This window comes from Agromyces sp. NPDC029043 (genome assembly GCF_055564615.1).
This window is the reverse complement of the sequence record NZ_JBVHVX010000003.1, coordinates 1-56,692: the sequence shown is the minus strand read 5'-3', so window position 1 is coordinate 56,692 and position 56,692 is coordinate 1. Positions and strand designations below refer to the sequence as shown.

The 56,692-nt window shown below is 71.9% G+C and carries 50 protein-coding genes and 2 tRNA genes (1 of these 52 cut by a window edge); 14 read left to right on the top strand and 38 right to left on the bottom strand.

All coding sequences use genetic code 11. The annotated features are described in order from the left end of the window. Positions 1-1,925, bottom strand: partial view of a chromosome segregation protein SMC gene (smc, locus tag ACZ4TW_RS05570; RefSeq protein WP_465540988.1) — the 5' portion only. The gene continues 1,597 nt to the left of window position 1, outside the view; only the first 1,925 of its 3,522 coding nucleotides appear in the window; its start codon is at positions 1,923-1,925; the stop codon falls past the left edge of the window. Positions 1,926-2,082: 157 nt separating this feature from the next. Between smc and ACZ4TW_RS05565 the strand changes: the two genes are divergently transcribed. After that, positions 2,083-3,219, top strand: a complete 1,137-nt coding sequence (locus ACZ4TW_RS05565; protein ID WP_465540987.1) for a GNAT family N-acetyltransferase — start codon at positions 2,083-2,085, stop codon at positions 3,217-3,219. On the opposite strand, the gene mutM is transcribed toward ACZ4TW_RS05565, so the two are convergent. From mutM to ACZ4TW_RS05515, 10 genes are all read right to left on the bottom strand, one after another. After that, positions 3,101-4,078: a bifunctional DNA-formamidopyrimidine glycosylase/DNA-(apurinic or apyrimidinic site) lyase gene (mutM, locus tag ACZ4TW_RS05560; RefSeq protein ID WP_465540986.1), complete on the bottom strand. Its 978-nt coding sequence runs from the start codon at positions 4,076-4,078 to the stop codon at positions 3,101-3,103. The two genes, ACZ4TW_RS05565 and mutM, sit on opposite strands and share 119 nt — an antisense overlap. A 1-nt stretch (position 4,079) precedes the next feature. Further along, complete coding sequence (gene rnc / locus ACZ4TW_RS05555) at positions 4,080-4,790, bottom strand: ribonuclease III (protein ID WP_465540985.1); 711 nt, start codon at positions 4,788-4,790, stop codon at positions 4,080-4,082. Positions 4,791-4,818: 28 nt separating this feature from the next. Further along, a complete protein-coding gene (gene rpmF / locus ACZ4TW_RS05550; protein WP_092669520.1) occupies positions 4,819-5,022 on the bottom strand; it encodes a 50S ribosomal protein L32 in 204 nt (67 codons plus the stop codon). 9 nt (positions 5,023-5,031) lie between these two features. Then, the gene (locus ACZ4TW_RS05545) at positions 5,032-5,535 is read right to left on the bottom strand and encodes a YceD family protein (protein WP_465541417.1); all 504 of its coding nucleotides are present in this window, start codon (positions 5,533-5,535) and stop codon (positions 5,032-5,034) included. A 74-nt stretch (positions 5,536-5,609) separates the two neighbouring features. Then, a complete protein-coding gene (locus tag ACZ4TW_RS05540) occupies positions 5,610-7,949 on the bottom strand; it encodes a transglutaminase TgpA family protein (protein WP_465540983.1) in 2,340 nt (779 codons plus the stop codon). Further along, the gene (locus ACZ4TW_RS05535) at positions 7,939-9,303 is read right to left on the bottom strand and encodes a DUF58 domain-containing protein (RefSeq protein ID WP_465540981.1); all 1,365 of its coding nucleotides are present in this window, start codon (positions 9,301-9,303) and stop codon (positions 7,939-7,941) included. The genes ACZ4TW_RS05540 and ACZ4TW_RS05535 overlap by 11 nt, the downstream gene beginning before the upstream one ends. Before the next feature lie 5 nt (positions 9,304-9,308). Then, on the bottom strand, positions 9,309-10,283 hold the full coding sequence (locus ACZ4TW_RS05530; protein WP_465541415.1) for an AAA family ATPase: 975 nt from the start codon (positions 10,281-10,283) through the stop codon (positions 9,309-9,311). 41 nt (positions 10,284-10,324) lie between these two features. Next, positions 10,325-10,816, bottom strand: coding sequence for a pantetheine-phosphate adenylyltransferase (gene coaD / locus ACZ4TW_RS05525; RefSeq protein WP_465540980.1), 492 nt, complete (start codon positions 10,814-10,816; stop codon positions 10,325-10,327). A 51-nt stretch (positions 10,817-10,867) separates the two neighbouring features. Next, on the bottom strand, positions 10,868-13,054 hold the full coding sequence (locus ACZ4TW_RS05520; RefSeq protein ID WP_465540978.1) for an ATP-dependent DNA helicase RecG: 2,187 nt from the start codon (positions 13,052-13,054) through the stop codon (positions 10,868-10,870). Continuing rightward, the gene (locus ACZ4TW_RS05515; RefSeq protein WP_465540977.1) at positions 13,051-13,869 is read right to left on the bottom strand and encodes a hypothetical protein; all 819 of its coding nucleotides are present in this window, start codon (positions 13,867-13,869) and stop codon (positions 13,051-13,053) included. The genes ACZ4TW_RS05520 and ACZ4TW_RS05515 overlap by 4 nt, the downstream gene beginning before the upstream one ends. A 48-nt stretch (positions 13,870-13,917) precedes the next feature. On the opposite strand from ACZ4TW_RS05515, the gene ACZ4TW_RS05510 reads away from it, so the two are divergent. Then, entirely contained in the window at positions 13,918-14,511 is a 594-nt protein-coding gene (locus tag ACZ4TW_RS05510; protein ID WP_465540975.1) for an RsmD family RNA methyltransferase, read from the top strand. Here ACZ4TW_RS05510 and thiL read toward each other — a convergent pair. Beyond that, positions 14,481-15,479, bottom strand: coding sequence for a thiamine-phosphate kinase (gene thiL, locus ACZ4TW_RS05505; protein ID WP_465540973.1), 999 nt, complete (start codon positions 15,477-15,479; stop codon positions 14,481-14,483). The genes ACZ4TW_RS05510 and thiL overlap by 31 nt on opposite strands. Here thiL and ACZ4TW_RS05500 point away from each other — a divergent pair. Next, the gene (locus tag ACZ4TW_RS05500; RefSeq protein ID WP_465540971.1) at positions 15,478-16,014 is read left to right on the top strand and encodes a DUF3515 family protein; all 537 of its coding nucleotides are present in this window, start codon (positions 15,478-15,480) and stop codon (positions 16,012-16,014) included. The genes thiL and ACZ4TW_RS05500 overlap by 2 nt on opposite strands. A gap of 19 nt (positions 16,015-16,033) precedes the next feature. On the opposite strand, the gene ACZ4TW_RS05495 is transcribed toward ACZ4TW_RS05500, so the two are convergent. From ACZ4TW_RS05495 to ACZ4TW_RS05440, 12 genes are all read right to left on the bottom strand, one after another. Then, positions 16,034-17,128 carry a D-alanine--D-alanine ligase family protein gene (locus ACZ4TW_RS05495; RefSeq protein WP_465540969.1) on the bottom strand — a complete coding sequence of 365 codons (1,095 nt, stop codon included), beginning with the start codon at positions 17,126-17,128 and terminating at the stop codon, positions 16,034-16,036. Next, complete coding sequence (locus tag ACZ4TW_RS05490; RefSeq protein ID WP_465540967.1) at positions 17,028-18,164, bottom strand: NAD(P)H-dependent glycerol-3-phosphate dehydrogenase; 1,137 nt, start codon at positions 18,162-18,164, stop codon at positions 17,028-17,030. Before ACZ4TW_RS05490 ends, ACZ4TW_RS05495 begins: the two co-directional genes overlap by 101 nt. Continuing rightward, positions 18,157-18,933: a lysophospholipid acyltransferase family protein gene (locus ACZ4TW_RS05485; RefSeq protein WP_465540965.1), complete on the bottom strand. Its 777-nt coding sequence runs from the start codon at positions 18,931-18,933 to the stop codon at positions 18,157-18,159. The genes ACZ4TW_RS05490 and ACZ4TW_RS05485 overlap by 8 nt, the downstream gene beginning before the upstream one ends. A gap of 7 nt (positions 18,934-18,940) precedes the next feature. Next, positions 18,941-20,311 carry a UDP-N-acetylglucosamine 1-carboxyvinyltransferase gene (murA, locus tag ACZ4TW_RS05480; protein ID WP_465540963.1) on the bottom strand — a complete coding sequence of 457 codons (1,371 nt, stop codon included), beginning with the start codon at positions 20,309-20,311 and terminating at the stop codon, positions 18,941-18,943. Continuing rightward, positions 20,312-20,929 carry a 3-isopropylmalate dehydratase small subunit gene (gene leuD / locus ACZ4TW_RS05475; RefSeq protein WP_465540961.1) on the bottom strand — a complete coding sequence of 206 codons (618 nt, stop codon included), beginning with the start codon at positions 20,927-20,929 and terminating at the stop codon, positions 20,312-20,314. A 1-nt stretch (position 20,930) separates the two neighbouring features. Continuing rightward, complete coding sequence (gene leuC, locus ACZ4TW_RS05470) at positions 20,931-22,439, bottom strand: 3-isopropylmalate dehydratase large subunit (protein ID WP_465540959.1); 1,509 nt, start codon at positions 22,437-22,439, stop codon at positions 20,931-20,933. 159 nt (positions 22,440-22,598) lie between these two features. Further along, positions 22,599-23,087, bottom strand: coding sequence for an FHA domain-containing protein (locus ACZ4TW_RS05465; RefSeq protein WP_465540957.1), 489 nt, complete (start codon positions 23,085-23,087; stop codon positions 22,599-22,601). Between the two features lie 47 nt (positions 23,088-23,134). Then, complete coding sequence (locus ACZ4TW_RS05460; protein ID WP_465540955.1) at positions 23,135-24,556, bottom strand: serine/threonine-protein kinase; 1,422 nt, start codon at positions 24,554-24,556, stop codon at positions 23,135-23,137. Next, complete coding sequence (locus tag ACZ4TW_RS05455; RefSeq protein WP_465540953.1) at positions 24,540-25,430, bottom strand: PP2C family protein-serine/threonine phosphatase; 891 nt, start codon at positions 25,428-25,430, stop codon at positions 24,540-24,542. The genes ACZ4TW_RS05460 and ACZ4TW_RS05455 overlap by 17 nt, the downstream gene beginning before the upstream one ends. Positions 25,431-25,539: 109 nt before the next feature. Then, on the bottom strand, positions 25,540-26,604 hold the full coding sequence (locus tag ACZ4TW_RS05450) for a TerC family protein (protein WP_465540951.1): 1,065 nt from the start codon (positions 26,602-26,604) through the stop codon (positions 25,540-25,542). Between the two features lie 238 nt (positions 26,605-26,842). Next, positions 26,843-26,918: transfer RNA gene (locus ACZ4TW_RS05445), tRNA-Glu, on the bottom strand. 77 nt (positions 26,919-26,995) lie between these two features. Then, entirely contained in the window at positions 26,996-27,898 is a 903-nt protein-coding gene (locus tag ACZ4TW_RS05440) for a diacylglycerol/lipid kinase family protein (protein ID WP_465540949.1), read from the bottom strand. Between the two features lie 60 nt (positions 27,899-27,958). Between ACZ4TW_RS05440 and ACZ4TW_RS05435 the strand changes: the two genes are divergently transcribed. Further along, positions 27,959-28,603, top strand: coding sequence for an MBL fold metallo-hydrolase (locus ACZ4TW_RS05435; RefSeq protein ID WP_465540947.1), 645 nt, complete (start codon positions 27,959-27,961; stop codon positions 28,601-28,603). Between the two features lie 33 nt (positions 28,604-28,636). On the opposite strand, the gene ACZ4TW_RS05430 is transcribed toward ACZ4TW_RS05435, so the two are convergent. The 5 genes from ACZ4TW_RS05430 to ACZ4TW_RS05410 form a co-directional block, all read right to left on the bottom strand. Beyond that, positions 28,637-29,200: a hypothetical protein gene (locus tag ACZ4TW_RS05430; RefSeq protein ID WP_465540946.1), complete on the bottom strand. Its 564-nt coding sequence runs from the start codon at positions 29,198-29,200 to the stop codon at positions 28,637-28,639. A 1-nt stretch (position 29,201) separates the two neighbouring features. Beyond that, on the bottom strand, positions 29,202-29,825 hold the full coding sequence (locus tag ACZ4TW_RS05425; protein WP_465540945.1) for a hypothetical protein: 624 nt from the start codon (positions 29,823-29,825) through the stop codon (positions 29,202-29,204). 23 nt (positions 29,826-29,848) lie between these two features. Beyond that, on the bottom strand, positions 29,849-30,121 hold the full coding sequence (locus ACZ4TW_RS05420) for a hypothetical protein (RefSeq protein WP_465540943.1): 273 nt from the start codon (positions 30,119-30,121) through the stop codon (positions 29,849-29,851). Between the two features lie 19 nt (positions 30,122-30,140). Then, entirely contained in the window at positions 30,141-32,546 is a 2,406-nt protein-coding gene (locus ACZ4TW_RS05415) for a transglycosylase domain-containing protein (RefSeq protein ID WP_465540942.1), read from the bottom strand. Positions 32,547-32,748: 202 nt separating this feature from the next. After that, entirely contained in the window at positions 32,749-33,477 is a 729-nt protein-coding gene (locus tag ACZ4TW_RS05410) for a hypothetical protein (protein WP_465540940.1), read from the bottom strand. 151 nt (positions 33,478-33,628) lie between these two features. Between ACZ4TW_RS05410 and ACZ4TW_RS05405 the strand changes: the two genes are divergently transcribed. Then, positions 33,629-37,015, top strand: a complete 3,387-nt coding sequence (locus tag ACZ4TW_RS05405; RefSeq protein WP_465540938.1) for an nSTAND1 domain-containing NTPase — start codon at positions 33,629-33,631, stop codon at positions 37,013-37,015. 54 nt (positions 37,016-37,069) lie between these two features. On the opposite strand, the gene ACZ4TW_RS05400 is transcribed toward ACZ4TW_RS05405, so the two are convergent. Beyond that, on the bottom strand, positions 37,070-38,461 hold the full coding sequence (locus ACZ4TW_RS05400; protein WP_465541414.1) for an MFS transporter: 1,392 nt from the start codon (positions 38,459-38,461) through the stop codon (positions 37,070-37,072). 262 nt (positions 38,462-38,723) lie between these two features. On the opposite strand from ACZ4TW_RS05400, the gene ACZ4TW_RS05395 reads away from it, so the two are divergent. The 4 genes from ACZ4TW_RS05395 to ACZ4TW_RS05380 all read left to right on the top strand — a co-directional run bounded on the left by ACZ4TW_RS05395 (position 38,724) and on the right by ACZ4TW_RS05380 (position 44,067). Next, the gene (locus tag ACZ4TW_RS05395; protein WP_465540936.1) at positions 38,724-40,520 is read left to right on the top strand and encodes an acyl-CoA dehydrogenase; all 1,797 of its coding nucleotides are present in this window, start codon (positions 38,724-38,726) and stop codon (positions 40,518-40,520) included. 121 nt (positions 40,521-40,641) lie between these two features. Then, positions 40,642-41,823 carry a flavohemoglobin expression-modulating QEGLA motif protein gene (locus ACZ4TW_RS05390; RefSeq protein WP_465540934.1) on the top strand — a complete coding sequence of 394 codons (1,182 nt, stop codon included), beginning with the start codon at positions 40,642-40,644 and terminating at the stop codon, positions 41,821-41,823. Then, the gene (locus ACZ4TW_RS05385) at positions 41,820-42,818 is read left to right on the top strand and encodes an ATP-grasp domain-containing protein (RefSeq protein WP_465540932.1); all 999 of its coding nucleotides are present in this window, start codon (positions 41,820-41,822) and stop codon (positions 42,816-42,818) included. The genes ACZ4TW_RS05390 and ACZ4TW_RS05385 overlap by 4 nt, the downstream gene beginning before the upstream one ends. Before the next feature lie 97 nt (positions 42,819-42,915). Beyond that, positions 42,916-44,067, top strand: a complete 1,152-nt coding sequence (locus tag ACZ4TW_RS05380; RefSeq protein ID WP_465540930.1) for a serine hydrolase domain-containing protein — start codon at positions 42,916-42,918, stop codon at positions 44,065-44,067. 80 nt (positions 44,068-44,147) lie between these two features. Here the strand turns inward: ACZ4TW_RS05380 and ACZ4TW_RS05375 are convergent. The 3 genes from ACZ4TW_RS05375 to ACZ4TW_RS05365 form a co-directional block, all read right to left on the bottom strand. After that, positions 44,148-44,219: transfer RNA gene (locus tag ACZ4TW_RS05375), tRNA-Gln, on the bottom strand. 108 nt (positions 44,220-44,327) lie between these two features. Beyond that, positions 44,328-45,845, bottom strand: a complete 1,518-nt coding sequence (gltX, locus tag ACZ4TW_RS05370) for a glutamate--tRNA ligase (RefSeq protein WP_465540928.1) — start codon at positions 45,843-45,845, stop codon at positions 44,328-44,330. Then, positions 45,838-46,836, bottom strand: a complete 999-nt coding sequence (locus tag ACZ4TW_RS05365) for a LysR family transcriptional regulator (RefSeq protein WP_465540926.1) — start codon at positions 46,834-46,836, stop codon at positions 45,838-45,840. Before ACZ4TW_RS05365 ends, gltX begins: the two co-directional genes overlap by 8 nt. Before the next feature lie 81 nt (positions 46,837-46,917). On the opposite strand from ACZ4TW_RS05365, the gene ACZ4TW_RS05360 reads away from it, so the two are divergent. From ACZ4TW_RS05360 to ACZ4TW_RS05350, 3 genes are all read left to right on the top strand, one after another. After that, a complete protein-coding gene (locus tag ACZ4TW_RS05360) occupies positions 46,918-47,988 on the top strand; it encodes an aminotransferase class V-fold PLP-dependent enzyme (RefSeq protein ID WP_465540924.1) in 1,071 nt (356 codons plus the stop codon). Positions 47,989-48,100: 112 nt separating this feature from the next. Then, positions 48,101-48,454 (top strand): SPW repeat domain-containing protein, encoded by a 354-nt coding sequence (locus tag ACZ4TW_RS05355; RefSeq protein ID WP_465540923.1) that lies wholly within the window; start codon positions 48,101-48,103, stop codon positions 48,452-48,454. A gap of 62 nt (positions 48,455-48,516) precedes the next feature. After that, positions 48,517-49,134: a TetR/AcrR family transcriptional regulator gene (locus ACZ4TW_RS05350; RefSeq protein ID WP_465540921.1), complete on the top strand. Its 618-nt coding sequence runs from the start codon at positions 48,517-48,519 to the stop codon at positions 49,132-49,134. Between the two features lie 4 nt (positions 49,135-49,138). On the opposite strand, the gene ACZ4TW_RS05345 is transcribed toward ACZ4TW_RS05350, so the two are convergent. The 3 genes from ACZ4TW_RS05345 to ACZ4TW_RS05335 are packed head-to-tail and all read right to left on the bottom strand — an operon-like array spanning position 49,139 to position 52,132. Next, entirely contained in the window at positions 49,139-49,912 is a 774-nt protein-coding gene (locus ACZ4TW_RS05345) for a fumarylacetoacetate hydrolase family protein (protein WP_465540919.1), read from the bottom strand. Continuing rightward, positions 49,909-51,036, bottom strand: coding sequence for a branched-chain amino acid aminotransferase (locus tag ACZ4TW_RS05340; RefSeq protein ID WP_465540917.1), 1,128 nt, complete (start codon positions 51,034-51,036; stop codon positions 49,909-49,911). The genes ACZ4TW_RS05345 and ACZ4TW_RS05340 overlap by 4 nt, the downstream gene beginning before the upstream one ends. A gap of 25 nt (positions 51,037-51,061) precedes the next feature. Next, complete coding sequence (locus tag ACZ4TW_RS05335) at positions 51,062-52,132, bottom strand: 3-isopropylmalate dehydrogenase (RefSeq protein WP_465540916.1); 1,071 nt, start codon at positions 52,130-52,132, stop codon at positions 51,062-51,064. Positions 52,133-52,271: 139 nt separating this feature from the next. On the opposite strand from ACZ4TW_RS05335, the gene ACZ4TW_RS05330 reads away from it, so the two are divergent. Then, entirely contained in the window at positions 52,272-52,535 is a 264-nt protein-coding gene (locus tag ACZ4TW_RS05330; RefSeq protein WP_465540914.1) for a DUF6458 family protein, read from the top strand. 37 nt (positions 52,536-52,572) lie between these two features. Here ACZ4TW_RS05330 and ACZ4TW_RS05325 read toward each other — a convergent pair whose 3' ends face one another. Continuing rightward, on the bottom strand, positions 52,573-54,159 hold the full coding sequence (locus ACZ4TW_RS05325) for an MFS transporter (protein WP_465540912.1): 1,587 nt from the start codon (positions 54,157-54,159) through the stop codon (positions 52,573-52,575). 78 nt (positions 54,160-54,237) lie between these two features. Between ACZ4TW_RS05325 and ACZ4TW_RS05320 the strand changes: the two genes are divergently transcribed. Continuing rightward, positions 54,238-54,786, top strand: a complete 549-nt coding sequence (locus ACZ4TW_RS05320) for a TetR/AcrR family transcriptional regulator (protein ID WP_465540911.1) — start codon at positions 54,238-54,240, stop codon at positions 54,784-54,786. 43 nt (positions 54,787-54,829) lie between these two features. On the opposite strand, the gene serA is transcribed toward ACZ4TW_RS05320, so the two are convergent. Further along, on the bottom strand, positions 54,830-56,422 hold the full coding sequence (gene serA, locus ACZ4TW_RS05315) for a phosphoglycerate dehydrogenase (protein WP_465540909.1): 1,593 nt from the start codon (positions 56,420-56,422) through the stop codon (positions 54,830-54,832). Positions 56,423-56,692: the final 270 nt, after the last annotated feature.

Sequence of the window (56,692 nt, the reverse complement as noted above, 5' to 3'; positions counted from 1 at the left end):
GATCCGCCGCGGACGACGTAGCGGCCGACGACGGTGCCGTCGCGCGTGATCACCGTCGCGGGGCGGTCGAGCGCGGCGAGGTGCGGCTCCGCGGCGTGCACGGCGTCGAGGTCGTCGGCGACGAGCACCTCGCCGAGCAGGGCGAGCACACCGGACGGCGCGACCACCACCTGGGCGGCGGCGACGAGTCCGGGCACCGCGAGCGCCGGTGAGGCTGCGGTGCCGGGCTCGGCGATCGTGAGCGCCACCCGGCCGAGATCGCCCTCGGCCGCCGCGCCGATCGCGCGGAGCGCGGCGTCCCGGTCGTCGACGAGCACCGATTCGGCAAGCGATCCGAGTGCGGCAGCGACGGCGGCCTCGTAGCCGGTCTCGACGCGGAGGTGCTCGGCGAGCAGCCCGCGCACGCCGGCGGTGCCCGACGCGACGAGGGCGGCCGAGCCGTCCTTCTGGTCGAGCGCGAGCGACAGGGCGCTGACGCGGGCGCCGAGCGCGTCGCGTTCGCGCTCTCGGTCGTGCAGCGCCTCGCGGAGGCGCTCGATCTCGGCCTCGGCCTCGAACACGGCCGCCTGCGCGAGCTCGTACGCCTCGTCGAGGTCGGTCTCGGCGGTGGGATCGGCGTGGGACTCGGCCTCGACGCGCGCGAGCTCCGTGGCCGCGGCCTCGCGCCGGAGCGCCGCGGCATCCAGCGCGTTCCGGTGACGGAGCACCTCGCCGCGCACCGCGGCGAGCTTCGACGCGGCCGCGTCGGCGCGACCGGAGAGCTGCGATGCGCGCAGGTCGTACTCGCTCACGCGGGCCGCCTGCGCGGCGATCTCCTCGTCGACCGCGTCGAGGGCGGCGCGGGCCTTCCGCATGGTCGACATCGCCTGCTCCAGGGCGGATGCCGCGTCGCCGACGCCTCCGCGGATGCCGTCGAGCTCCGCACGTGCCGCGTCGATGTCGGCGCGCGTCAGGGTCGGCGCGGCATCCGTGCCCTCGTCGGCCGCGGAGAGGAGCGCGATGCGCTGGCGCGCGAGCGAGTCGAGCGAGCGGAGGCGCGCCTCGGACTGCTCGAGCGCGAAGCTCACGGCCCGCGCACGATCCACCTCGTCGCCGCCCTGCGACAGCTCGAGCCGCTCGATGTGGGCCTGGTGGCGCTCGAGCTCCTGCTGCAGCACGAGCCGTTCGGCGTGCCGCTCGTGCTCGGTGCGGCCGGCTGCCTCGAGCGCGCGGCGCAGCCCGACGACCTCGTCGGCCACGAGCCGCGCCTTCGCGTCGCGCACGACCGCGGCGATGCCCGCCGCCTCGCGGGCGACCTCGGCCTGGCGGCCGAGGGGCTTGAGCTGGCGGCGCAGCTCGGCCGCGAGGTCGGTCAGGCGCGTGAGGTTGGCCTGCATGGCGTCGAGCTTGCGGAGCGTCTTCTCCTTGCGGCGTCGGTGCTTGAGGATGCCGGCGGCCTCCTCGATGAAGCCGCGCCGGTCCTCCGGGCTCGCGTGCAGCACCTGGTCGAGCTGGCCCTGGCCGACGATGACGTGCATCTCGCGGCCGAGGCCCGAGTCGCTCAGCAGCTCCTGCACGTCGAGGAGCCGGCATTGCTCGCCGTTGATCGCATACTCGCTGCCGCCGTTGCGGAAGAGGGTGCGCGAGATCGTGACCTCGGTGTACTCGATCGGCAGCGCGCCATCCGAGTTGTCGATCGTGAGGCTCACCTCGGCACGGCCGAGCGGACCGCGGGTCGAGGTGCCCGCGAAGATGACGTCCTCCATCTTGCCGCCGCGGAGGGTCTTCGCGCCCTGCTCCCCCATGACCCATGCGAGCCCGTCGACGACGTTCGACTTGCCCGAGCCGTTGGGGCCGACGATGCACGTGACGCCCGGCTCGAAGGCGAAGGTCGTCGGCTGCGCGAAGGACTTGAAGCCCTTGAGGGTGAGGCTCTTGAGGTACACGACCACCCTTCCGACTGCCGAGCGCTGCGGACTACGGTAACCGACGATCCGGCACGGGCCGGTCGCGCTCGCCGCGCGGGCGCCGATCCGGCGTTGCCGCCCGGCGCCGGGCGCCGTATTCTGGCGGGCTGCGCGGACGTCGCCGAGAGGGGGCCTCGTGAGTATCGACATCCGTCCGATCCGACTGCCGGAGCGCCTGGATTCACCTGGCGGCGAGGAGTTCGCCGCCTACGGGGAGTTGCTCCGCCGGCTCGATGCCGAGACGCTCGGCACGTCCGACCTGAGCCGGCGTCCGCCCGAACTGCTGCGCGATCTCCTCCCGGCGGACTACACCGCGCGCACCGCGTTCGGCGCCTTCGACGCGGGGACACTCGTAGGCCTCGCCGAGGTGCAGTGGGAGCTCGACGACGAGGCCACCATGGCGTACGTCGAGATCCTGGGCGTCGAGCCGTCCCGACGACGAACGGGCATCGGATCCGAACTGCTCGCCGCTGCCGAGGAGACGGCCCGAGCGGGCGGGCGACCCACCACGGTGCTGTGGGCCGAGCACCTGCTCGACGGCGTCGATGCGGACGTGCCGCGGCTGCACGCCCCCCAGGGCGATGCGAGCATCCCGGCCGACGCGCCCGCGGCGCGGTTCGCCCGCGCGCACGGCTTCCAGCTCGGACAGCTCTACCGCATCAGCACTCTAGAGATCGCCGGACGCGGCGACGAGTTCCGCGACGGCCTCGACTCGGCGCTCGGCCGGGCGTCCGACGAGTACCGCCTCGTGTGGTGGCGCGACCGCGCCCCCGACGACCTCGTCGACTCGCTCGCGCACGCCTACGAGCGGATGTCGATCGACCCGCCGAGTGGTGCCATCTCCTTCGAGTTCGAGCCGTGGGACGCGGCCCGCGTACGGGATCGCGAGCAGCGAGCGCGTGCGGCCGGTCGCACGAACCTCGACGTCGCCGCGGTGACGCCCGACGGCGAGGTCGCGGGGTTCACGGAGCTCTCGCTCCTGCCCGACTCGCCGGCCGTCGAGCAGTGGGACACCATCGTGCTCGCCCCGCATCGGGGGCACCGGCTCGGCATGCGGATGAAGCTCGCGAACCTCGTCGCGCTCGCCGAGGCGGATCCGTCGCGCACGCGCGTCTACACCTGGAACGCCGACGAGAACAGCCACATGCTCGCGATCAACGTGGCGCTCGGATTCCGCCCGTTCGCACTGGAGTCGACGTGGCAGCGGCCGTCGCCGGGCGCGGCATCCGGAGCCGCTGGCAGCGCGGGCACCGATGGGACGACCGGTTCATGAACGCCTCCCGAACGATGGGCGTGCCGCAGCGCGGACACGGCCTGCCCGCCCGCCCGTAGGCGTTCAGCGAGTGCGCGAAGTAGCCCGACGCGCCGTTGACGTTGACGTACTGCGCGTCGAAGCTCGTGCCGCCCTCGGCCAGGGCCTTGTGCAGCACGGCGCGCACGGCCTGCAGCAGCTCGCGGCTGCGTCGGCGGCTCAGCGTGGCGCCCGGCTGCTCGCCGTGCATGCGCACGGCCCAGAGCGCCTCGTCGGCGTAGATGTTCCCGATGCCCGAGACGATGGTCTGGTCGAGGAGGATCCGCTTGATGCCCGACGCGCGCCGGGACACCGCGTCGGCGAAGCCCTCGTCGCGGAACGCGGGGTCGAGGGGGTCGCGCGCGATGTGCGCGACCTGCGACGGGATCGCGCGAGCCCACGGGCCGGTCACGCCGGCCGAGTAGCCGGCGATCTCGCCGTCGGCGGTGGGCAGCATGCGGTCGACGGCCATCGAGCCGAAGATGCGCTGGTCGACGAAGTCGACGCGCAGCTCGCCGTGCTCGGGGTGATCGAGATGCAGGCGGATGCGCGCGTGCCGGTCATCACCCGGATGGTCGGGCGTGCGCAGCAGCAGCTGCCCGCTCATGCCCAGGTGGCCCACGAGCGCGGCGCCGCCCGCGAGGGGCATCCACAGGAACTTGCCGCGCCGGACGGCGGCCTCGACCCGCTCGCCCGTGAGCAACCGCTCGAAGTCGCCGGACGCCGCCTCGTGGCGTTTCAGCGAACGCGCGTCGAGCACCTCGACGCCGGCGATGCGCGCACCGGTGACGGCCGGCGCGAGGCCGGCCCGGACCACTTCGACCTCGGGGAGCTCGGGCACGTCAGCGGGTGTTCAGCAGGGTCCACGCCTCGAGGGCCGCGGCCATCTCGGCCTGCTTCTTGCTGGAGCCCTCGCCCGATGCCGACACCAGGTCGCCGACCGTCACCGTGGCGACGAAGTGCTTGCTGTGGTCGGGGCCGCTCTCGGTCACGATGTAGGCGGGAGCGGTCGCACCGCGCCGGGCCGCGATCTCCTGCAGGCTCGTCTTGGGGTCCATCGCGGCGCCGAACCGGTCCGGGTCGTCCATGAGCGGGGAGACGAGACGCAGCACGAGGTCGGTCGCGACGTCGCCGCCGCGGTCGAGGTACACCGCACCGATGATGGCCTCGACCGTGTCGGCGAGGATCGACGGCTTGTCGGCGCCGCCCGTCAGCGTCTCGCCGCGGCCGAGGCGGATGTACGGGCCGAGCCCGATCGTGCGCGCCACCTCGGCAAGCGCCACCGACGACACGAGGCTCGCCCGTCGCTTGGCCAGCTCGCCCTCATCGAGCTCGGGGTGCTCGGTGAACAGCCGCACGGTGACGGCCTGGCCGAGGATCGAGTCGCCCAGGAACTCGAGCCGCTCGTTGGTCGGGATGCCGCCGTTCTCGTACGCGAACGACCGGTGCGTGAGGGCGAGGAGCAGGAGTTCCGGGTCGAGCTCGACGCGCAGCGTGCGCTGCAGCTCGGCGAGCTCGGGGGCCCCGGTGTCCGTACGCTCAGCGCGCCTCACGACCGGTCGTTCGGGAGTCTCGGGCCGACTAGACGTCGGCGACCTTGCGGCCCTTGTACTCGAGGAACAGCGGCGTGCCCGCCGAGTCCTCGACCACGCGCGCGCGGTGCGGGAGGCTGTACGTGACCTTGCCGTTCTCGACGGTCTTGACGAGCGTGGGGGCCTCGGCCTTCCACTGCGAACGGCGCGCGTGGGTGTTGGCGCGTGACTTCTTCCGCTTGGGAACAGCCATGGATCTCTCTCAATCTCTCTTCTGGTCGGCATCGGATGCGGTCGGCACCGTGCCCTCGTCTTCGGAAGCCCTGAACCCCGCGAGCGCGGCCCAACGCGGGTCGGACTGCTCGGGGGTGACGAGTTCGGGATGCTCGGCCAGACGCAGCCCGGTCTCGGGGTCGAGACCCGGGCAGTCCGGCCGGCACACCGGCTGGAAGGGCAGTGCCAGCACTACCGCATCTCTGATGAGCGATTCAAGATCCACGTGGTCGTCTTGAACCTCATACTCGAAAGCTTCTCCGGAATGATACGCGAAAAGCTCCTGGAACTCGACTTGGACCGGCAGCGCGATGTCGATGAGGCATCGCCCGCACTCGCCCTCGGCGACCGCGTCGACCTCAGCGGAGACCAGGATGCCCTCGTGCACCGACTCGAGACGCAGGTCGATGTCGAGCTCCGAGCCCTCGCGCACGGCGACGAGACCCTCGCCGAGCTGCTCGGGCGCGGGGGCGTCGAGGCGCTGCTCGCGCATCTCGCCCGGACGGTTGACGAGGTCGCGCACGATGACGCGGAAGGGGGAATGCTGGACGGCCACGAACGACGATTCTACGCGCCGCGCCCACCCGCCCGGCCGAGCACCTCGCGACCGGCTACGCGCAGCGAGCGCGGCAGCAGCACCGCCTCGGCGCGCCGGGAGGCGAGCGCGTCGGCGCGGAGCGCTCCGGCGACCGCCGCGAGGTCGCGCGCGATCGCCGTGCGCGCCGCGCCGTCGACGACCGCCGCCGGCGCGTAGCGCTCGCGCTCGACCGCGTCGCGGAGGCGCCGCAGCGCGTCCGCGGCATCCGGCGGATCGGGGTCGCGGAATGCGGGCCGGGCGAGCAGCTCGTCGGCGAGCGCCCTCGCGGTGCGACGTTCGTCGACCGTCACCCCGAGGTCGACCGCGGTCGCGACGAGCTCGCGCCATGCGGCATCCGCTGGGCTCGGGCCCGACCGGATGCGCCGGCGGCGGCCCAGGCGCACCCCTCCGCGGATGAGGGCAGGCGAGAGCACCAGCAGGAGCACGAGGCCGACGATGCCGGTGCCCCGCGTCCAGCCGCCGGCGAGCACGCTCCCGCCGCCTGCGCCGCCGAGGGCACGATCGGGGTCGCCGTCGGGTCGGCCGCTGGCGCCCGGCGTGCTCGACGGCGCCGACGGGATTACGCCGGGCGATTCCTCGCCGGCGCCGGGTCGCGAGTACCCGGGCACCGTGCCGCGGCCGGGCGTCGGCTCGAACGGCACCCATCCCACGCCCTCGAAGTACAGTTCGGGCCAGGCGTGCAGGTCGTGCGAGTCGACCTCGAGCACGACCTCGCCCTCGACCCGCTGATCGGTCGGAGTGCCCGACGTGTACCCCACCGAGATGCGAGCGGGGATGCCGGTCTCGCGTGCGAGCACGGCCATCGTCGACGCGAAGTGGATGCAGTAGCCCGCCCGGACCTCGAGGAACTGGGCGATGACGTCGAATCCGCCGCCGTCGTAGCCGCCGTCGACCGGCGCCCGCTCGGAGTACTCGAACTCCGAGCCGCGGAGGAAGGCCTGGATGGCGACCGCCGCGTCGTACGCGGTGGGCGCCGATGCGGTGACCTGCGCCGCCGTCTCGGCGATGATCGGCGGCAACTCGTCGGGCAGCTGGAGGGTGGTCTCGGCGACGGCGCCCGGGACGGGCTCACCCGCCGACCGCAGCTGCTGCACGGTCGGCTGCACGTCGAGATGCGTGAGGCGGTACCGTTGCTCCAGCGTGGTCGAGTCCACGCTCCGGACGTTGAGCGAACCGGCGTCCCAGAACCAGGAGCCCCGAACGCCGTCGACCTGCGCGGTCGGGTAGGGCAGCGGGAGCCAGGCCGTCCGCATCTCCTCGGTGTCGACCGTGATCTCGCGGGGCTGTGCGAGCACGTCGTCGTCGAGGCCGTCTGGTCGCGGCAGCGTGTCGAGCGTGTTGTCGCCGTCGACGGCGCGATCGGTCGCCGCCCAGACCTGCCCCTCGAGCCGCTCGACCGACAGGAGCGTGAAATAGGGCCGCTCGCCGTCGGGCGAGACATACGTGAACGCGGGCACCGGATTCGGCCGGCGCAGGTCGCGGCCGAGCTCCAGGTACGGGCTCACGCCGCGCGCGAACAGCGTGCCGGGGCCGCCGGACCCCAGCAGGAAGCTCGTGGAGACGCTCGGCGTCGCCGCCGTCACCACCGACGCGGCGAGCAACCCGACCGCGGCGAGGCCCAGCGACGCTCCCATGGTCGAGACGATCGGCGCGCGTTTCGGCGCGATCACCACCGGCCCGTCATCGCGCTCGTCGTCCTGGAGGAGTTCGGCGCTGCGCCGGACGCGCACGTCGACGCGCAGCAGCAGCAGGTACGCCGCGGCCGTGAGCACGAGCGCGCCGACCTCCGCGCCCGCCTCGACGAAGAGCCCCGGCACCAGCACCGGCACGAGCACGGGCACCGCGGCCAGCGCCGGCAGACGCACGGTCTGCACGACGAGGTCGAGCAGCACTGCCACGACGCCGACCCCCACGCAGATCGCGAACACGAGCGCCGGCACCGGGATCGCGGGGACCGACTGCTGCTCGATGGTGCGCCGCGCGCCCTCGGCGAGCGCCCCGAACTCGTCGAACGTCTCGGGCGTCGGGATCACGAGTGCGAGGCTCGTCGCGCCGCCGAAGAGCAACGTGAGGGCGAGCACGAGCGCCGCCACCTCGAGCGGTGGCACGAGCGACGGCGGCGTGCGCAGCACGCGCATGCCGGCGCCCGCCCCGATCACCGCGAACGCGACGATCGCGGCCGCCCACCACCATCCGCTGCCCGTGATGAGCGGGCCGAGCGCCGTCAGCGCGACCAGTAGCAGCAGCAGCGTCGCCCCCGAGAGCGCCAGGCTCTGGGGCGCGGAGAGGGGGAATCGCTCAGGGCGCACCGCGGCCTCCCGAGCGTGCCGCCTCGCGTGCGGACCGCCACGCCTCGGACCAGGCGCCCGGCAGGTCGGCGGGCCGGTGCACGCGCACGATGCGCCAGTCCGCCTCCTCGAGCCGCTCGAGCGCGGCGGAGCGGGTCGAGCCTGCCGCGAAGGCGATCGCCGGCTCGACACCCGGCCGCAACGCCACGAGCGACTCGATGGCAGCGTCGGACGGGTCGACCAGCACGGCGATCGCGGGCATGCGCGCGTCACGACGCGTTGCGGCCGGCCGGACGATCGCCGGGGCGCTGCGCCGGCCCGGCTCGCGACGGGCGTCGCGGCGCGGCGGCTCGAGGCGGGCGAGGTCCTCGAGCAGCACGGCGTCACCGCCGGCGGCACGATAGCCGCCCGGTTCCGCGGCGATCGCACCGCCCGACGCCTCCGGGTCCTCGAGCGGATCGAGGCGCACCCGGAAGCCGTGCGAGAGCAGATGCACGCCGAGCGAGGCCGCGATCTCGACCCCGAACTCGAACGCGGGGTCGAGCGTCGCGGCATGGTCGTGGGCATCCGCCGACGGATGGCGCGCCCGCCCGCCGAGCGCCGTGTCGAGCAGCAGCCGCACCTCGGGGTCGCCGCGCTGCTCCTCGTCGCGCACCATGAGCTCGCCGCGGCGCGCCGTCGCCCCCCAGTGCACGCGTCGAAGCGGATCGCCGTAGCGGTACTCGCGGGCGATGAGCTCGTCGCTGTTCGGGTGCGTGCGCCGCTGCAGCGCGTGCACGTCGCCGTCGACGCTGGCCACGACGCCCACGGCCGATTCGAGCGGTGTCACGCGGGGCGTGACCACGATCTCCCGGGGCGTGCCGACCACGCGGTCGATGCGGGCCAGGCCGAACGGGTCGGTGACCGCGATGCGGAGCGGCCCGATGTCGAAGACCCCGCGGCGCGGCGTGCGGATGCGGTACTCGAGGCGCACGGTGTCGTCACCGGATGGCAGCGCGCCCTCGTGGCGCCCCACCGCAGGCAGCACCGCCTCACCGGGCGGGTGCAGCGCCGGGTGCGCGAGATCGCGCCAGTGCGCGCCGTCGAACGCCCGCCTGCTGCGGTTCTGCACGCGGAGGCGCACCAGGGCCGACTCGCCGGCGCGCACCACGGGCGGCTCGAATGCGCGGGTCACCGCGAGCCGCGGGGCGCGCAGCCCGAGGAACCCGAGCGCGGCGAGGGGCATCGCCAGCCCCACGGACGCGAGCAGCATGATGTCGCGAAGGTCGAACCACAGTGCGACCGCGAACAGGACCGCGCCGATCGCCACGAGCGCGATGCCGCGCCCGGTGAGGCGAGGACGCGCCTGGGCGCGTGCGGCGCGGGCTCGCGGCATGGCGCTCACTCCCTCCGGGCGCTGCCGACCGGAACCGGGGTGTCGGCGACCACGCGACGCACGATCGCGTCGATGAGCGGCCCGCCGTCGCGATCGTGGCCGCCGACCGCGCGACTGGTCGGCACGAGGCGGTGCGCGAGCACCGGCACCGCCATCGCGTCGACGTCGTCGGGGAGGACGAAGTCGCGGCCGTGCATGGCCGCGTGCGCCTTCGCGGCGCGGATGAGCTGCAGCGTCGCGCGCGGACTCGCGCCGAGCCGGAGCTGCCGGTCGTCGCGCGTGGCGCGCGCGAGCTCGACGGCGTACTCCTTGACCGGCTGCGACGTGAACACCCGGTGCACGGCGGCGATCATGGCGCGCAGCTCGGCGAGCGACACCACGGGCTCGAGCGTGTCGAGGGGGCTGGCGGTCTCGCGCTGCGCGAGCATGTCGAGCTCGTCGGACGGCGACGGGTAGCCCATCGAGATGCGGGCCATGAACCGGTCGCGCTGGGCCTCGGGCAGCGGATAGGTGCCCTCCATCTCGACCGGGTTCTGCGTCGCGACGACCGTGAACGGCTGCTCCAGGCGGTAGGTCGTGCCGTCGGCGGTGACCTGTCGCTCCTCCATGCACTCGAGCAGCGCGGACTGCGTCTTGGGGCTCGCGCGGTTGATCTCGTCGCCGATCACGATGTTGGCGAACACGGGCCCGTGCTTGAACTCGAACCGGCGCGAGGCCTGGTCGAAGACGGAGACGCCGGTCACGTCGCTCGGCAGCAGGTCGGGCGTGAACTGGATGCGGCTGACGCTGCAGTCCACGGAGCGGGCCAGCGCCTTGGCGAGCATCGTCTTGCCGACGCCCGGCACGTCCTCGATGAGGAGGTGCCCTTCGGCCAGGAGCACCGTGAGCGCGGCGGTGACCGCATCGCGCTTGCCGCTGATGACGGTCTCGACGTTCCTCACGATGCCGACGGCGCGATCACCGACCTCCTCGATGCCCATCGCGGGCACGAGCGTGGGATCGGCGACGGCCGCCGGCTCGCTCACGGGCGCATCGCCCCCTGGAGGAACTCCGCGACCGCGCGCGGCACGTATGGACTGACGTCGCCGCCGAGCGCGGAGACCTGCCGCACGAGCGAGCTCGACACGTGCCCGTTGGCCGGGTCGGGAAGCAGGAACACCGTCTCGACGCCCGCGAGGTGGCGGTTCACGATCGCCATGGGCGTCTCGTAGCCGACGTCGACCGCCGAACGGATGCCCTTGACGAGCACCGAGGCGCCGACATCGGTGCAGTAGTCGACCAGCAGGCCCATGCTCCACGAGGCGACGACGATGTCGCCGGGGATGTGCGCGTCGGCGATCGACTGCTCGATGAGCGCCACGCGCTGGGCGATGGGCAGCAGCGCCGACTTGTCGGGGTTGTGGACGACGACCACGTGCAGCTGGTCGTAGAGGCCCGCCGCACGCTCGATGACGTCGAGGTGCCCCCGTGTGACGGGGTCGAACGATCCGGGAACGACGGCGATCCGCTGCATACGTGCCAGCGTAGTGCGCGATCGGGCCTCGGGAACGGCTCCGGGAGAGTCTCAGCCCCTGCTCAGGTACTCGCTCGTCTCGTCGTCGAGCCGGCGGCGCACAGCCGCCGACAGCGCGGGATGCGCGGCGAGTTTCGGATCGTCGGCGAGCACCCCGGCCGCCGCGTCGCGGGCATCGGCGATGAGGTCGCCGTCGCGCGCCGCGCGCAGCAGCTTGAGCGACGACCTGCCGCCGGACTGCGTCGCCCCGAGCACATCGCCCTCCTGCCGCAGCTCGAGGTCGACGCGAGCGAGCTCGAACCCGTCGAGCGTCGCGGCGACCGCGTCGAGTCGCTCGCGCGCGAGGCTGCCCGGCTCGGCGCCGGTCACGAGCAGGCAGAGCCCGGGCACGCTCCCGCGGCCGACCCGCCCGCGCAGCTGGTGCAGCTGCGAGACGCCGAAGCGGTCGGCGTCGGCCACGACCATCGTGCTGGCGTTCGGCACGTCGACGCCGACCTCGATGACGGTCGTGGCGACGAGCACGTCGAGGTCGTGGGCCGCGAACGAGCGCATGGTCTCGTCTTTCTCGTCGGCGCCCATGCGGCCGTGCAGCGGGGCGATGCGCGCCGTCGCGAGGTGGGGGTTGGCCTGCAGCTCGGCGAGCACCGAGGCGACGGATGCCGCGGGGCCGGCGCTCGGCGCCGCCTCGCCCTCGGGCGGGTCGGCCTCCTCGAGGGCCTTCGCGTCGATCGCCGGGCAGACGACGAACCCCTGCCGGCCCTCGGCGAGCTCCTCGGCGAGTCGCTCCCAGACCCGTGCCCGCCACGCGGGCCGCTCGGCCAGCGGGACCACGTGCGTCTCGATGCCGGCCCGGCCAGCGGGCAGCTGCCGGATCGTCGACACGTCGAGGTCGCCGAAGACCGTCATGGCCACCGTGCGCGGGATGGGCGTGGCGGTGAGCACGAGCACGTGCGGGTGCCGGCCCTTGAGCCGGAGCGCCTCGCGCTGTTCGACGCCGAAGCGGTGCTGCTCGTCGACGACGACGAGCCCGAGGTCGGCGAACGAGGTGGTGTCGCCGAGCAGGGCGTGCGTGCCGACCACGATGCGCGCCTGCCCGGCCGCGACCCGTAGCGCGGCCCGTCGTCGGTCGGCCGCCGGGAGCTGCCCGGTGACGAGGGTCGGCATGACCTCGGCGGCGAGCTCGGGGCCGAGCATCCGGGCGATCGAGCGGAGGTGCTGCGCCGCCAGGACCTCGGTCGGCGCGAGCAGCGCCGCCTGGCCGCCCGATTCGGCGACCGCGAGCATGGCCCGCAGCGCCACCACCGTCTTGCCGGACCCCACCTCGCCCTGCACGAGCCGGTTCATCGGCACCGGCTGCGCGAGGTCGTGCAGGATCTCGCCGCCCACCGCGACCTGGTCGTCGGTGAGGGCGAACGGCAGGGCCGCCTCGAAGCGCTCGAAGAGGCCCCCGGGCGCGGGCTCGCGGCGCACGGCCTCGTGCGCGCGTGCCGCGGCGCGGCGCTCGAGCAGCGCCGTCTGGAGCACGAATGCCTCGGTGAACCGGAGGGTGCGGCGGGCGGCCTTCCAGTCCTCGTCGCGCTCGGGACGGTGCACGCGCTCGAGCGCGTCGCGGTGCGCGAGCAGGCCGCGCGCGGCCCGGACCGGCTCGGGTAGCGGATCCTCGACGGCGACGAGCCGGTCGAGGAGCACCTGCATCGCCTTCTGGAGGTCCCAGCTCGAGAGCGCGGCGGTCGCCGGGTAGATCGGGATCGGTGCCGTCGCCCACCGGACCGCCGCGGCATCGGCACCTGCGAGCGGCTGCTCGTCGTCGAACAGCTCGTACTGGGGATGCGCGAGCTGGCGCGCACCCTTGTAGTCGGAGACCTTGCCGGCGAACATGCCGCGCACGCCGGGCCTCAGCTCGTTGGCGCGCCACTTCTGGTTGAAGAAGGTCAGGGTGAGGATGCCGGTGCCGTCGGAGATCTTCGCCTCGAGGATGGATCCGCGCCGCGATCGCATCGTGCGCTCGCGGACCTCGAGCACCTCGGCGACGATCGTGACGTTCTCCTCCAGCGGCAGCTCGGCCAGGGCCGTGAGCTCGCCGCGCTGCGCGTATCGGCGCGGATAGTGGGCGAGCAGGTCGCCGACGGTCGCATAGCCGAACGCGCGCTGGAGCGCCTGCGCGGTGCGCCCGCCGAGGGGGCCCGTGAGCCGGCTGTCGAGCGTGAGCCCGCCCTCGGCGACGAGATCGGCCGTCATGCCTCGATCGTAGGCTCCGCCTCCGTCGTCGCCGCCTCGAGCGCCTCGATCTCGGCCTGCACGTAGGTGTCGTCGGGCCGCGCGCGGGCGAGCTCGCGCTGCAGCTCGAGCGCCTCGTCGTTCCGGCCGAGGGTGCGCAGGGCGCGCCCGACCGACCAGCGCGCGACGTGCTGCTGCCCCGCCGTGCCGTAGCGGTCGGCCGCGTCGACCGCCTTCTCGAAGTGGTACAGCGCGGCCTGCGCGTCGCCGCCGTCGTGCTTGGTCCAGCCGAGGTTGTTGTGCAGGGCGACGCCCCAGCGCTTCAGCCGCGGGTCGCGCACGTCATCGAGGATGTCGAAGCCCTCGGTCGCCCACTCCTCTTCGTGGCCCGTGTCGTTGAGCGCCAGCATGTGCAGCGCGTCGAGCACGAGGAACGTCGATCCGCCGAGCGCCGCCTCGCGCACGGCCATGGTGAACAGCGGCACGGCGTCGTCGCCGTGGTCGCCCGCCGCCGCGATGCGTCCGCGCTCGAGCGCGATGCGGGCGCGGAGCTCGGCGGCCTCCTCGGGCGTCTCGCCCTCGCGCTCGGCGGCCTCGAGCTCGTCGAGCAGGCCGAGCGCCTCCTCGACACGATGCTGGATGCCGATGGCCCGGGCGAGCTGCGTCGACATCACCGCGCGCTCGTGCGCCGAGTGCGACTCGTCGGCCGCGGCCGCACGGAAGCGCTCCTCGCTGCCCGCCGGGTCGGCGAAGTCCCAGAGTCGGTCGATGGTCTGCTGTTCGTGCCCCCGGTGGCGGGACGGATCGGCGTGCAGGGCGTCGGTCGTGTCATCCACCCCTCCATCATGGCAGCGTGCGGGAGGCGCCCGTTATGCTCCCGAGACATGACCCGCATCATCGCCGGCTACGCCGGCTCGCTCGCGCTGGCGGTGCCCCGGTCGGGCACTCGTCCGACGAGCGACCGTGTGCGCGAGGCGATCTTCTCGGCGCTCGAGGCGCGCGACGCCGTCGACGGCGCGGTCGTGGTCGACCTGTACGCCGGGTCGGGCGCGCTCGGGCTCGAGGCGGCCAGCCGCGGCGCGAGCGAGGTCGTGCTGGTCGAGCGGGCGAAGGGCGCCGCCGAGGTGTGCCGTCGCAACGCCGCCGCGGTCTCCCGCGCCGCGCGCGGCCGGCCCCCGCGCATCCGCGTCGAGGTGCGCAGCGTCGCCTCGTACCTCGAGTCGGCGGCCGACGGCGTCGACCTCGCGTTCATCGACCCGCCCTACGACCTCGGCGAACGCGAGCTCGCCCGCGACCTCGAACTGCTCGCGCCCCGGCTGGCCGACGGCGCGACCGTCGTCGTCGAGCGCAGCTCGCGCTCGCCCGAACCCACCTGGCCCGAGGGCATCGCCCCGGAGCGTCGCCGCGACTACGGCGAGACGACGCTGTGGTGGGCCTCTGCGGCCGCTCAGCCCGAGACGCCGTCCCAGCCCGCATAGGGGTCCCAGCCGCTCGTGTCGACGGGCGCGCCGTCGAGCGTGAGCCGGCCGGTATCGGCGTTCGCCGTGCCGACGACCTCGAAGGGATGCGGCGGCACGACGCCGGGCGGGAAGGCGGCGAGCAGGCCGTGGTCCTCCGCCCCCGCGAGCGCGATGATCGGATCGGCTCCGAGCGCCGCCCGGTGGAAGTCGATGCCGACGCCGCTCGCCTCCGCCATCCGGCGCGCGTCCCGCGCCAGGCCGTCGCTGACGTCGAGCATCGCCGTCGCCCCGGCGAGTGCGGCGACGACGCCCGCGCCGACGGGGGGCACCGGCGCGAGCTGCGCGGCGACGAGCGCGGGGTTGCGCGCCCGCACGGCGGCGGCCCCGGCGGCATCCGGCTCGCCGGACACATCGCGGCCCTCGGCGAAGAGCAGCGCGAGCCCGCGCGCCGCGTCGCCGCGAGCGCCGGCGTGCGCGACGACGTCACCCGGCCGGGCGCCGGACCGCAGCACGGGGCGGCGCCCCTCGAGGTCGCCGAACGCCGTGACCGCGATCGTGAGCGCGTGCGAGGCCGAGAGGTCGCCGCCGACCACGCCCGCACCGGGCGCGAGCTCGGCGAGCGCGTCGCGGAGCCCGTCGGCGATGCCCTCGAGCACGGTGACCGGCAGCTCGGTCGGGGCCGCGATCGAGACGACCAGGGCCGTCGGACGAGCACCCATCGCCGCCACGTCCGTGAGGTTCGTCGCGGCGGCCTTCCAGCCGAGGTCGTGCGGCGTCGACCAGGCGAGCCGGAAGTCCGGGCCGTGCACCATCATGTCGCTCGTCACCACGAAGCGGCCGTCGGGCGCGGCGACCACCGCGGCGTCGTCGCCCGGCCCGAGCAGCGACGAGTCGCCCGATCGCAGCCTCGGGAGGACCCGCGCCAGCACGGCCGATTCGCCGAGCTCCCCGATCGTGGGGGACGGCCGGCGTGCAGGGGGCTCCATGGCTCCCACGGTAGCGTGGACGACGATGTCCGCTCCCCGCTTCCGCCGCGCCGCAGGCGCCCTGCCGAGGCGCGCTGCCGCGGCATCCGTCGCCCTCGCTGCTCTCGCCGCGCTCACAGGCTGCAGCCAGGCCGTGCCGTTCGATCCCGCCCCCGACGCGGCCGACGCCGACTGCGCCGCGGTCGTCGTGCGCCTGCCCGACGAGGTCGCCGGCCAGGCGGCTCGCGAGACGAACGCCCAGGGCACGGGCGCGTGGGGCTCGCCCGCATCGGTGCTGCTGCGCTGCGGCGTCGAACCGCCCGGCCCGACGACGCTGCGCTGCGTGAGCGTCGACGACGTCGACTGGATCATCGACGAGTCCGACGCGCCGCGCTACCGCTTCGTCACGTACGGGCGCACGCCGGCGGTCGAGGTCGTCGTCGACAACGACGTCGTCGCGGGCACCACGGTCATCACCGACCTCTCCCCCGCGGTCTCCGCGATCCCCGCCGACGGCGGGTGCACCGACCTCGACGACGTGCCGGCCGGCGAGTGAGGCCGGCCGGCACGATCGCCTAGCGGGCGCCGCGCGCGACGCCGAGGTCGATGAGCTCGGCGATCAGCTCGGGGTAGCTGAGCCCCGAGTTCATCCAGCACGTGGGGAACATCGAGATCGGCGTGAAGCCGGGCAGCGTGTTCACCTCGTTCACCACGAACTCGTCGCCCGTGTAGAGCACGTCGACGCGTGCCAGGCCCTCGCCGCCGATGGCCGCGAACGCGCGCTGTGCGACGCGCTGCAGCTCGGCCGACTCGCCGTCGCCGAGGTCGGCCGGGCAGACCAGCTCGACGCCGGCGCCGTCGAGGTACTTGCCCTCGAAGTCGTAGAAGTCACGGCCGTCGAGCACGATCTCGCCCGCGACGCTCACGCGTGCCGGGCCGCCGTCGCGCGACTCGAGCACGCCGCACTCGATCTCACGACCGCTGACGGCGGCTTCGACGAGCACCGTCCGGTCTTCGGCGAACGCCACCTCGAGCGCGGCGTCGAGCTCGCTCCAGTCGGCCACGCGGCTGACGCCGACCGACGAGCCCCCTCGCGCGGGCTTGACGAACGCGGGGAGCCCGAGGCTGTGCACGCGCCGCTCCCAGAGGTCGCGGTCGCCGTCCCAGGCGGCGCGGGTCAGCGTGACCCACGGCGCGACGGGGATGCCGGCCCCCTCGAGCACCGTCTTCGTGACGTGCTTGTCCATGCCGATCGCCGACGCGAGCACGCCGTTGCCGACGTACGGCAGGCCGAGCAGCTCGAACAGGCCCTGGACCGTGCCGTCCTCGCCGAACCGGCCGTGCAGGATGGGGAAGACCACGTCGACGTCGCCGAGCGAGGACTCCTCGCCGTCGGCCGAGACGACCCGCAGCTCACGGCTCGCCGCGGACTCGGGCCATTGCACGCGGGTGCCGTTGTCGACCACCTCGGGCAGGTGCTGCGGGTCGAGCGCGAAACGCGCCGGGTCGTCGGCCTCCAGCACGAACGCGCCCTCGCGTGTGATGCCGATGGGGATCAGCTCGAAGCGGTCACGGTCGATCGCCGTGAGCACCCCGCCCGCCGTCGCGCAGCTGATCGAGTGCTCGCTTGACCGCCCGCCGAAGAGCAGAACCACCCTGAGCTTGTCCATCCATCGTCCTTTCGCCCTGTGGCTCGTCGTCGGTCGTGAGGTGCGGCGCGATGTCCTTCGGTGCGAGCGTTCCCGCGAGCACCTGCCGGACCTGCTCGACGATGGGCATCTCGACGCCCTTCGCGCGCGCCAGCTCGAGGATCGGCCCGACCGACGCGAGACCCTCGGTGGTCTGCTGCATCTGGTTGACGACCTCGGGCAGCTTGTAGCCCTGGCCGAGCAGGCGCCCGGCGGTGTTGTTGCGCGACAGCGGCGACTGGCAGGTGGCGATGAGGTCGCCGAGCCCCGCGAGTCCGGAGAGCGTGTCGGAGTGCGCCCCGTACGCGACCGCGAAGTCGGTCATCTCGACCAGGCCTCGCGTGATGATCGACGCCTTCGTGTTCTCGCCGTAGCCGGCGCCGTCGACGATGCCGATCGCGACCGCGATGAGGTTCTTCAGCACGCCGCCGAACTCGGTGCCGATGACATCGGTGTTCACGAACGAGTGGAAGTACTTGTTGCGGGCGACGGATGCCACGGCGTGCGCGGTCTCGAAGCTGGTCGACGACACCACGGCCGCGGTCGGCTGCTCCTTGGCGATCTCGAGCGCGAGGTTCGGGCCCGAGATCACCGCGATCTGCGCCTCGGCGATCGGCAGCACCTCGGCGATCACCTCGCTCATGCGGTGCCCGGTCGACTTCTCCACGCCCTTCATGAGCGAGACGATCGTCGCCTGCGCGTGCAGGTGCGGTTCGGCGGCGATGAGGTTCTCGCGCAGGGTCTGGCTCGGCACGCTCACGTAGACCTGCTCGGCGCCGGCCAGTGCGAGGTCGAGCCGGCTCGTGGCGCGCAGCCCGATCGGCAGGTTGACGCCGGGGAGGTAGTCGCTGTTGCGCTTGGCCTCCTGGATCTCGCGGGCCAGCTCGGGCCGGCGCGCCCAGAGCACGACGTCGGCCCCGCCGTCGGCGAGGATCTTCGCGAACGTGGTGCCCCAGCTCCCGGCGCCGAGCACGGCGACGCGCTTGCCGGGCGCACGGCGGCCCGGCGTCCTAGCCATCGAGGCGCCCCGTCTCCTTCTGCCCGTGCTTGGCGGGGTCCCATCGCTCGGCGGGCGGCGTCTCGCCGCGCAGCTCGCCGAGGAGCGCCGCGATCGCATCCATCAGCTCGTTCGTGGCCGCGGTGAGGTTGGCGGTGTCGAGCGGCTTGCCCTCGTACGCCGACAGGTCGAGCGGCTCCCCGATGATCACGTCGACGGTCTTGCGCGGGAACAGGCTGAGCTTCTTGCCGTAGCGCGGCAGGATCGCCTGGGTCCCCCAGTGAGCCGCCGGGACGACCGGGATGCCGCGTTCGAGCGCGATGCGCACGGCGCCGGTCTTGCCGCGCATCGGCCACAGGTCGGGGTCGCGCGTCAGCGAGCCCTCGGGGTAGACGATGACGACGCGACCCTTCTCGACGAGCTGCTCGGCCGCTCGGATCGCCGCGTGGCTCTGGCTGCCCGCGCGCTCGACCGGGATCTGGCCCGACGTGCGGAGGAACCAGCCGAGCACCGGGTTCTTGAACAGCGACGCCTTGGCGAGGAAGCGCGGGGCGCGCCCGAGCTTCCAGGTCGCCACGCCCATCACGACAGGGTCGATCTCGCTGTAGTGGTTCGGCGACAGCACGAACGCACCGGCCTGCGGCATCCGCTCGCCGTGGTGGAAGCGGTACTTCACCGACAGGTTCCACAGCGGCAGGATGAGGGCGGCGAGCACCCAGAAGAACGAGGGACGGCGCTTCTCGGCGCCGGGCTTCACCGCGGTCGTCGCGGCGGGGTCACGTTGGGGCACCGACCCATTATCCTTCGAGCGCGAAGTCCGCTCCGAGCAGCTCCAGCTTGGTGATGAAGTTCTCGTAGCCGCGCGCGATGATCCCGACGTTCGACACCGTGGAACGACCCTCGGCGGTCAGCGCCGCGATGAGGTGGCTGAAGCCGCCGCGGAGGTCGGGCACCTCGATGTCGGCGCCGTGCAGCTGCGCCGGGCCCGAGATGACCGCGGAGTGCTTGAAGTTGCGCTGGCCGAACCGGCAGGGCCGGCCGCCGAGGCACTCCTTGTGCACCTCGATCGATGCGCCCATCTCGACGAGCGCATCGACGAAGCCGAAGCGCTGCTCGTAGACGGTCTCGTGCACGATCGAGACGCCCTTGGCCTTGGTCAGCGCGACGACGAGCGGCTGCTGCCAGTCGGTCATGAACCCGGGGTGCACGTCGGTCTCGATGATGACGGGCTTCAACTCGCCGCCGGGGTGGTAGAAGCGGATGCCGTCCTCGGCGATGTCGAACGCGCCGCCGACCTTGCGGAAGACGTTGAGGAACATGAGCATCTCGGCCTGGCGCGCGCCGCCGACGAAGATGTCGCCCTCGGTCGCGAGCGCCGCCGCCGCCCAGCTCGCGGCCTCGTTGCGGTCGAACAGGGCGCGGTGCGTGTAGCCCTGCAGCTTCTCGACGCCCTCGATGCGGATGACGCGGTCGGTGTCGACCGAGATGATGGCGCCCATCTTCTGCAGGATGTTGATGAGGTCCATGATCTCGGGCTCGATCGCCGCCCCCGACAGCTCGGTGATGCCGTCGGCGAGCACCGCGGTGAGCAGGACCTGCTCGGTGGCGCCCACGCTGGGGTACGGCAGCGCGACCTTCGCGCCGTGCAGCCCGTTGGGAGCCGACATGCGGATGCCGCTCGGGAGCTTCTCGACGATGGCGCCGAAGTTGCGCAGCACCTCGAGGTGGTAGTCGATCGGGCGGTCGCCGATGCGGCATCCGCCGAGGTCGGGGATGAACGCCTCGCCGAGGCGGTGCAGCAGCGGGCCGCAGAAGAGGATCGGGATGCGGCTGGAGCCCGCGTGCGCGTCGACCTCGGCCATGTGCGCCGTCTCGACCGCGGACGGGTCGAGCACGAGGTCGCCCACGTCGGCGCCCTCGGTGACGGTCACGCCGTGCACCTCGAGCAGCCCGCGCACGATCCGCACGTCGCTGATGTTCGGCACGTCCTTGAGGACGCTCGGGGTGTCGCCGAGGATCGCCGCCACCATCGCCTTGGTGACGAGGTTCTTGGCGCCCTTCAACTCGATCCGACCGCGAAGCGGCTTGCCGCCGTTGATCGTGATGCGGTCGACCGGAAGGCCGACCGCCGTGCCGTGCTGCTTCGCGTCATCCACGAGTGTGTTCACTCAGTTCCCTGTCTCTGCCGGCTCCCGGATGGGGAGGGTCGTCGGCCGCCACGCCTCTCGGTGCGACTCGAACTCGGCGATGGCCGGCTCGTCCCGGAGGGTGAGCCCGATGTCGTCGAGCCCTTCCAGGAGCCGCCACCGAGTGTAATCGTCGATCTCGAATGAAACCGTGAGCGAGCCGATGCTCACCGTACGCTCAACCAGATCGACGGTCGCGGCTATTCCCGGCTGGGCTTCGATGACCTCCCACAGCAGCTCGACGTCCTCGTAGGCCACTTGCGCGGCGAGCAGTCCCTGCTTGCCCGAGTTGCCGCGGAAGATGTCGCCGAAACGGCTGGAGACGACGACGCGGAAGCCGAAGTCGCGCAGCGCCCAGACAGCGTGCTCGCGGCTGGACCCGGTGCCGAAGTCGGGACCGGCGATGAGGATCGAGGCGCCCGCGTAGGCCGGCTGGTTGAGCACGAACCCGGGATCCTGCCGCCATGCGTGGAAGAGCGCGTCGTCGAAACCGGTCTTGGTGACGCGCTTGAGGAAGACCGCGGGGATGATCTGGTCGGTGTCGACGTTCGAGCGGCGCAGCGGGGCCGCGACGCCGGTGACGGTGCTGAACTTCTCCATGTCAGTCGCCCTCCGGAGCGGTGGTCGAGAAGGCCGGGACGGCGGGCGTGCCGAGATCCCCGGGCGCGTCCTGTTCGAGGTCCCACGGGCTCGACAGCGTGCCGCGCACGGCGGTCGCGGCCGCGACGAGCGGCGAGACCAGGTGGGTGCGGCCGCCCTTGCCCTGGCGACCCTCGAAGTTGCGGTTCGACGTCGAGGCGCAGCGCTCACCCGGCGCGAGCTGGTCGGGGTTCATGCCGAGGCACATCGAGCAGCCGGCGAAGCGCCACTCGGCGCCGAACTCCTCGAACACCTTGTCGAGGCCCTCGGCCTCGGCCTCGAGGCGCACGCGCGCCGAGCCGGGCACGACCATGACGCGCACGCCATCGGCCTTCTTGCGGCCCTTGACGATCGAGGCGAAGGCCCGCAGGTCCTCGATCCGGCTGTTGGTGCACGAGCCCATGAAGACGGCGTCGACCGGGATCTGCTTCAGCGGGGTCCCGGGGCGGAGGTCCATGTACTCCAGCGCGCGCTCGGCGGCGGCGCGCTCGTGCTGGTCGTCGATGGCGGCCGGGTCGGGCACGACATCGCTGAGCGAGACGCCCTGGCCCGGGTTGGTGCCCCAGGTGACGAACGGCTCGAGCTCGTTCGCGTCGATGAACACCTCGGCGTCGAAGACGGCGCCCTCGTCGGTGGGCAGGGTCCTCCAGTAGTCGACCGCGGCGTCCCACTCGGCGCCCTGCGGGGCGTGGGCCCGGCCCTTCAGGTAGGCGAAGGTCGTCTCGTCTGGCGCGACCATGCCGGCGCGAGCGCCGGCCTCGATCGACATGTTGCAGATCGTCATGCGGCCGTCCATCGACAGCGAGCGGATGGCGCTGCCGCGGTACTCCAGCACGTAGCCCTGCCCGCCGCCGGTGCCGATCTTCGCGATCACGGCCAGGATGATGTCCTTCGCGGTGACGCCGGGGCGCAGCTCGCCCTCGACCGTGATCGCCATGGTCTTGAACGGCTTCAGCGGCAGCGTCTGGGTGGCCATGACGTGCTCGACCTCGCTCGTGCCGATGCCGAACGCCATGGCGCCGAACGCGCCGTGCGTGGACGTGTGGCTGTCGCCGCAGACGACCGTGATGCCGGGCTGCGTCAGGCCGAGCTGCGGGCCCACGACGTGGACGATGCCCTGCTCCTTGTCGCCGAGCGAGTGGATCCGGATGCCGAATTCCGCGGCGTTGCGGCGGAGCGTCTCGATCTGGGTGCGGCTCGTCGGGTCGGCGATGGGCTTGTCGATGTCGAGCGTCGGCGTGTTGTGGTCTTCCGTCGCGATGGTGAGGTCGGGCCGCCTGACGGGGCGGCCGGCCATGCGCAGGCCGTCGAAGGCCTGCGGGCTGGTGACCTCGTGCACGAGGTGCAGGTCGATGTAGATGAGGTCGGGCGTGCCGTCCTCGCCCTTCTTCACCAGGTGCGCATCCCAGACCTTCTCGGCCAGGGTGCGCGGGCGGTCGGGGATGCTCGGGTACTGCTCAGTCGCGGTCATGGATGCGTTCTTCCTCGTGACGGGTGTGGCAGCCGACGACGAACTCCGCGACGGGGAAGGCCGTCAGAACGAGGCCCCGTCGCGGCGGAGAAGGAGGAGCCGGCCGCTGAGCACCCCGCAAGGCTACCATCCCGACGCCGGGGGAACGGTCCGATGACCTCACGCGGAGCGGTCGGGCGCGAGGTCGGCGAGGAGCGCGATGTCGCCGAGCAGCAGCACGGCGTCGACCGGCACCGGCGCGGCGATGCCGGGCGCAAGCTCGATCGGGTCGCCGCCGTCAGGCCAGATCCGTACCCCGTTCGTCGAATCGAGGTCGGTCGCCGTGAGGCGGTCGCCGTCGACCTCGAGCAGGACGTGCGTCTTCGACATCGAGCGCGCGGGATCGGGGATCGCGACCGGTTCGGCCCCTCCGGCGACCGCGTCGGGCCGCGGGTCGCGGCCGACGACGACGCGGCTGCGGACCGCGAACTCGATGCCGTCGGCGCTGCGGAGGCGCCAGCCGCGTCGCGGCGCGGCGGCAGCCGACGGCGCCTCGGGTCGGAACGCCGTGAGCCGGTCGGGCGCCTGGTCCGTGCGCTCCGGCGTCTCGGGCTCCGAGGCGTCGGGCACGAGCCCAGGCGGGGGCACGGTGAAGTCGGGCTGGCTCACGCCCCCACCCTAACCACGTCGCCTGCGCCTTCGGACCCGCCCTCGGCTCACCCGAGCACGACCGCCGCGCCCACCGCGGCCAGCAGCGCGGCCGCGGCCGCGACCGCGATTCCGACGACGAGCGCGCGCCGTCGCGACGACCGCGGCGGCGGGGCGTCGACCACCGGCTCGGCGTCTTCCGGGGCGGAGCGCGGCTCGGGGCCGACCGCACCCAGGAGCACCGTTCCATCGTCGACCGGCGCCGAGGGCGGGGCGGATGGCGCGGATTGCGCCCCCCGCGCCCGCACCTCGCGCATGCCGCGGGCGTGCGTCGCAGCCGCGCCGGCCACCGCGTCGAACGCCGGCGCGATCACGGGCGGCGCGTCGGCGTGGACGACCCGGACCGATCGTGCCCTCGTCGCCGCCTCGTTGCGGACCTCGCCATCGGCTCCGACCGCTCCGTCGGCGGGCTCAGCGTCGGTAGGCGCGACGGGAGGCAGACCCGGCACCTCGATGCCGGTCACCGCGTAGCCGAGCTCGAGCTCGATGCGCTGCAGCGCGCGGCCCAGCTCGACGGCGCTCTGGAAGCGGTCCTCCCGGCGCACCGCCATGCCGGTCGCCAGCACCGCCTCGAGGCTCGCGGGCACGTCGTCGCGGCCGATCGGGGTGATACGGCCCCGCTGGATCCGACCGATGAGGTCGCGCGGGCCGTTCGATCGACCCGGTACCTCGAACGGCGCACGCCCCCCGAGCAGCGTGTGCACGGTGGCCGCGAGCGCGAAGACGTCGCTGCGCGTGTCGGGCCTGGGGTCGTCGTCGAACAGCTCGGGCGGAGACCACGGCACGCTGACGCCGACCGCCGCGCGGTCGGAGCCGGTGTCCGACCCGGTCGCGGCGGGGTCGGCGGTGAGCGACGTGCTGTGCACGGGCAGGTCGCCCTCGAGGTCGCTCGAGATGCCGAAGTCGCTGAGCGCGGGCCAGCCGTGGTCGTTGGTGAGGACGTTCGCGGGCTTGATGTCTCGGTGGAGGATGCCGGCCGCGTGCGCGGTCGCCACCGCTCCCGAGAGGCGGATGCCGGTACGCAGCGCATCCTCGACGGTGAGCGGTTGTCGCTTGTACCGCTCGGACAGGCTGGGCCCCGAGCAGTACTCCATGACGAAGTACGGGCGGCCGTCGGCCGAGACGTCGGCGTGGAAGATCGTCACGATGAACGGATGCGCCGACAGTCGCGCCATGAGGTTCGCCTCGGCGACGAACTGGGCGCGCGTGCCCGCGTCGATGTCGTCGGCGAGCAGCACCTTCACGGCGACCTTGCGTGGCGGGAGCCGCTGCTCGTACAGGAACACGTCGGCGAACTCACCGGATCCGAGCAGCCCGAGCGGGGTGTACCCGGGCAGGTCGGGCGGCGGCGACGGGGGCCGGAACCGCACCGGCGGCTGCCCGGGAGCCGCCGACAGCCACCGCCCGCCCGCGTCAGGCCGGGAGTCCACCCTCGTCCACCGTTCCCCTCGGCCGGGTCTGCTCGACGTCGGCGGGCAGCGCGCCGTCGCGGTCGCGCGTGGCCCCATCACCGTCGGCAGCACCGCCGAGATCGGATTCGACGACCACGGCCGTCACGTTGTCGCGGGCCCCCGCCGCGAGCGCCGCATCGACGAGCTCGCCGGCGAGCCCTGCAGCGTGCATGGAATGCCCGGTGAGGATCTCGGCGATCCGCTCGTCGCCGACCTCCTTCGACAGACCGTCGGAGCAGATCAGGAAGACCTGGCGACCCGTCGCCGGCACGAGCCACACGTCGGGCTCGACCACGTCGTCGGCGCCCACCGCGCGGGTGATCACGTTCCGGTCGGGATGGCGCTCGGCGTCGTCGTCGGAGATCAGCCCGGCGTCGACGAGTTCCTGCACGGCCGAGTGGTCGACCGTGACCTGCTCGAGCCGTCGGCCGTCCCACGCGTACACGCGCGAGTCGCCCACGTTGAAGACCATCCAGTTCACCCCGCGCCCGTCGCCCGCGTCGACGAGCACGATGCCGGCCACGGTGGTGCCCGCGACCGCGGTGCCCTCGTCATCGTCGGCCGACAGGGCGCGCACGACCTCGTTCGAGCTGTGGATCGCGTCGAGCACCTGCTCGGGCGTGGACGGGCGGCCGGTGTCGAGGTGGCGCGTGAAGGTGTCGATCACCGCACGGCTCGCGGCGTCGCCGCGCGCGTGTCCGCCCATCCCGTCGGCGACGACGTACAGCGGCGGGTGCGCGAGCAGCGCATCCTCGTTCACCGTGCGGACATTGCCGACGTGCGTGCGGGCGCTGTGCGCGATGCGCGCCGAGCCGCTGGGAATCGGGACGATGCCGCTGCCATCAGACGTCACGAGATCGGGTCCTCTCTGAACGGGTCGGGTCGTCGCCGAGCCGCAGTCGCTCAACGCTAGCAAGCGCGGAGCGACCTGCGCGCCGCGAGCGGCACGCCTGTGGAGAGGATCAGCGCTTCGCGGTGGTCTCGTCACCCGCGCGCTCGGCGCGGTCGCCCTCCTCGGTGAAGTGCGGGATCTCCTCGCCGAGCGTGTGGCCACGGCGGCGTGCGTCGAGGTTGGCCTTGACGAGGCTCGCCACGGTCGCGACGGCCATCGCGCCGATGATGACGGCGAGCGAGGTCCAGGTCGAGATGTCGGGAGCCCACTCGATGTGCTCGCCGCCGTTGATGAACGGCAGCTCGTTCTCGTGCATCGCGTGCAGCACGAGCTTCACGCCGATGAAGGCCAGGATGAACGCGATGCCGTACTTGAGGTACTCGAGGCGTTCGAGCAGGCCGCCGAGCAGGAAGTAGAGCTGTCGCAGGCCCATGAGCGCGAAGACGTTCGCCGTGAACACGATGAACGGGCTCTCGGTGATGCCGAAGATCGCGGGGATCGAGTCGAGCGCGAAGATCAGGTCAGTGGTGCCGATCGCGACGAACACGATGAGCATGGGCGTGAAGAACCGCTTGCCGTCGATCATCGTGCGCAGCTTGATGCCGTCGTAGTCGTTCGTGATGGGCAGGCGACGGCGGAGCGTGCGGATGAGCGCCGAGTCGGCACCGTCGTCCTCGTGGTTGCCGAACGCCTGCTGCGCGGCCGTGTACAGGAGGAACGCGCCGAAGATGTAGAAGATCCAGCTGAAGTTCGCGATGAGCTGCGCGCCGAGCAGGATGAAGATGCCCCGCAGGATCAGCGCCAGGATGATGCCCACCATCAGCACCTCCTGCTGGTACTTCCGGGGCACCGCGAACCTGGCCATGATGATGACGAAGACGAACAGGTTGTCGATCGACAGGCTGTACTCCGTCAGCCATCCGGCGAGGAACTGCGCACCGTGCTCGGCGTCGCCGATGATGAACATCAGGCCCGCGAAGACCAGCGCGAGCGCGATGTAGAACACGACCCAGAGCGTCGACTCGCGGAACGAGGGCACGTGCGGTCGCTTGATGACCAGCAGCAGGTCGGCGACGAGGATGAGCGTCAGCACGACGAGCGATCCGACTTCGAACCAGACGGGGAGTGCGGTCACGGGGCGCCTTTCGGACGGTTGGCAGGGACGGTGAAGTCCGAAAGTCTCTCCCGGCTGCACCTCGGTGCGCCGCCACGACCGGAGCGTCATCGACGACGCTCGTACTGACGATCGTGGCCCGGAGCGCGAACCCCGGCGGGATACTCCCCTTCGCTCGGTCGAGTCTAGCGGGCGATCGGCATCGCGCGGAAAACGACGAACGCCCCCGGCACACAGGTGCCGGGGGCGTTTCGTCGGTTGGTGACCCCAGCGGGATTTGAACCCGCGCTACCGCCGTGAGAGGGCGGCGTCCTAGGCCGCTAAACGATGGGGCCTCGTTGCAACGTGTTCGAGTATGGCATACGCGTCGGGCGCATTCCAAATCGAGCGCGCCCGCGAGGATCCGGGGTCATCACGCGAACACCGCGAGCGCTCCGGGCACCACCTCGACCTCGACGGGCAGGGTGCCGATGCGCTCGCCGTCGGCGTACGCGACGATGTCGTCGGCCTCGATGCGGATGCGTCGCGCCTGCGCGAACTCGACCGCGGGATGGTCGACGTGCTCGCCGGCGAACACGCGCGGGAATACCGCGAGCAGCCCCGCGCGGGAGAGCGGGTGGACGATGAACACGTCGAGGACGCCGTCGGACAGGTCGGCGTGCGGCACGATGCGCATCCCGCCCCCGAGGGAGGGCGTGTTCGCGACCGAGACGAGCATGGCTGACTGCTCGCGCCGCGACCCGTCGAGCGTGATCGCGTACCGGCGCGGCCGGAACGTCGCGAGCTCGCGGATGAGCGCGAGCGTGTACCGGCTCGGACCGCGCGGTCGCACCATCCGGTTGGCCCGCTCGTTCACCACCGCGTCGAAGCCCGCCGAGAGCACGCACGCGAACCACGTGCTGAGCTCACCGTGGTGCGCGAGCCCGAGGTCGATGACCTGGGGCGGACGGCGCAGCCCCTCGACGAGCGCGTCGAGCGAGGCCTCGGGGTGCTCGTGCGGGAGGCCGAGCGCCCGAGCGAGGTCATTGCCCGTCCCGGCCGCGACCACGCCGAGCGGGATCCCGGTGCGCGCGAGGATGTTCACGCCGAGCGACACCATGCCGTCGCCGCCCACCACCACGAGCCCGTCGGTGCCCTGCTCGAAGGCCGACTGGGTCTCGCGCCGGAGCAGCTCGAAGTTCGCCTCGCGCAGCAGCGCGACCTCGTACCCCTCGTCGACGAGCCGCTCGGCGACCGCCGGCCCGACCCAGCGGTTCCGCCCGAACGAGGCGTACGGGTTCACCGCGAGCAGGAGTCGGCGGGGGCCACGCGTCATGCAGCGATTGTGGCAGGCAACCCCGTTGCGCACGCCCCGGACACGGTGTTGGCTCTGAGCATGCGCGTCACGAAGCTCGAGCACGCCGCCTTGGTAGTGGAGCACTCAGGCGACCGGCTGTTCATCGATCCCGGCAAGTTCACGACCCCGATCACCGAGGCCGCCGGCGCGCTCGCCGTGGTCGTGACGCACCAGCACGACGATCACTGGACGCCCGAGCAGCTCGGCCGCATCCGCGACCGCAGTCCCGGCGTGCGGGTGTTCGGGCCCGACGGCATGGCCACGGCCGCCGCCGACGCCGGCATCGAGGTCGAGCGGGTCGCCGCGGGCGACGAGGTCGAGGTCGGTCCGTTCCGGCTGCGGTTCTTCGGTGGGCGCCACGCGGTGATCCACTCGTCGATCCCCGTGATCGACAACGTCGGCGTGCTCGTCAACGATGCGCTGTACTACGCGGGCGACTCGTTCGTGGTGCCCGACGGCGTCGAGGTCGACGTGCTCGCGGCGCCGGCGGGCGCGCCCTGGATGAAGATCGCCGAGTCGATGGACTACGTGATGGCGGTGAAGCCCCGGCGGGCCTTCCCCACGCACGAGATGGTGCTCTCGCGCGCCGGCAAGGACCTCTCGAACGCCCGGCTGGGCTGGGCGACCGAGCAGGGCGGCGGCGAGTACCTGGCACTCGAACCGGGCGACTCGTTCGACGTGTAGGCCGACGGAGGTCGCCCGACGACGCGCCGCATCTCACGAGGAAGGCGCATCGTCGGTCCCGTCGGTCCCGTCGGTGCCGTCGGTGCCGTCGGTCTCCTCCGGATCGGGGTCGACCACGTCGTCCTCGACCTCGACGAGCACCGGGATGCTCGCCGTCGATCCGTCGGCGGGCGTCACGTGCAGGACCGCCTCGTAGACGCCGACCGCATCGACGTCGAGCACCAGGGAGATGAAGCACGGCGCCTCGGGCACGAGGACCACGCCGCTGCATCCGTCATCGGAGACTGCGAACGCCCCGGCCGGATCGAGCCCGACCGACTCCACGCGCACCTGGTCACCGCGCTCGGCATCGACCGAGAAGAGCGGGAAGTACGGCAGGTCGTCGGGAAGCTCGATGGTGACGCGCGACGCTCCGCCCGTCTCGACCCACGTGAGCCTCACCTCGTTCGTCTCGACCGGCTCTGGGTTCGGTTCCGGGTTCGGCGCCGCCGTGGTCGGATCGTCCGTTTCGGTGGGGCCGGCCGTCGCGCACCCGCCGAGCAGCGCCAGGAGCGCGGCGGCCGACGCCGCACCCACGAGACGCGGGATGCCGTTCATCTCATCCACCTCCAGCGGTGAACTCCAAACGGATGTCGGGCTCGTCGGGCAGCACGATCACCGGCCCGTCGCCGCTCCGCCAGCCGTCAGGGAGCAGGAAGTACGACCCGCCGGACTTCAACAGGAGCCGGAGCCCGTCGTACCTCACGACGTAGCGCCCGCCGTCGTCGACCGGCCGCGGTTCGGCAGGGGGTTCCAGTCCGAGCGGCGTCGCGCTGAAGACCACGACCGACGGGAGGCGCTCGAGCTGCTGCTCGACGTCCATGCCGCGACCGCGGCCGAGGGCGTCGGCGTACAGCGTCGAGGCCCAGAACAGGCTCGCGACCACGATGGTCGCGGTCAGCACCACGCCGCCACGGCCCCACAGGCGCGCGAGCCGGAGGTTCGGGTCGGACGCCGTCCGGCGCAGCACCGCGGCCGCGGTCCCGGCGAGGGTCGCGCTGACGCCCAGCACCAGCGGGGCGGCGAGGTAGTGGGTTCCGGGTGCGAACCCGACGAACATGGCCCGCAGCGCCACGACCACCCCCACCAGGGATGCCGCGAGCACGATCGTCGCGCCGATCCGGACCGGCTGCCTGAGCGCGGGCCGGTCCAGCAGCACGTTGACTCCAGCGAGCAGGCTCACCCAGACGAGGCCTGCGAGGCAGATCAGGATGACGGGGACGATGACCGCATCGGCGCTGCCAGGATGTAGTCGGTCGGCGTGAAGCCGAAGACGCTGGCGTCGACGCCGAGATACCGGCTGCGGGCGTTGGTGAGAGTCCATCCGAACCAGAACGCGAGCGCGGTGAGCACCGTCGTGAACGGGACGAGCACGCCCAGCCATTCGATGACGACCTTGGACGTGGTCGGGGGCGTCGGCGATCGCGGGTCCTCGTGGGATTCGGGGACGCGGTCGTCGATTCCGCCCTGACCGTCCATCGCGCTGCTCGGCCTCCGGTCAGCCCCCCGGATCGAATGGCCAGCCGGCGCCGGGATCGAAGGGCCACCCGGCGTCGCCGAAGCCGTTCCCGTTCCCGGGCGCGTTGTTCGGCTCTGGGACGGGCACCGGCTCGGGCTCGGGCTGGGGCACGGGCTCCACGGCGGGCGGCGCCTGCGCGGGCTGCGTCGGCGTGCCCTCGCCCTCGTCCTCGCCGCCGTCCTCGGGCGGGACGGAGCCGTCGGGCGACGAACCGGGCCCGGTCACCGGCCCCATTCCGGCCTGGGTGAACCCGTCGCCGCCGTACTTGGCCGCGGCGACCGACATCACCTCGGGCCACATGCGATGCCGCGCGGTCGCCGCCTGACCGGTCTGGAAGCTGAGACCGCGCTGGTTGGCGTCGCCGTTGACGCTGACCACCGCGGCGGCCGTCGCGACCCGCGAGCTCGCACCCACCATCCAGGTGTCCTTGGCGCCATCGGTGGTGCCCGTCTTGCCGATGAGCGGAACTCGCGGCACCGTGGCGGCGTTCGAGGCCTGCGCCGTGCCGCTGGTCATGACGGCGCCGAGCGCCGTGTGCATCGCCGCCGCGACCTCGGGGGTCACCGACTGCGTGCAGGTCGACTTCGGCGGAGCCACCTCCTCGCCGTCGCGACCGACGATCCGGTCGATCGCGACGGGGGTGCAGGTCAGCCCGTTGTTCGCGATGCCGGCGAAGGCGACCGCCATGCTCAGCGGCGCCACCTCGTTCGTGCCGATCACCGACGACGGCCCCTGGACGAGGGTGTTCCCGTCGGCCCGGTGCACGCCGAACGCCTCGGCCCGCTTGCGGATGTTGCAGAGGTCGAGCTGCTTGGCCATGCCGATGAAGCCCGTGTTGATCGACCCGATCGTGGACTCCATCGCGCTGTAGTTGCCGCCCGACTCGTTCGCGTCGTTGCGCGGGTTCCAGTTGCCCGCGAAATGCGGTCCGAGGCAGCTGTCCTGGAAGACGCCCCAGTTGCTCTTCGGGCTCGAATCCACGCGGTCGCCGAGGCCCTTGCCCGAGCTGAGCCATTCGGCCAGGGTGAACACCTTGTACGAGGACCCGGGCTGGAAGCCGCGCGAACCGCCGTAGTCGTAGTCGGTGTTGTAGTTGATGCTCGTGAACTGCGGGCCCTGCGCGAGCACGGCCGGGTCCTGGCTGTAGGTGCGATTCTGGGCCATCGCGAGCACGCGGCCCGTGCCCACCTCGACGCTCGAGATGACGCCGCCCACGTCCCATCCCGGGAACGTCTGGGGGACGTGCCGCGAGATCGCGGCTTCGGCGGCGCTCTGCAGGTCGAGGTCGAGCGTCGTGTAGACGTCGTACCCGCCGCGGCGGAAGTTCAGCAGTCGGGTCGTCTCATCCTCTCCGAAGATCGGATCGTTCTGCAGGATGTTCTTCACGTAGTCGCAGAAGTAGGCGCTGCCGGCCGCGGTCTGGCATCCGGTGCTCGGCTCGGTGATCGCGGGCTGCACGGGCGTGGCGATCGCCGCGTCGAACTCCTCCTGCGTGATCTTCCGCTCCTCGAGCATGCTCCGCAGGATGTAGTCGCGCCGGCCCGTGTTCGCCGCGTAGCCGTTGGCTGCGCCGTTCGACTCGCTGCCCGGTTGGTCGAGCCGGAACTTGCCCGGGTTGTTCACGATCGCCATGAGCGACGCCGCCTGCGGCAGGGTGAGATTCGCTGCCGAGGTGTTGTAGTAGTAGTTCGCCGCCGCCTCGATGCCGTACACGGTGCCGCCGAAACCGGCGATGTTGAGGTAACCGAGCAGGATCTCGCTCTTCGTGTAGCGCTTCTCGATGCCGATCGCGAGCCGCATCTCCTTCAGCTTGCGATCGATCGTGGTCTCGGTCACGGCGTCGTAGCAGCCGTCGCGCTCCTCCTCGCTCGTGGCGTCGCGCTCGCATTCCTGCACGCGCACGTTCTTCACGTACTGCTGCGCGATCGAGGAGCCGCCCTGGGTCTCGCGGCCGGTCGCGGTCGTCGCGGCGGCACGCACCGTGCCCTGCAGGTCGACGCCGCTGTGCTCGTAGAACCGGGGATCCTCCCCCGCGATCGCGGCATCCTTCACGTACTGGTTGATCTGGTCCCAGCCGACCTCGACGCGGTTCTGGTCGTAGAACGACGCCAGCAGCACCACCGAGCCGTCGGACCGCGTGGCGTAGATGTTGCTCTTCTCGGAGAGCTCGCCGATCTCGAGGTAGCTGGGCAGGTTCTCGAACATCGAGATGGTGCTGGATGTCGCGACGCCGACGGCCGCGATGGCCGGCGTGATCGCGACGGTCACGAGCGTCGCCGCGGCCGCACTGGCGGCGACGAGCCCGACGAGGCCGCCGACGACGCCGACGGGCGTGCGCGTCTCCTGGAAGTCGCGATTCCGCTTGTTGCGGAACTGGGGCTCCATCGACCACCTCCGACCAGCCTGCGATCCGCCCCCTCGGCACTCGATCGGAGGGGCGCGGCCCGTGTCCCTCGCGTTCCATGCAACCGCAGCGAACGGCCGTTGTCCAGCCGGTGTCCGGCTCGGCTCGGAACCGGCCCGGGAATGCGGGAAGACCCGCGATCGCTCGCGGGTCTCATCGCGGATGCTCCTGCGACGTCGTCGTTCATCCGTCGGGTACGAACTCGATCGAGTCGAAGACCTCGCGTGCTTCAGCGGTCAGCGCGGGATCGACGGGCACGAATTCGCCCACCGCGATCAGCGCGAGCTCGCCGTTCAGGTCGAGGATGCGCTCGGTCTCGTGCTCGGTCACGTGCTCGTAGATGCGCGAACACTGCGGGATGTCCGAGTAGAGGCAGATCCGTTGGCGGTCGCACTCGGTGATATCGACGTCGCCCTCGACGGCGAGGTCGATCTCGAGCCCGGCGAAGTCGCCCATCGTGACCTCGGTGGCGGGAGTGGTCACCGTCGACGTCTGGGCCGCCATCGCCTCGATGAAGGATTCCGGGGTCTGATCGATCTCGAGGAGCGTGTCCTCCCACGTGCAGCCGTCCGGCGGAACGTAGCGGGGGCTGCCGAAGTTGACGAAGACGCCCCATTCACCCGCCTCCTCCTTCAGGACGCCCCAGCCGAAGGACTGCCATCCGTCCGGGACGGTGATCTCGAAGGGCACGGTGAAGCCGGTGACGAGATAGGTGCCGGCGTCGAGGTCCTCGAATCCGCCGCTGTCCGGCAGCGGTTCGACGACCGCAGCCTCGGTGGTGGATGCGGGTGACGGCGCCGAATCGGCGGTGCACGCCGAGAGGCCCACGCACGCCAGCACGACGACGACCAGGCCCACCTGACGCGCGTGTGCGGCGCGCTCGGCGCGGGCGCCGCGAGGTGAGGTCCACATGTCACGTCCTTTCGTTCGATACCTGCAGCGGATGGCTGCTCGCTCAGTGAAGGACGCACCGGTATCAGCAGGGTACCGATTCGGGTCCGCTCGGTATCGGTGCGGTACCGGGCGTCTTGACGGATCTTCGCTTCAGCGTGACAGTGGCGACATGGAGGTGCGCGTTCTCGGAACGCTGACACTCGACGACGGCCGGATCCGTCTGGCTCCGCGTGATCGTGCGGTGATGGGTGCGCTCACGGTCCGGCTCGGTGAACCGCTGCCCGCCGAGTCCCTCGCGGCCGCGCTCTGGGGTGACGAAGTCCCGCCCTCGTGGTCGAAGGTGATCCAGGGGTGCGTCATGCGCCTGCGTCGGCTCATCGCGCCCGCTCGGATCGAGACGACGCCCCTCGGGTACCGGCTGGACGACGATTCCCTGGAGGTCGATGCCCAGCGATTCGAGGAACTGGTCGCGCGGGGGACGCGGCAGCTCGAGATCGGTGTGCCGGAGCGTGCCGCACACACGTTCTCGGAAGCGCTCGCCCTGTGGCGGGGCGAGGCGTTCACGGACCTCCTCGACTGGGATCCCGCGCGGATCGCGTCGGGTCGTCTCGGGGAGATGCGTCTCGCAGTCGAGGACCTGCTCCTGGACGCGCGACTCCAGTCGGGCGAGTCTCGCGAGGTCGCCGCAGAGGCGCGTGCGCTCGTCGCCGAGGCGCCGTTGCGCGAGCGGCGCTGGGTGGTGCTGAGCCTGGCGCAGTATCGGCAGGGTCGACAGGCCGAGGCGATGGAGACGGTGCGGACGGCGCGGGCGCTCCTGGCTTCCGAGCTCGGACTGGACCCGTGCGTGGAGCTCACCGAACTCGAGAAGGCGATCCTGCGTCAGGACCCTTCCCTGCTGTCCGAGCGGATCTTCCACGCCGCGAGCCGTGAGTGCCCGTATTTCGGCCTGCCACCCGCGGACGTGGGGGATGCCGAACGGTACTTCGGCCGCGAGACGGAGTTGTCGGAGGCACTGGCGGCGCTCGAGGAGCACGGTGTGCTGCTCATCGCCGGCTCCTCGGGCGTCGGCAAGTCCTCGTTCGTGAGGGCCGGCATCGGTGCGCACTACGTCGGCCGCGGCCGGGAGGTCGCGATCGTAACGCCTGGCGAGCATCCTCTCGATGCGATCCGGGGTGTCGATCTCATGGCGGGGACGACGCTGCTCATCGTCGACCAGTGCGAGCAGGCGTTCGCCGCGAGCGATCCCGCCGAGACGGGGGCCTTCTTCGACGTCCTCTCGCGGGCGGTCGTGCGGTCGATGGTCGTCATCGCCCTCCGCGCCGACCGTCTCGGAGACCTCGCGGAGTACGACGGCTTCCCAGCGCTCATCCAGTCGCACCTGCTCATGCTCACCGCGCTGGGACGGGACGGACTCCGCGCCGTGATCGAGAAGCCGGCGGAGCAGGCGGCACTCATCCTGGAGCCGGGTCTCGTCGAGATCCTCGTGCGCGATGCCGACGGCCGGGCCCTCCCGTTGCTGTCCCACGCGCTGCGTCAGGTGTGGTCGCGTCGTGAGGGACGCGTCATGACCGTCGACGGCTACCGGGAATCCGGTGAGATCGACGGCGCCGTCGCCAAGACCGCCGAGGAGGTGTACGCCGCGCTCTCCGAGGACGGCGCCCGGCAGGCGCGCGACATCCTCCTTCGCCTCGTGGAAGCCTCGGCCGACGGCACGGTCGTGGCACGCCGGGTGGAACGCTCCCGCGTCGCGATCGACGACGCCCATGCGGAGATCATCGATCGGCTGGTCGATGCACGCCTCCTCACGACCGATGCGCAGTCGGTACAGCTCTCCCACGAGGCGCTCGCGCGAGCGTGGCCCCGGCTGAGGGAATGGCTCGCCGATGATGTCGAGGGCCAGCGGATCGTGGCCCACCTGAGTGCGGCGGCAAGCGCGTGGGATGCGATGGGACGACCGGAGAGCGAACTGTACCGCGGTGCCCGACTGACCGCGGCCCAGCACTGGCGGGATTCGGTCGGGCCGGCACTGACGGCGGTCGAGCAGGACTTCCTCGATGACTCGACCGCGCATGAGACGGCGGGACTCGCTGCCGCCCGGGAACAGCTGCGCCAGGAGCGACGCTTGGTGCGCAGACTCAGCTGGGTCTCCGCCGGCGCAGCCGGCCTGACGATCATCGCGGTCATCGCCGGCGTCGTGGCGGGCTTCCAGGCGAACCTCGCAGGCGAGCGCGCGACGGTCGCCGAGGCTCGCCGGGTCGCGGCACTCGCGCTCGAGGAGCCCGAACTCGATCGAGCGCTGCTGTTGGCCGTCGAGGCCATCCGGCTCTGGGACAGCCCGGAGACGCGGGTGAACCTGGTGCGCGTCTACTCGCGGGCGCCCCGGGTCGAGAGCTTCTTCCGCATCCCGGACCTGCGAGCGGGTGCGACGAGCATGTCGCTCGACGAGGATGCCACCGTGGCCTCGGTGATCGACGGCCACGAGGATGTGCGCCTGTTCGACCTGATCGAGCGGGCGCAGCTGGGCGAATACTCGCCGTTCGGCGGAACCGTCCTGACCTCGGCGATCGAGCCCCGTTCCGGCGCCGTCGCATTCAGCGAGATCGTGTGCGTCGGCACCGAATGCGGCCGGCCGCGACTGGCAACGCTCGATATCGCGAACTCGGGTCGAAGCGGGTTGACGACCTATGAGGGAATGGGCCGACCGGCGATCGACGTCGAGTACTCGGCCGACGGATCCCGGTTCGCGGCGGTCGCAGCGACGCCGTGGTCCGATTCGTCGGCGGATGTCGCGATCTGGCGTGTCGACGGTCAGGGCCCGGCCGCCCCGATACTCCTGGACCTCGACGTGTCGGGTTCCGACGTGAGCGCCCCGTCCGCGCTCGGCGAGCAACTGGGTGCGGTGAAGTTCTCATCCGATGGATCGCAGCTCTACGTCAGCGGATTCGGACCGACGGTCGTCGTCGAGACCGCGTCCGGCAGCGAGATCGGTCGAATCGGCGGCGACGGGCTTCTCGCCGTCAGCCCGGACGGTCGCCGGATCGCGGTCCGAGACGGCGCGCTCGCGGTGCGGATCATCGATGCGTCCACGACGAGGTCCGACACCATCCCCCTGGCTTCCCCTCCTGCCGCGGCGGACTTCAGCCGCGACGGCCTTCAGCTCGCCGTCGCCGCCGGGACCGGCGTCGTCGTGGCGGACGTCGAGACGGGCGACATCGCGGAGACGCTCCGGGAACACGACGGCACGGTCGCCGCGGTCGAGTTCGGGCCGGCCGGCCAGCTGGTGACCGCCGGGGCGGACGGGGCGATCATCACGTGGGACCTCGGCGACTGGTCGGCGGACTTCAGGCTCGAGCGGTTCATGCGGCCGGGTGCGTTCAGCGAGTTCACGGAGCGCACGGTGGCACTCGAACGCACCGACGGAAGCACGCAGGTGGTCGTCGCCGACCCCGCCGTCTGGGAGGAACGCGCGTGCCGCATCGCGGGGCGCGTCCTCACCGAGGAGGAGTGGGGCGAGGTGTTGGGCGCGCGGCCGTATGCTCCGGCATGCCGCGAGTGACCCCGGTCGCCCGAGACCACGCCCGGGCACGCACCGCTCGAGACGGCGTTCGCCTCAGTTCGGGGCGGTGGACGGCTCCGGCTCGACCTGGCGGTGCTCGATGTCGTCGACGTGCGCTCGGGGCATCGCCACGGCACCCGCGATCGTCGCGACCGCCGCGATCACCACTCCGACGAACACCGCCGCCGAGGCGGCCTGGATCGCCGCGGCCGAGTGGGCGCCGAGCCCGGACGCGTCGATGACCCCGTTGGCGACGGCACCGAAGATCGCGACGCCCACGGCGCTGCCCATCGAACGCAGGAACATGTTGGCGCCGGTCACGACGCCGCGCTCCGCCCACGGCACCGACGACTGCGCCGCGATGAGCGTCGGCGAGGCCACCAGCCCCAGGCCGAGCCCGACGACGAAGCAGGCGATCGCGGCCGTCACGGGGTTCGGGACGAACGTCGCCGCCACGAGTCCCGCGGAACCGAGCACGGCGATGCCGAGCCCGAGGAAGGCGGTGCTGCGGAAGCCGATGCGCAGGAACAGCCGCCCCGACTGCGAGGCCGAGATCGGCCAGCCGAGCGTGAGGGCAGCGACGGCGAGCCCGGAGACGAGGGGCGTGGCGCCCGCCGAGATCTCGAGGAACGTGGGCACGTACGAGGTCAGGCCGATGAGCACCGCGCCCACGCCGAACGACATCAGCGACGTCGTGAGGATCAGGCGGCGCGAGAACACCCAGAGCGGAAGCACCGGTTCGGCAGCCCGGCGCTCGATGAGCACGAACGCCACGAGGAGCAGCGCCGCGACGGTGAACGCGCCGATCGACTGCCATGAGTTCCACGCCCAGGCCTGCCCGCCCTCGAGCACCGCGAGGATGAGCAGCGTGAGCCCGACGGTGAGCACGGCCGCTCCGGCGATGTCGATGCGGTGCTTCGTGCGCTCGACGGACTCGTGGTAGTTGCGGATGAGCATCCACGCGGCGACGATGCTCAGCGGGATGTTGACGAAGAAGATCCATCGCCACGACAGGAACTCGGCGAACAGCCCGCCGAGCGAGGGCCCGATGACGGATGACGCGGCCCAGACGCTCGCGATGTAGCCCTGCACGCGGGCGCGCTCGCGCACCGTGTAGAGGTCGCCCGTGATGGTGATCGACACGGGCAGCACGGCCCCCGCGCCCAGACCTTGGATGGCACGGAACACGATGAGCGAGCTCATGTCCCACGCGAAGCCCGCCAGGATCGAGCCCACGAGGAACGTGCCGATGCCGACCAGGATGATCGGCTTGCGCCCGACGGTGTCGGCGAGCTTGGCGTAGACGGGGACGGAGACGGCCTGCGCGAGCAGGTAGATCGAGAACAGCCAAGGGAACTGCGCGAATCCGCCGATGTCGGCGACGATCGACGGGACCGCGGTCGCGAGGATCGTCGCCTCGATCGCCACGAGCCCGGTGCACAGCATCAGCGCGATCAGCACCGGCCCGCGTTCGGAGCGGAACCCCACGGCGGTCTTCTCGGTCACGTTCCTCCTCGTCCGGCCGGCCGAACGCGCGGGCGACCACACCTAGGGCCAACGCGAGCGAGCACCGGGCATTCCCGAGATGTGTCGAATCGGGTCGCGCGATTGCCGGATGCCACAAGCACGGCACCGGATCGGCCGATCCGTGTCGTCGATCCCGACAGACCTCCGCGGCCGGCTGCGAACCGGGGTCTACAGTCCGAACATGAACGAGTTCCGTCCGCCCGTCGCCGACCTCGCATTCGCCCTCGAGCACGTCGTGGGCTACCACCAGGTCGAGCAGCTTCCGGGGTTCGAGCACGCCGACTTCGACACCGTCTCCGAGATCCTCACGGAGTTCGGCGACTTCGCGGCCGAGGTCGTCGCCCCCACCAACCGCGCCGGCGACCTCGAGGGCGCCCACCTGAATGCCGACGGCACGGTGACCACGGCCGCGGGCTTCAAGGAGGCCTACGCCGCGTACGTCGACGCGGGCTGGGGTTCGGTGGCCCTGCCCGAGGAGTTCGGCGGCGGAGGTTTCCCGCGAACGGTGGGACTCGCCATCCAGGAGCTCACGACGACCGCGAACATCGCGTTCGCACTCGGGCCGCTGCTCACGCAGGGCGCCATCGAGGCGCTGCTGCACTACGGCAGCGACGCGCAGAAGCAGGCGTGGCTGCCCAAGATGGTCAGCGGCGAGTGGGCCGGCACGATGAACCTCACCGAGCCCCACGCCGGCTCCGACGTGGGCGCGCTCACGACGAAGGCCGTCAAGCGCGCCGACGGCACGTACGGCATCACCGGCCAGAAGATCTTCATCTCGTTCGGCGACCACGACCTGAGCGACCAGATCGTGCATCTCGTGCTCGCCCGCACGCCCGACGCGCCGGCCGGCACGAAGGGCATCTCGTGCTTCATCGTCCCGAAGCGCCTGGTGAACGCGGATGGCTCGCTCGGCGAGCGCAACGGCGTGCACACCGTCGGCCTCGAGCACAAGATGGGCATCCACGGCTCGCCCACCTGCGTGCTGTCGTACGAGGATGCCACCGGCTACCTCATCGGCGAGGAGAACCTCGGCATGCGCATCATGTTCGTCATGATGAACAGTGCCCGCCTGTCGGTGGGCATGCAGGGCCTCGCCGTCGCCGAGCGCGCGTACCAGCAGTCGCTCGACTACGCCAGGCAGCGCATCCAGGGCCGCGCGATCGGCGCGACGCAGGACTCCCCCATCATCGACTTCCCCGACGTGCGCCGCATGCTCATGACGCAGAAGTCGTACATCGCCGCGCTGCGACGGATGATGCTCCTCAACGCCGTCCACGTCGACCTCTCGACCAACCACCCGGATGCTGCGACCCGCGCTCGGGCCGACGAGATCGTGGGCCTCCTCACCCCGATCTGCAAGGCGTTCGGCACCGACCTCGGCATCGAGCTCACGTCGCTGGCACTGCAGATCCACGGCGGTATGGGCTTCATCGAGGAGACCGGAGCCGCCCAGCACTATCGCGACGTGCGCATCACCGCGATCTACGAGGGCACGAACGGCATCCAGGCCGCCGACCTCGTCGGCCGCAAGCTCGGCGTGCGGGGCGGCGCCTCGTTCCTCGAGTTCATCGCCACCATGCGCGAGCTCGACCGCGAGCTCGCGGCCGCGGGCGACGACTTCGCCTCCATCCGTGCACAGCTGAACACGGGGCTCGACGTGCTCGAGCAGACGACGGGGTGGATGCTCCGCACCGGCGTCTCCGACCCGAACTCGGTGCTCGCGGGCTCCAGCCCGTACCTGCGAATCTGGGGGCTCGTGGTCGGCGGCTGGCTGCTCGCGAAGTCCGCGCTCGCCGCTCGCGAGCTCGACGGCGACGGCATCGCGGCGGCCCAGTTGCCGCTGGCACGGTTCTACGCTGAGCAGCTCCTGCCGGCGGCATCCGGGCTCGTCGGCGCCGCCACCGCCGGATCACGCGACCTGTTCGCACTCGACGCCGACGCGCTCGGCGACGTGGTGCGGCGCACCGCACGCGTCTAGGAGCCGCGGACCGGCGTACCGGGCGGGAAGGTAGTCGGGAACAGCGTGTTCGTCGTCAACGACTGGCTCCGACCGTGCAAGGGGTTGAATCGGGCCCACGACGCGTGGGTATGTTCGTGCCATGGCATCGCCGACCGAGCAGCTGGCGCCCGCATTCGAGATCGACGCGCGACTCACCGAGATCGAGCGCCGTGTCGACCTGCTCGTCAACGTCACGCCGCTCAACGCCGCGGAGGCGTGGGCGGACTTCGAACGCAGTGACTTCGGCACGGTCCCCACGCTGCGGCTCCGGCCATTGGACTTCGATCCCGACCTGGCTCGGCGCGACCTGTACGACCTCGAGGTCGAGAACGTGGACGATCCGGCCCTGCACGCGCTCTTCCGGGCGAAGCGGGACGAGATCGCCCGGCAGATCACCGCACTGGAGGATCGCGACACGTCGCGGTTCCTGTACGGTTCGCTCCAGCTGTACGGAACGGTGGCCCCTCCGCTGGCTGCGGCGGCGGAGGAGCTGCTCGAGACCATTCCCCCGCAGGCATCCAGCACCCAGACCGTCACGGCCGGGGCGTTCGCCGACGCGGCCCGTGCCGAGTTCGAGCGCTACCGCGCCGTGTACCCGGACTTCCCCGTCCTCGTCGAGGTCCGGGACGACATCTCCGAGTTGATGGTGTCGTTCGGCCACCTCCTCATCCCGGAGTCCGCCGCCTTCCGGGCCGACCGGGTCGACCCGTTGCTGCACCACGAGGTCGGCACCCACGTGGTCACCTACCAGAACGGTGCGCGGCAGCCCCTGACGCTGATGACCATCGGCCTGCCCGGCTACGACGAGACGCAGGAGGGCCTCGCCGTGCTCGCCGAGTACCTGACCGGCGGGTTGGACCCGCGGCGGCTGCGCGTGCTCGCGGCGCGAGTGGTCGCGGTCGGCATGATGCTCGACGGCGCCGGCTTCCTGGACATCTTCGAGTCGCTGCGGGCCGACTACCGCATACCGGCACGGACCGCGTGGTCCATCGCCATCCGGGTCGTCGTCGGAGGCGGCTGGGTGAAGGACGCGATCTACCTGCGCGGGATCACGCGCATCCTCGACGCCCTCGCCGAGGGCAGCCGTCTCGACGTCCTGCTCGTCGGCAAGCTCGCCCTGGACCACATCCCCCTGGTGCAGGACCTGCTCGACCGCGAGGTGCTCCACGCGCCGTGGGTTCGGCCACGCTGGCTGGATGTGCCGGGTGCGCACGAGCGTCTGGCGCGGCTGCGCGAGGGCGCGACGGTCACCGACCTCTATGAGGAAGGAGTGGCGGCATGAGGCTCGCATTCCTGGTCAACGACGTCGACACCGAGATCGACGAGTACGCGACCACCCGGCTCGCCAGGGCCGCATCCAGACGCGGGCACGAGACCTGGTATGTCGGAGTCGGCGACTTCGAGCTCGGCAGCAGCGACGGGCAGTTCGCGGCCATGGCTCGTGCCGCGAGGTGGAAGAGCGACGACACCCTCGCGAGCTTCATGGAGGGGATCAAGGCGCGTGACGCCGAGCGGGTCGTCATGGACGACCTGGATGCGCTCGTCCTGCGCAACGAGTCGATCGACGACCTGCAGGATCGCCCGTGGGCCAGCCCGATGGGCGTGGTGTTCGGACGGATGCTCGCGGACCGAGGCGTGACGGTGGTCAACGACCCCGTCAATCTCCATCGAGCGACCAGCAAGCTCTACCTCGAGGAGTTCCCCGAGACGGTCCGACCACGGTCGCTGGTGACCCGAGATCCCGAGGCGATCGAGCGGTTCGTCGACGAGGTCGGCCGCTCCGTCGTCAAACCGCTGTACGGGGCCAAGGGCCGCAACGTCTTCATGATCGAGGGCCCGGGTGAGACCAACCTCGCGCAGATGACGGAGGCGGTGCTGCAGGAGGGCTACGCCATCGTCCAGGAGTTCATCGACGGAGGCGAGGACGGCGATGCCCGGATCTTCCTGCTGGAGGGCCGCATCCTCGAGCGCGACGGCAGGGCGGCCGCCTTCCGACGCGTGCCCACCGGCAACGACCCCCGCGCGAACATCAGCAAGGGTGGTCGATCGGTGCCCCTCGAGATCGGCGATGCTGAGCTCGGCATCGTCGAGGCGATCGGCGACAAGCTGGTCGCCGATGGCATGTTTCTCGTGGGCATCGACGTGATCGGCAGCAAGATCGTGGAGATCAACCCGGAGAGCCCCGGCGGGTTCCAGAGCGTCGAGCGGCTCTACGACATCGACATCGCCGAGACCGTCATCGACGCCCTGGATCGCCGCGCGAGCCCGAGATCTTGAGCCGCACCGCCCGACACCCGGCGACGATGATGGTGCTCGTGGATGCAGCTGATGTTCGCCGCCATGCCGTCCGGAACGCCGTGGGATACTCCCGGCTGTGAGCACGCCTCTGGAGGAGCTGCTGGTCTCCCACGTCGAGCGGGGGACCATTCTGGGCGCCGTTGCCGTGCTCGGTTCGGCCGATCACACGCCCGACACGGTCGCGGTCGGCTCGATGGCGTTGGAGGGACCGCCGATGCGGCCGGACGCGATCATGCGCATCCAGTCGATGACGAAGGCGATCACCAGCGTGTCCGCCCTGCGCCTGGTCGCGATGGGACGGCTCGGCCTGGACGACCCGGTCGAGCGATGGCTGCCCGAGCTGGCCGACCGTCGTGTGCTGGTCTCACCCACGGCGGCACTGTCCGACACGGTGCCCGCCGCGCGGCCGATCACGTTGCGGCACCTGCTCACCAACACCAGCGGATACGGGATGATCCTCGTCGACTCCCCGCTGCAGCGTGCGATGGTCGAGAACGGCACCGATGCCGACGTGGGTCCGGTCACGTTGAGCTCACAGGAGTGGCTGGCACGGCTCACCGAGCTGCCGCTCGCGTTCCAGCCGGGTGACGGATGGCGGTACCATCACTCCTTCGCCATCCTCGGCATCCTGATCTCGCGTGTCACCGGTCGGTCCGCCGGCGATCACCTTCGCGACGATCTGTTCCGCCCGCTCGGCATGGTCGACACCGGATTCCGGGTCCCCGTCGAGCAGACGCATCGGCTTCCGTCGGCGTACCGGCAGACGCAGACCGGCCTCACCGAGACCGAGCCGCCCGGTGGCGGGTTCTACGTCGGCGACCCGCCGTTCGAGATGAGTCACTCCGAACTGGTGTCGACCGCCGAGGACTACCTCCGGTTCCTGCGGATGCTGGTGCACGGCGGTGTCGCGCAGACCGGACCGGCGCGAGGCGAGCCGATGCTGCCGATCGAGCTGGCCGCTGCGATGGTCAGCGACCAGACTCCTGCGGTCGCCAAGGCGCCCGACAGCTTCTTCTCCCCGACGTTCTGGGACGGGACGGGCTGGGGCTATGGCGTCAGCGTGGCGACGAGTGGCCCACACCGCGGACGGTACACCTGGATGGGAGGGCAGGGGACGACCTTCCACGTCGACCCGGACGGCACCGTCGGCATCCTGCTCACCCAGCTCGAGGCCGGCGACGAGCTCATGGGGCTCATCTCGGAGTTCCAGAACCTGCCGAGCCGCTGAATCGCACGCGCGCGCTCAAGGCGTGCGAGTCCTCGCCGCAGATACGCGAAAACCCCCGGTTCACCGGGGGTTTCTCACCGCTGGGGTACCTGGACTCGAACCAAGAACAACTGAACCAGAATCAGCCGTGTTGCCAATTACACCATACCCCAATGACCCTGAACCGAGGTTCCCGGGCCGACATGTAACTCTAGCCTACGGCCCGACGCTCGCCAAAACGGCCCGGCCGCCCGGGCGCGCCGAAGCGCGCCAGGCGGGCGTCAGTCGATGAGCGCGGCGAGCCGGTCGATGCGCTCGAGCGAGTCGACCCGACCGAGGATCTGCATCGACTCGAACAGCGGCGGCGAGACGCGCCGCCCCGAGATCGCCACACGCACGGGGCCGAACGCCACGCGCGGCTTGAGCCCGAGCCCGTCGACGATCGCGTCGCGCAGCGCCTCCTCGATCTCGGCGTGCGTCCACGACTCGCCCGGGAGGCGCTCCAGCGCCTCGCGCGCGGCCGCGAGCACGGCGGGCGCGTCGGCGGGCAGGGAGGCGACGGCGGCCTCGTCGAACTCGAGGGCCGAGGCATCCGTGAAGAGGAAGCCGAGCATGCCCGGCGCCTCGCCCAGCAGGCCGATGCGCTCCTGCACGAGCGGGGCGGCCTCGGCGAGCACCGCCTCGTGCGCGGGCGAGATCGGCGTCTCGACGACGCCGGCCGCTTGGAGGTACGGGACGGTGCGACGCGCGAAGTCGGCCGGGGCGAGCCGGCGCAGGTGGTCGCCGTTGATCGCCTCGGCCTTCTTCAGGTCGAAGCGCGCGGGATTCGGATTGACGTTCTCGACGTCGAACGCGGCGACGAACTCCTCACGGCTGAACACGTCGCGGTCTGCCGCGAAGCCCCAGCCGAGCAGCGCGAGGTAGTTCACGAGCCCCTCGGGGATGAAGCCGCGGTCGCGGTGGTGGAAGAGGTTCGACTCGGGGTCGCGCTTGGACAGCTTCTTGTTGCCCTCGCCCATGACGTAGGGCAGGTGACCGAAACGCGGCACGAACGTGGTGAGCCCGATGTCGATGAGCGCGTGGTACAGCGCGATCTGCCGGGGCGTCGAGCTCAGCAGGTCTTCGCCGCGGAGCACGTGCGTGATGCCCATGAGCGCGTCGTCGACCGGGTTCACGAGCGTGTACAGCGGGGCGCCGTTCGGGCGCACGACGACGAAGTCGGTCGTCGAGCCGGCGGCGAAGTCGATGCGGCCCCGGACGAGGTCGTCGAAGCCGAAGTCGACGTCGTCGGGCACGCGCAGGCGCAGTGCCGGCTGGCGCCCTTCGGCGCGGAACGCGGCCCGCTGCTCGTCGGTCAGGTCGCGGTCGAAGTTGTCGTAGCCGAACTGCTTCGGACGACCGGCGGCCTCGTTGCGTGCGTCGATCTCGTCGGCGGTCGAGTAGCTCTCGTACACGTGGCCGGACGCCTTCAGGCGCTCGACGACGGTCGTGTAGATCTCGCCGCGCAGCGACTGCCGGTAGGGCGTGTGAGGCCCGCCGACGTCGATGCCCTCATCCCAGTCGAGGCCGAGCCACGTGAGCGCGTCGATGATGAGCTCGTAGCTCTCCTCGCTGTCGCGTGCCGCGTCGGTGTCCTCGATGCGGAAGACGAACGTGCCGCCCGTGTGGCGCGCGTACGCCCAGTTGAACAGTGCGGTGCGAACGAGGCCGACGTGCGGCGTTCCGGTCGGCGACGGGCAGAAGCGCACGCGGATGTCGCTGCCGGTGGCCGTGGTCGTGGGGTGGGTCGTGTCAGGCATCGTTGTCCATGTTAAGGCCCGCCGATCGCGCCTCCCGTCGGGCGACGAGGCTGGCGAGCAGGTCGGCCGCGACGGCGACGGCCGGCACGCCCGTGCCGCCCTTCGCGGTGACCAGGTGCAGCGTGCGGCGGTCGCCGTTCGCGGTCTCGCGCACGGCCACCCCGGCGCGGACGCCGGCCGACTGCACCGCGAGCGCGGGCAGCACCGCGACGCCGAGTCCGCTCGCGACGAGCTCCTCGACCGCGACGAAGTTGTCGGTCTCGACGGCGATGCGCGGCGTGAAGCCGGCGACGTCGCACAGCTCCAGCAGGTGACCGCGGCAGCGCGGGCAACCCGCGATCCACCGCTCCCCCGACAGGTCGGCGAGGTCGACCGTCTCGCGCGCGGCGAGTGGATGGCGCGCGGGCAGCACCACGTGCATCGCGTCGGCGCCGATCGTGGTCACCTGGAGCCCGCGCGCGCTCTCGCGGTGCGGATCGCCGCGATCGCCCGGATAGCTGAAGGTCAGGGCGAGGTCGGCGCGATCCTCGCGGACGGCGGCGACCGCCTCGGGCGGCTCGGCCTCGACGAAGCTGACGCGCACGCCCGGATGTCGTCGGGCCATCTCGGCCATGAGCTCGGGCACGATGGTCGGCGAGGCCGACGGGAACGCCATGAGCCGCACGCGCCCGGAGCGCAGTCCGCGCAGCGCGGCGAGCTCGCCGCGCGCGGCCTCGAGCGTGGTCGCGATCGCGGTGCCGTGGCGTGCGAGCAGTCGGCCCGCCGCGGTGAGGCGGATGCCGCGTCCGGTCCGCTCCACGAGCGCCATGCCGGCGCGCGCCTCGGCGCGCCGCACCTGCTGGCTGAGCGCCGGCTGGCTGAACCCGAGCGCGCCGGCCGCCGCCGTGATCGTGCCGTGGTCGGCGATCGCGCGCAGCACGAGGAGGCTCATGGCGTCGAGGTCGGCGGCGCCGGGGGGCTCGACGCGCAGGTCGGCGCGCGTTTCGGTCATGGTCGAATGATAAGTGCAGCTTATGCCTGCGATCCAGCACTGGCTCTCGACGAATCGGAAGCGGAGGCGCAGTCTGTCGGCATGCACACCGAGATCCGTTCCGACCGCCCCGCGCCGTCGCCGGCACTGCCCGATCCCCGCTTCCGCTCCGGCCGCGGGTACCTCGCGGCCTGCACGCTCGGCATCCCCCCGGCGTCGACGGTCGCGGCGCTCGAGCGCGACCTCGCACGGTGGCGCGACGGCCGGGCCTCGGCCGCCGACTACACCGGGGTCGTCGAGCGCGCGAGGGGGCACGCCGCCGCGCTCCTCGGCGCGTCGCCCGACCGGATCGCGGTGGGCTCGCAGGTCTCGCCGTTCGTCGCGCTCGCCGCGGGATCCGCCCCCGCCGGCGCCGAGGTCGTGTGCGTCGACGGCGACTTCAGTTCCGTGGTCGCGCCGTTCCTCGCCCGCCGCGACCTTCGGGTGCGCCACGCCCCGCTCGACCGGCTCGCCGACGCGATCGGCCCGCGGACCTGGCTCGTGGCCTTTTCGCTCGTGCAGTCGGCGACGGGCGAACTCGCGGACGCGGCATCCGTCATCGCGGCCGCCCGCGCGGTCGGCGCGCTCGTACTGGTCGACACCACGCAGGCGACCGGATGGCTCCCCACCGTCGACCTCGACGCCGACCTGATCGTCTGCCACGCCTACAAGTGGCTGTCGGCGCCGCGGGGTGCCGCGTTCATGGCGGTCAGCGATCGCGCGCTCGGCGAAATCGTGCCGCTCACCGCGGGGTGGTACTCCGGCGAGGATCCGTGGGCATCCTGCTACGGACCCGAGCTGCACCTCGCGGCGGGCGCGCGCCGCTTCGACGTCTCCCCCGCCTGGCACGCCTGGGCCGGCGCCGAGGCCGCGCTCGAACTCGCCGCCGGACTCGACCTCGACGCCGTGCGCGCGCACGACCTCGCCCTTGCCGACGCGTTCCGCGACCGACTCGGCCTCCCGCCCGGGCCCAGCGCGATCGTGAGCTGGCCCGATCCCGACGGATCCGATCTCGCGTTGCTGAACGCGGCCGGGCTCACGGCCTCCGGACGCGCCGGGCGCACCCGCGTCGCGTTCCACCTCTGGAACGACCCCGAGGATGTCGAACTGGCGGCCCGCGCCCTCGGTCGCTGACCCGCAGACCCGAGCCGTTCGTCCACCCACCGATTGACCGTACGGTCAGTCGGGAATACGGTTCAATCGACCCCCGATCGGGAGCCATGTGTCGAATGGAGGGGAGAGACGAATGAAGAAATGGACACGCTGGGAGGACTGGGTCGCCGTCGCGGTCGGCGCCGTCGTCGCTCTCTCGGGCATCTTCATGGAGCGTGAAGGCGCGTCCATGGTCTGGATGCTCGTGCTCGGCGTCCTGCTGGTCGCATCGGGCCTCGTGAACCTCGCGATGCCCGGACTGGTCGCCACCGAGTACGTGCAGCTCGGACTCGGCGTGCTGCTGTTCGTCGCTCCATGGATCGGCGGCTATGCGAGCGCGATGGCCCCCGCTTGGATCTCCTGGATCGGCGGCGCGGTCGCGGCGATCGTCGCGGCACTCGCCATCCGACCGGCCATGCAGACGCACGACCGGGCCATCCCGCACTGACCGCGGGCCGAGATGGGGGCGACCGGAGACCCGGCGCCCCCGCTCCTCGCCGGGACGCGACCATGACCCGCGACACGCACGCCCGCACGCTCATCCTCGACGCAGCCGAGCGGCTCTTCGCCGAGCGCGGCTTCGATGCGACGCCGACGGCGGCGATCGCGCGTGCCGCGGGCGTGCCGAAGGGACTCCTCTTCTACTACTTCCCCGCCAAGCCCGACCTGCTCCGGGCCCTGATCGGCGAGCGGCTCGACCTCGACCCCGTCGACACGACGGCGCTCGTCGCCCTCGGCGACCCGGCACGGGCGCTGCTCAACGTCACACGCCTGCTCCATGAGCTGCAGGACGAGACCCAGGTGCGGCGCGTCATCGTCTGGCGCGAGCAGCGCACCCACCCCGAGGTGCGCGAGCGCCTCCACGACTATCGCCGGCAGCTCCAGGGCCTCGTCGAGCGCGTGCTCGGCGCGAGCATCCTCCACCCGATCGCCGCCCGCCGCGTGCGGACGGCGGCGGCAGCGTGGGTGGCCATCATCACCACCCCGACGCCCCTCGATGCCGGCGCGACCGCACCGTTCGACGCGTCCGTCGAGGCCGATGCCCGCTCCAGCCAGGCGGGCGGCACCGCCGAACTGCCCGAGCTCGCCGAGCTCATCTGCGCCGGACTGAGCGCGCCGGCGGCGTGACGCGTCAGCCTGCCGCCCGCACGGGGTTGCCGAGCGTTCCCAGCCCCGAGACCGTCACCTCGACACGGTCGCCCTCGAGGATGGGGCCGACGCCGGCGGGCGTGCCCGTGAGGATGACGTCGCCCGGCAGCAGCGTGAACACGTTCGACGCATACGCCACGATCGCCGGCACGGAATGCACCATGTCGACGAAGCGGCCGTGCTGGCGGCGCTCGCCGTTCACGCTCGTCTCGATCACGCCGCGCTCGAGGTCGAGGTCGGTCGCGATGACGGGGCCGAGCGGGCAGAACGTGTCGAACCCCTTCGCCCGCGTCCACTGGCCGTCGCGCCGCTGCAGGTCGCGCGCGGTGACGTCGTTCGCGATGGTGTAGCCGAAGATCACGGATGCGGCGTCGGCCTCGCTCACCCGGCGGGCGACCCGACCGACCACGACAGCGAGCTCGCCCTCGTGCTCGACCTGCGCGCTCTCGGGCGGCAGGACGATCGCGTCGCCCGGGCCGATGACCGATGTGTTCGGCTTGAGGAACAGCAGCGGCTCGGCCGGCGCCTCGCCGCCCATCTCCTCGGCGTGCTCGCGGTAGTTCTTGCCCACCGCGACCACCTTCGACCGCGGGATGACGGGAGCCAGCAGCCGCGCCTCGCCGAGCGGCACGCGCTCGCCGGTCGTGTCGAAGCCCGCGAAGAGCGGGTCGGACTTCAGGACGACGAGCTCGTGCTCCTCCTCGTCGACGATGCCGAACGAGATGGATTCACCGTGGGCGAAGCGCGCGACCTTCATGCGGTCGTCTCGTCGAGCCGCACCATCCAGCCGTGCCGGTCCTCGACGCGGCCGTACTGGATGCCGGTGAGCTCCTCGCGCAGCGACAACGCGAGCTCCTCGGCCTGCGGACCGGAGTGCACGATCTCGAAGTCCTCGCCGAGCAGGCGGCCGATGGGCACGACGACGGCCGCGGTGCCGCAGGCGAACGCGCCGACGATGTCGCCGGATGCCGCACCCTCGCGCCACTCGTCGAGCGTGACTCGGCGCTGCTCGACCTGGTGGCCGCGGTCGGCCGCGAGGCGCAGGATCGAGTCGCGCGTGATGCCCTCGAGGATCGAGTCGGACTCGGGGGTGACGAGCGTGCCGTCCTTCCGCACGAGCACCACGTTCATGCCGCCGAGTTCTTCGAGGTACTTCCCCTCGTCGAGGAACAGCACCTGCTGGCAGCCCTTCTCGTACGCCTCGGCCTGGGGCAGCAGGCTCGACGCGTAGTTGCCGCCGGTCTTCGCGGCGCCCGTGCCGCCCTTGCCCGCGCGCGCGTAGTGCGTGGACAGCCAGATGTTCACGGGCTGCACGCCGCCGGGGAAGTACGCGGCCGCGGGGCTCGCGATGAGGTAGTACGCGACCTTCTTCGCCGGGCGCACGCCGAGGAACGCCTCCTTCGCGAACATGAACGGGCGCAGGTAGAGGCTCGTCTCGGGGGCGCTCGGCACCCAGTCGGCGTCGACCGCGATGAGCTGCTTCAGCGAGTCGATGAAGTAGTCGACGGGCAGCTCGGGCAGCGCCATCCGCCGGGCCGAACGCTGCATGCGCGCGGCGTTCTCGTACGGACGGAACGTGCGGATGGAGCCGTCGGCGTGCCGGTAGGCCTTCAGCCCCTCGAAGATCTCCTGCGCGTAGTGGAGCACCGCGGCAGCCGGCTCGAGCTTGATCGGCCCGTACGGCGAGACGCGCGGGCGGTGCCACCCGCCGCGTTCGGACCAGCAGATGTCGACCATGTGGTCGGTGAAGTGGTTGCCGAAGCCGGGGTCGGCGAGGATCGCCTCGCGCTCGGCATCGGACTTGGCGGCATCGTTGCCGGTGACCTGCCAGACGAGACCGGCGGGCGAGGGCGTCTTGAGGGTGAGGTTCGAGGTGGTCAAGGTGTTCCTCCTTCGGAAGCGGAAGTCAGTGGGCGCCGACGGTGGCGCCGATGCGGGCAGCGATCGCGTCGCCGATCTCGGAGGTCGAGCGCCGTGCGTCGCCGCGGTCGGCGATGTCGGCGGCGACCGCCTGTCGGACCCGCTCGGCGGGGTCGGCGTGACCGAGGTGGTCGAGCAGCAGGGCGACCGAGAGGATCGCGGCGGTCGGGTCGGCGATGCCCTTCCCGGCGATGTCGGGCGCGGAACCGTGCACCGGCTCGAACATGCTCGGGAATCGGCCGTCGGGGTTGATGTTGCCCGAGGCCGCGAGGCCGATGCCGCCGCTGATCGCGCCGGCCAGGTCTGTGAGGATGTCGCCGAAGAGGTTGTCCGTGACGATGACGTCGAATCTAGCAGGATCCGTGACGAGGAAGATCGTCGCGGCGTCGACGTGGAGGTAGTCGACCGCGACATCCGGGAACTCGGCGGCGACCGCGTCGACCTGGCGCTTCCAGAGGGAGCCGGCGAAGACGAGCACGTTGGTCTTGTGCACGAGCGTCAGCTTCTTCTTCGGGCGAGCCGAGGCCGCGGCGAACGCGTAGCGCACGACGCGCTCGACGCCGTAGGCCGTGTTCACCGAGACCTCGTTCGCGACCTCGGCGGGCGTGCCGACGCGGATGGCTCCGCCGTTGCCGACGTACGGCCCCTCGGTGCCCTCGCGCACGACCACGAAGTCGACCTCGCCCGCATCGGCGAGCGGGCTCGCGACGCCGGGGTAGAGCACGCTCGGGCGCAGATTGACGTAGTGGTCGAGCTCGAAGCGCAGCTTCAGCAGCAGCCCGCGCTCGATGTTCGCCCCCGCGAGGCGCGGGTCGCCGGGGACGCCGCCGACCGCACCGAGCAGGATCGCATCGTGGCCCTTGATGGCGTCGAGGTCATCGTCGGTCAGGACGTCGCCGGTCTCGAGGTAGCGCGCGGCCCCCAGTGAGAAGTGCGAGCGCTCGAACGCGACGTCGGCTCCTGCGGTCGCGGCCTCGAGCGCCTTCAGCGCCTCGCCGACCACCTCGGGTCCGATCCCATCCCCCGGAATGACCGCGAGCCTGACCGTCTGTACCATGAACACTCCTTCGTCCGCCAGCCCTCCCAGCGTACTGTCCGCGGGAGGGGCCGCTCACTACACTCGGCCTCAGGGGGCGGGACACCCCGGCCCCCGCACAGCGGCGCTCCCCCGCCGCCCGAGTGAAAGGCACTACCTGATGAGTCTCGGTCTCGGAATCGTCCTCTTCGCCATCGGCGCCGTGCTCGCGTTCGCGCTCAACGTGGCGGTGGACTGGATCAACCTGCAGATGGTCGGCTACATCCTGATGGCCGCCGGTGCCGTGGTGATCATCCTCGGCATCGTCCTGCTCGCCCGCCGCCGGAGCGCGGTTTCCACCTCGCGCACGACCGTCGACCCCGCCACCGGCGACCGCGTCACCCGCAACGAGACGTCGCGTCCCGACGACTCGACCACGATCTGATCGGTCGGCCCCGCCGACCGCCCCGAAGGGCGCCGCCTCACTCCGAGGCGGCGCCCTTCGGCTCGTTGAGGGTGGTGGCGGCGACGACGCCGGCAGCGAGCATCAGCGCGACGCCGATGAGTGCCGTGACCACGACCCCGCCGTCGAAGGCGTGGGCGGCGGACGCCAGGAGCTGATCCGCCGCCGACGGCGGGAGCACCTCGGCGACCGTGACCGCACCCGCGAGCGTCTCGCGCGCGGCATCCGCCTGCTCGGCGGTGAGCGACGCCGGCAGCTCGATCGCCGTGCGGTACCACGCGGCGAGGATGCTGCCGAGCAGGGCGGTGCCGAGCACCGCCCCGAGCTCGTACGCGGTCTCGGAGACCGCCGAGGCCGCGCCCGCCTTCGCGGGCGGCGCGCTCGAGAGGATGAGCTCGTTCGAGACGGTCTCGGCGACGCCGATGCCGAGACCGAGCAGCACGAACGCCACCACGAGGCCCGCGATGCCGGCGTCGGTGAAGAGCGCGACGACGAGGTACCCGGCGGCCGAGATCGCCAGCGCGGATGGCACGAGCACCCGTGGACGGATGCGACGCGACAGCGGCACGACCGCGAGGCCGGCGGCGATCATCGTGACGAGCCCGGGAGTGAGCGCGAGCCCCGCCTCGACCGGTGAGAGCCCGGCGATCAGCTGCAGGTGCTGCGACACGAAGAAGAGGAACCCGACGAGCGCGATGACGCTGAGGAGGTTCACGAGCACGCCGCCGCCGAACGAACCGGTGCGGAACAGTCGCATGTCGAGCATGGGCGTCTCGGCGCGGAGCTGCCGCCGCACGAACCAGAATCCGAGCGCCGGGCCGACGAGGATCGCGACGATGCCGACCGTGTCGACGCCCTCGGTCGCGAGGTGCTTGATGCCGAACACCGTGCCGCCCATGGCGGCGAGCGAGAGCAGGATGCTCACCACGTCGATGCGCCCGGGTGCCGGGTCACGGCTCTCGGGGATGAGCAGCGGCAGCAGGATCACGAGTGGCACCAGCACGGGCACCGCGAGCAGGAACACCGAGCCCCACGCGAAGTACTCGAGCAGCACGCCGCCGACGATCGGCCCCAGGGCGCTTCCGGCCGCGAAGCCCGACGCCCAGATCGCGATGGCGACGCGGCGCTGCTCGCGGTCGGCGAAGACCGTGCGAAGCAGCGAGAGCGTCGACGGCATGAGCATGGCGCCGAAGAAGCCCAGTGCGGCGCGCGCGAGGATCAGCGCCTCGGCGCTCGTCGCGAACGCCGCCGCGATCGAGACGAGCGCGAAGCCGACCGAGCCGATGAGCAGCATCCGTCGCCGCCCGAAGCGGTCGCCGGCGGAGCCCATCGCGACGAGCAGCGCCGCGAGCACGAGCGGGTAGGCGTCGATGATCCACAGCTGCTGCGCAGCGGTGGGTCCGAGGTCGCGCGCGATCTCGGGCAGCGCGAAGCTCAGCACCGTGTTGTCGACCGACACGAGCAGCACCGGCAGCATGAGCACCGCGAGCGCGAGCCACTGCCGGCGCGACGCGCGGACCCGGCCGGGGTCGGCATGGGTCGGGGCGGATGCGGCGGCATCCCTTCGCACGGGGAGCGTGGTGGTGGTCGTCGTCTCGTGGTTCATCTCAGGTTCCTATAACTGTACCGTCTGGACGGTAGAGTATCAGATGCCCCTGACATCCGCCTCGCTACGATCGGACCCATGAGCCGCCCACCCGCAGCACGCGACGCCGTGCTCGACGCGTTCGAGCGCATCCTCATCGATGCCGGCGAGCGCGCAGCCACCCTCGACGCGACGGCCAAGGCCGCGGGCGTCTCCAAGGGCGGACTGCTGTACCACTTCGCCAATCGCGACGCGCTCGTCGAAGGCGTGCTCGATCGGTTCTCGGCGCTCGTCGACGACGACATCGCCGTGCTCGAGCGCGCGCCCGAGGGCGCCGTCGCCTACTACGTCCGCTCGTCGGTCGCGGCGGGCTCACCCCTCGACCGCGCGGCCGTCGCCGCCACGCGGCTCGCGCAGGCCGGTCACGAGGCGGCCGCGCGAACCATCCGCTCGGTCCGCCAGCGCTGGCTTGCCGCCGTCCGGAGGCACGTGGCCGACCCGACCGTGGCGCTCGCCATCACGCTCATCGGCGACGGGCTCTACTACGACTCGGCACTGCACGGGCAGGACCCCGAGCTCGGCGTCGACGCGCCGCCGCCCGCCGAGCTCGACGCGCTCGTCGCGCTGCTCGAGCGGCTCGCCCGATGAGGTGCGCCATTCCGGCTCGCGGTGAGGCGCGACATCCGTTCGACTACGACTCGGTGATGTCGACCTCGACGAAGACATCGGCGTCGATGGCCTCGCGCACGCGCTCGAGCACCTCGGCCGGCACGGGCGAGTCGACCGTGAGCACCGACAGCGCCTGTCCGCCGGCCTCGCGGCGCGCGATCTGCATGCCCGCGATGTTGATGCCGGCCTGGCCGAACTCGCCGCCGTACACCGCGACGATGCCGGGCCGGTCGGTGTAGATCATCACGATGTGGTGGTCGGCGATCGGCACCTCGATCTCGTAGCCGTTGATGCCGACCAGCTTCTCGATCTGCTTCGGGCCGGTGAGGGTGCCCGACACCGACACCTGCGTGCCGTCGGCGAGCGCGCCGCGCAGCGTGATGACGTTGCGGTACTCGGGGCTGTCGGCATCGGAGATCAGGCGCACGGCCACGCCGCGCTGTTCGGCGAGCAGCGGCGCGTTGACATACGAGACGGTCTCGCTCACGACGTTGGTGAAGACGCCCTTGAGCGCGGCGAGCTTCAGCACGCTGACGTCGTAGTCGACGAGCTCCCCGTGGACCTCGACGTCGAGGCTCTCGAGCGGGCCCTGCGCGAGCCCGGCGAAGAGCTGGCCGAGCTTCTCGACGAGCGGGATGCCGGGACGCACGTACGGATCGATGACGCCGCCCGCGACATTGACCGCGTCGGGCACGAGCTCGCCCGCAAGCGCGAGGCGCACCGACTTGGCGACCGAGATGCCGGCCTTCTCCTGGGCCTCGTCAGTCGACGCGCCGAGATGCGGGGTGACGACGACGTTGGGCAGCGCGAGCAGCGGCGACTCCCTGGGCGGCTCCTGCACGAAGACGTCGAGGCCCGCGCCCGCGATGGTCTTCGCGACGAGCGCATCGTGGAGCGCCTCCTCGTCGATGAGCCCGCCGCGGGCGACGTTCACGACGAACGCGGTCGGCTTCATCTTCGCGAGCTGCTCGGCACCGATCATCCCGGTGGTCTCGGGGGTCTTGGGCATGTGGATGGTGATGAAGTCGCTGCGCTCGAGGAGCTCGTCGAGCGAGACGGTCTGCACGCCGAGCTGCTGGGCGCGCGCGGCCGTGATGTAGGGGTCGTACGCGAGGACCTCGACGCCGAACGCCTGCAGCCGCGCGGCGATGAGCGCGCCGATGCGGCCGAGGCCGATGATGCCGACGGTCTTCTCGTAGAGCTCGGTGCCCGTGTACGCCGAGCGCTTCCACTCCCCCTGCGCGAGCGCCGCGTGCGCGGCCGGGATGTGGCGTGCGAGGCTCAGGATGTGGCCGACCGTGAGCTCGGCCGCCGAGATGATGTTCGACGTCGGCGCGTTCACGACCATGACGCCGGCGGTGGTGGCGGTCTTGATGTCGACGTTGTCGAGTCCGACGCCGGCCCGCGCGATGACCTTGAGCTTCGGCGCGGCCGCGATCGCCTCGGCGTCGACCTTGGTCGCCGACCGCACGAGGATGGCGTTCGCGTCGGCGAGCGCCGCGAGCAGGGCCGGACGGTCGGTCCCGTCGACGTTGCGGACCTCGAAGTCGGGGCCGAGGGCATCGACGGTGGCGGGCGAGAGTTCTTCGGCGATCAGCACGACCGGCTTGGTCACGGACGGTTCCTCACTGCGGGTTGGGAGAGGCGGTGCGAGCACCGCGGAACGTCGCGCCGACATCGTCGGAGGCGCGGATGACGCGGCCAGCCTACTTCAGGCCCCGGGTGCGGCCCGAATCGTGTGACGTGCGCAGTCGAGCGCGCATTCCCGCGACGCTCGCTCAGACGAGCACCATGGACGGCCGAGGGGGGGGGGGGGGGGGGGGGGGGGGGCACGAGGGAGGGGGGAAGCCGAAGAGGCGGGAGTCCGGGGGGGGGGGGGGTTGAG

Excerpts from the sequence above, each read along its gene's own strand:
- ACZ4TW_RS05400 (WP_465541414.1), bottom strand. The coding sequence starts at position 38,461 with ATGCTGTGCACCGGGCTCGTGGCGATCGAGGCGACGATCCTCGCGACC.
- ACZ4TW_RS05320 (WP_465540911.1), top strand. The coding sequence starts at position 54,238 with ATGAGCCGCCCACCCGCAGCACGCGACGCCGTGCTCGACGCGTTCGAG.
- ACZ4TW_RS05500 (WP_465540971.1), top strand. The coding sequence starts at position 15,478 with ATGGCTCCCACGGTAGCGTGGACGACGATGTCCGCTCCCCGCTTCCGC.
- ACZ4TW_RS05325 (WP_465540912.1), bottom strand. The coding sequence starts at position 54,159 with ATGAACCACGAGACGACGACCACCACCACGCTCCCCGTGCGAAGGGAT.
- ACZ4TW_RS05410 (WP_465540940.1), bottom strand. The coding sequence starts at position 33,477 with ATGTGGACCTCACCTCGCGGCGCCCGCGCCGAGCGCGCCGCACACGCG.
- ACZ4TW_RS05405 (WP_465540938.1), top strand. The coding sequence starts at position 33,629 with ATGGAGGTGCGCGTTCTCGGAACGCTGACACTCGACGACGGCCGGATC.
- ACZ4TW_RS05365 (WP_465540926.1), bottom strand. The coding sequence starts at position 46,836 with ATGACCGAAACGCGCGCCGACCTGCGCGTCGAGCCCCCCGGCGCCGCC.
- ACZ4TW_RS05385 (WP_465540932.1), top strand. The coding sequence starts at position 41,820 with ATGAGGCTCGCATTCCTGGTCAACGACGTCGACACCGAGATCGACGAG.
- ACZ4TW_RS05345 (WP_465540919.1), bottom strand. The coding sequence starts at position 49,912 with ATGAAGGTCGCGCGCTTCGCCCACGGTGAATCCATCTCGTTCGGCATC.
- leuC (WP_465540959.1), bottom strand. The coding sequence starts at position 22,439 with ATGACCGCGACTGAGCAGTACCCGAGCATCCCCGACCGCCCGCGCACC.
- ACZ4TW_RS05360 (WP_465540924.1), top strand. The coding sequence starts at position 46,918 with ATGCACACCGAGATCCGTTCCGACCGCCCCGCGCCGTCGCCGGCACTG.
- ACZ4TW_RS05435 (WP_465540947.1), top strand. The coding sequence starts at position 27,959 with ATGCGCGTCACGAAGCTCGAGCACGCCGCCTTGGTAGTGGAGCACTCA.
- ACZ4TW_RS05355 (WP_465540923.1), top strand. The coding sequence starts at position 48,101 with ATGAAGAAATGGACACGCTGGGAGGACTGGGTCGCCGTCGCGGTCGGC.
- ACZ4TW_RS05535 (WP_465540981.1), bottom strand. The coding sequence starts at position 9,303 with ATGCCGCGAGCCCGCGCCGCACGCGCCCAGGCGCGTCCTCGCCTCACC.
- thiL (WP_465540973.1), bottom strand. The coding sequence starts at position 15,479 with ATGGAGCCCCCTGCACGCCGGCCGTCCCCCACGATCGGGGAGCTCGGC.
- ACZ4TW_RS05395 (WP_465540936.1), top strand. The coding sequence starts at position 38,724 with ATGAACGAGTTCCGTCCGCCCGTCGCCGACCTCGCATTCGCCCTCGAG.
- rpmF (WP_092669520.1), bottom strand. The coding sequence starts at position 5,022 with ATGGCTGTTCCCAAGCGGAAGAAGTCACGCGCCAACACCCACGCGCGC.
- ACZ4TW_RS05350 (WP_465540921.1), top strand. The coding sequence starts at position 48,517 with ATGACCCGCGACACGCACGCCCGCACGCTCATCCTCGACGCAGCCGAG.
- ACZ4TW_RS05420 (WP_465540943.1), bottom strand. The coding sequence starts at position 30,121 with ATGGACGGTCAGGGCGGAATCGACGACCGCGTCCCCGAATCCCACGAG.
- leuD (WP_465540961.1), bottom strand. The coding sequence starts at position 20,929 with ATGGAGAAGTTCAGCACCGTCACCGGCGTCGCGGCCCCGCTGCGCCGC.
- ACZ4TW_RS05510 (WP_465540975.1), top strand. The coding sequence starts at position 13,918 with ATGACCCGCATCATCGCCGGCTACGCCGGCTCGCTCGCGCTGGCGGTG.
- ACZ4TW_RS05335 (WP_465540916.1), bottom strand. The coding sequence starts at position 52,132 with ATGGTACAGACGGTCAGGCTCGCGGTCATTCCGGGGGATGGGATCGGA.
- gltX (WP_465540928.1), bottom strand. The coding sequence starts at position 45,845 with ATGCCTGACACGACCCACCCCACGACCACGGCCACCGGCAGCGACATC.
- ACZ4TW_RS05530 (WP_465541415.1), bottom strand. The coding sequence starts at position 10,283 with ATGGGCATCGAGGAGGTCGGTGATCGCGCCGTCGGCATCGTGAGGAAC.
- ACZ4TW_RS05430 (WP_465540946.1), bottom strand. The coding sequence starts at position 29,200 with ATGAACGGCATCCCGCGTCTCGTGGGTGCGGCGTCGGCCGCCGCGCTC.
- ACZ4TW_RS05415 (WP_465540942.1), bottom strand. The coding sequence starts at position 32,546 with ATGGAGCCCCAGTTCCGCAACAAGCGGAATCGCGACTTCCAGGAGACG.
- ACZ4TW_RS05490 (WP_465540967.1), bottom strand. The coding sequence starts at position 18,164 with ATGGCTAGGACGCCGGGCCGCCGTGCGCCCGGCAAGCGCGTCGCCGTG.
- ACZ4TW_RS05390 (WP_465540934.1), top strand. The coding sequence starts at position 40,642 with ATGGCATCGCCGACCGAGCAGCTGGCGCCCGCATTCGAGATCGACGCG.
- ACZ4TW_RS05520 (WP_465540978.1), bottom strand. The coding sequence starts at position 13,054 with ATGACGGCCGATCTCGTCGCCGAGGGCGGGCTCACGCTCGACAGCCGG.
- ACZ4TW_RS05545 (WP_465541417.1), bottom strand. The coding sequence starts at position 5,535 with ATGCGCGAGCAGCGCCTCGACGCCCCCGCGCCCGAGCAGCTCGGCGAG.
- ACZ4TW_RS05495 (WP_465540969.1), bottom strand. The coding sequence starts at position 17,128 with ATGGACAAGCTCAGGGTGGTTCTGCTCTTCGGCGGGCGGTCAAGCGAG.
- ACZ4TW_RS05440 (WP_465540949.1), bottom strand. The coding sequence starts at position 27,898 with ATGACGCGTGGCCCCCGCCGACTCCTGCTCGCGGTGAACCCGTACGCC.
- coaD (WP_465540980.1), bottom strand. The coding sequence starts at position 10,816 with ATGCAGCGGATCGCCGTCGTTCCCGGATCGTTCGACCCCGTCACACGG.
- ACZ4TW_RS05330 (WP_465540914.1), top strand. The coding sequence starts at position 52,272 with ATGAGTCTCGGTCTCGGAATCGTCCTCTTCGCCATCGGCGCCGTGCTC.